Below are 54,344 nucleotides of genomic sequence, written 5' to 3'. Positions count from 1 at the left end.
GCAGGTTGCGGATCGGCCTCAGGGCCGGTTCGGTGATCCGGTAGAGCACCTCGCCGATCTGCGCGACGACGGGGTTGCGCACGTTGACGACGTTGAAGGCGACGAGCCAGCTCAGCACCGCGCTCGCGATGAGCACGTAGATGAAGAGTTGGACGACCGTGTCGAAGAGCCAGATCAGGGCGTTCATGCGCGCGCGCGATGTCCTCGGGGAGCGGATTTCGCGTGCCGCGGCCGCGAAAGCGACCCGGACATGCGAGACGGGAATTGACAGGCTGAGGCACCCGCGCCTACAAGGCCGGCGCCTCGACGGGGCTGTAGCTCAGATGGGAGAGCGCCGCAATCGCACTGCGGAGGTCAGGGGTTCGAATCCCCTCAGCTCCACCAAAGGCCTTCGCGCTTCCTGCGCGGGCCTTCAGGTGGTCGGCATTCACGATTGATCAGCCATTGAACGCGGCCTTCGACTGGTTCTTCCGCGATCGCACCAGTGGGCGCATCGTCATCGGCCAATGGCCGAACCTTCCGCTCTGGCTGTTCGGCCTCGCGCAGGCCGTCGCCTGGATCGCCGGGGAGGCGAACGCCATCGGGCGTTGGGCGGAACTCGCGTCCTGGATCGCCCTGGCGGTGTGGGCGGCTGACGAGGTGCTCCGTGGGGTCAACCCGTGGCGACGCTGCCTGGGGGCCGCTGTGCTGCTCGGGATGGCGGTTCGCCTGATCGTCTGATCTCCGGGCGCCCGCGCGCTTTCCGCGAAACATCTCCGCCAATCTTAATCCCCCGCGCCGCGTGCGCGGAGGCACGTCATGCCGGCAAAACAATCACCATCTCAGGATCACGCAAGGAGAAATAGACCGAATAACTCGGACTGATCTGCGTAAAGGAGTTTAGAAAAAGCCATGAAGACCCGTATCGCCGCCGTCGTCACCGCGCTCGTGCTTGGCGTCGCTCCGATCTCGTCGGCCATGGCCTTCGAGCGGTCCACCTGGACCGGTCTCACCCCTTACGAGGTCGAGACGACAGGCTCGCTCGACTTCTCGGGGAGCCGGTACGACCGCAACCCCGCGACCTGTCCGATGAGTTCGGCCGCTGAAGGCAACGCCAATCAGCAGAACTTCCCGGTGAAGCAGTACGGCCAGACCGCTGGCGGCAACCGCTGCTAAGCTCACAAGGACAGTGCGATGCTGAAAGTGTTCTCCTACGCCATGGCGGCCATCTTCGTCGGTGGCCTTGTGATGACCGTCGTCGGCTCGGCCGGCGTGCTGATGGCCCTGTGACGAGGGATCACGAACGATCGACGGCGGGGCGAGAGCCCCGCCTTTTTTGTCGTGCTCCTCGGCCAAAGAGCATCGATCACATCGATTTCGGCTATCGATCTCATTTGTTTGAATGATGGTGCGGCGCGGTACACATTCACCCTCGACAGGAGGCACCGGCCTCCAAGCACTTGAGGGACAATCACAATGACCGTTCGTTCCGTCACGCTCGCCGCTCTGGCCGCCGTCGCTCTCGCGGGGCCGGCCCTGGCGGATGAGCGCATCAACCTCACCCCCACGCTGTACCGCGATCAGGCTCGCGTCACCGCCTCGGTGCGGCCGGCGTCCGAGCTGACCACGACGCCGCGCCTCGTGCCGGCCGCTCCGGCGAAGTCGCGCGTCGTCGCCGAGGCCGTCGCCCGCTAACGTGTCGGCTTGGCCGCCACCGCGTCGAGCAGGCGATCCCTGTCGACGATAAGAGCCGCCGCGATCTCCGTGAGCGCGGCGTGCTCGATCTCGGCGATGCCGTCATGGTCGGCGACATCCGCCGCGAGCAGGAACACGCTCTCGCGCTGATCGCCCGGCCGGCCGGCCATCGCCGAGATGCGGCGGAGGTTGTCCGCCCGGCCGGCCCGCGTGCGCGCCCGGCCTATGGCCTCGTAGAGCGCTTCCTCCACCATCAGGGCATCGTAGCCCTTCTCGAGGATGGGGCTGGCCAGCACGCCGGTCAGCGCGGTCTCGAATTCCTCGCTCGCCACCTCGCCGTCCGCCACCATCACGTTGGCGGCCGCGGACACGGCGCCCTGAATCAGCGTCTCGTCGCCGGCATAGGCCGTCACCGCGCGGGCGACACGGGTGAGAAAATCAGCCACGAGGCTCATACGCCACAACCTCCGTCAGGTTGGGGGCCAATGACGCAAGCGACGGGCTCGTTCCCCGCCGGAGGGCGGGCTTGGACTCAGAGCACCGCCTCGATCAGACCGAGCCCCCGGGCCTCCTCCGCTTCCAGGTACCAGTTCGCCGGCGCCCGCTGCAGGACGTCCTCCATCGTCACGGACGAGCCGAGGATCAGGTTCGCGAAGCCCTCGTTCTGGATGGCGATCGACGTCTCGATCTCGTGCAGCGTCGCCTTCACCGCCGCCACGCAGGTGGTGAGGGGCCCCTGGACGTGCAGGTGCTTGTCCATCTTGCGCTCGTGGATCATCAACCGCGTCCCCCGCGTCAGGTAGCGGTTGGACTTCGCGAAGAAGCTCATGAAGGTCGTGCCGGCGGAGTAGATCGCCGCCTTGCCGAGGAAGACGTACCGCTTCTCCGGGTTCATCTCGCTATGGTAGCGCACGTCCTCGCCCATCATCCGGGCGACCTCCGGATCGCCGCCGAGGGTCGACAACTCGATCACCACGAGGTCCTGCTCGTGGGCCGGTTCGAACTGCTGCCGGAAATCCTTGTACATCGCGTAGTCGACGGCCCCTGAGAGCAGGACCGTCGGGGCCTTGAAGGCGGAGGCGGGAAGGATCGGGAGAGTCATCGGGTCACCGTCGCGGCTGGCGGGGGACGATCCACGGCATAAGGGCGGATCGCTGCAATAAATTGCCATCGCGCTGCTTTTGTAGCGCAATCCTGCTTGTATGGCCGCGCGCTCTCGGCTACGGCCGGTGTCCCGGACAAGAAAAAGCCGCCCACAAGGAGCGGCTGTAAGTCTAGGGAGGAAACGCCCAAGAAGGGCAGCCGGACGGCGACGCCATCGCTGTCCTGCACTGCGTTTATAAGATTTTGCATTGCACCACACAAGCCCGCCGAGGCGGGTGTCGCGCCGTTTCGCGATCATTGAGCCGGGTAGGTGCATTTTCGCACCGCTGCCCGCGCGTCGGGCCGTCCGCCGCCCGCGAACGAACGGCCTGCGCGGGGTTCTGCCGCAGCGACGATGACCCGTCCGCCCCGTTGCCTGAAGCCCATCAAGGAGACAGGCATGTCCGGCAAGGCAGACGTGACCACCTACACCGTGAAGCAGGCCATGGCCGCCAAGGTCGGCAATCACATCGAGATCGCGGTCGAAGCCGAGGACGGGACCAAGCTGAAGCTGAAGGGCACGCCCGAACAGCTCGACGCGCTCGTCGGGGATCTCGAAGTGATCCTGGACGAGGACGACGCCAGCGCCGAAGCTGCCGAGTAAAGCACAAACGCCCCAGGAGTTGTGACACTCCTGGGGCGCTGCTTGGCCGATGAAATCAGTTCGATCGGGCTGACTTTGGGGCCAAATCCGAACGAAAGATCTTAGTATGAGCCGAACTTGTAGTTCACGCCGGCGCGGACGACGGCGAACTCGGTGTCGCGGCGGGTGTTGGCCGGGCCGGAGACGAGGGTGACGCCGGGGGTGGTGGTGGAGACGAGGGCGCCGCCGATGTTCTGGGCGAACGAGCCGGCGGTGCGGCGGTTCTGCTCGAGGTTCACGTACAGGCCTTCGACCTTCAGCGTCACGGCCGAGGAGCGGAAGAAGTTCAGGAACGAGTCGGTCGGGAGAGCGTACTCGACACCGCCGCCGACGGCATAGCCGGTCTGGAAGTCATCGGAGTTGACGCCGGTGCCGAACTGACGGCCGCCGCCCGAGCCGTAGGCGAAGCCGCCCGTGGCGTACACGAGGGTGCGGTCGAAGGCGTAGCCGAGGCGGCCGCGCACGGTGCCGAAGTAGTCGAGACCCGACAGGCCGTTCGGGTTGAACACCAGGGTGCCCGGGATGATGGCCGAGCCGTTGGCGCCGACGGCGGAGAAGCGGTTCCGCTGGCGGCCGAAGTCGGCGTACTGGGCGTCGGCTTCGATACCGACGACCACGCCCGAACCCGGGGTGAACTGGTAGTTGTAGCCGATCTGGCCGCCGCCGACGAAGCCTTCGTTGTTGTTGGAGTTCGAGAAGGCGAGCACGCCGCTCTGGAGGGTGTTGCCGGTCGCGAAGATGGCGTTACCGGGGGAGACGCCGACGACGGTCGGGGCGCGGCTGGAGGAGGCGTCGAAGCCGTAACCGGCGTTGAAACCGGCGTAGAAGCCCGTCCAGGTGAAGACCGGCACCGGCGTGAACACCGGCGGCGGCGCAGCGCGGCGCGGAAGGTCGGCGGCCGAGGCGGCCACGGTCATGCCGGCGAGAACGGTCGATGCAAGGAGCAGCTTTTTCATCGGGGTACCAAATCCTGGGTTGGCTTAGGCCAGCGGCCTTCTAGGCGCTTGCGGCGAACGGGTCTGTCGCTTTCCTGCAACAAGCAGGGTCAGATTAGCCATGTCGGGTCAACGAAAGGTGAAGGTTATGATGACGTAACAGTGACCGCGGACCGATGTGCTCTGCCGCACAGCGGTACCACTCGAAGTGATGGCGCTTGAACTATCGTTCCGTCCCAATTGAAATTGAGGCGAAACCGCGGCGGGCCTTAGCGAACATTTAATCTGGCCGCCGCGCAGCACCGCGGTCGCCGCGTTTTATTTTAGGACGCTGCAGCAGGCTGCCTCGCGCGCGGTGCTAGCATTTGCTTAACCCCAGAAGCGTCGTCCGCCGCGATGGCGTATTGCCACGCTTCTACAGGGGAAACGGGCGACCCATCCCCCGTCATCCCGCTCTTCCGAAGCCCGCAAGATTGACAAGTCGACGCAAGGCTCTAGGTGAAGCAGTAATCGCTCGGCGGCCGCGGTTGTGCCCGTGCGTCCGCTCAATCCCGGATCGTTGCCGCGACGATGTCCATCGCGCCGGCCGGGTGCGTGAATGTTGCCGACACGAAATGCCGTTCTCCGATCTGGGACTGAGTGAGAAAGTCCTGCAGGCCGTTACATCGGCCGGTTACACCGAGCCGACGCCGATCCAGGCGCAGGCCATTCCCCATGTGCTGGCGCGCCGCGACGTCCTGGGCATCGCCCAGACCGGCACCGGCAAGACGGCGGCGTTCACGCTGCCGATGCTCACCTTGCTGGAGACCGGCCGCGCCCGCGCCCGGATGCCGCGCACGCTCATCCTCGAACCGACCCGCGAACTCGCGGCCCAGGTGGAGGAGAGCTTCGAGCGCTACGGCACCAACCACAAGCTCAACGTCGCGCTGATCATCGGCGGCGTGTCCTTCGCCGATCAGGATGCGAAGCTGACGCGCGGCACCGATGTGCTCATCGCCACGCCCGGCCGCCTGCTCGACCATTTCGAGCGCGGCAAGCTCCTGCTCACCGGCGTCGAACTCCTCGTCATCGACGAGGCCGACCGGATGCTCGACATGGGCTTCATCCCGGATATCGAGCGCATCGTGAAGATGGTGCCGTTCACCCGGCAGACGCTCTTCTTCTCGGCGACCATGCCGCCGGAGATCGAGCGGCTGGCGGACATGTTCCTCCATACGCCGCAGCGGGTCGAGGTGGCGCGCGCCTCCTCCACGGCCACCACCATCACCCAACGCCTCGTCGCCACCTCCGGCGAGGACCACGCCAAGCGCGACCGTCTCCGCCGCCTGATCCGTGCCGAGGACGGGCTGACCAACGGCATCATCTTCTGTAACCGGAAGCGCGATGTCGCGATCCTGCAGAAATCCCTGGTCAGCCACGGCTTCGATGCCGCCGCCCTCCATGGCGACATGGACCAGCGCTCCCGCACCGCCGCCCTCGACGCGTTCCGCAACGGCGAGACGGCCTTGCTCGTGGCCAGCGACGTGGCCGCGCGCGGCCTCGACATCCCGGCCGTGAGCCACGTCTTCAACTTCGACATCCCCCGCCACCCGGAGGATTACGTCCACCGCATCGGCCGCACCGGTCGCGCGGGACGGGCGGGCGCCGCCTTCACCCTGGTGAGCCCCGAGGACGACCGGTCGCTCGGCGCCATCGAGGCGCTGATCGGCCAGCCGATCCCGTGGTTCGACGGCGACCTGACGACCATTACCCCGTCCGATTCAGAGCCGCGTAGCCGCCATCGCGGTCGCTCGAGCGAGGGCCGCCGGAGCCGTGGCGGTGAGCGCGGCGGCCGTGAGGATCGCGAGCGCAAGGAAACTCGCGAGCCGCGTGAGCCGCGGGTCGCGCGTGAGTCCCGGTCGGAGCCCCGCGAGCGCGCCGCTCCCCGTGCCGAGGCGACCCCCACGCCGAAGCCCGAACAGACCCGTCGTGAGGCTCCCCGCCGGGAGAACCGGCGCACCCCCCGCGAGGAGAACGACGGCGACACGCCGGTCGGGCTCGGCTCGCACGTGCCGGCCTTCCTCCGCCGCGCGCCGAGCATGAAGCGCGAGCGCTGAGGTAAGTGGCATCCGCCGTGATTGTTTTGGCGGTTGGCGAAATTGTGCTTTTCAGCGCCCGGATCAGTCCAGGGCGCTAAATCGCTAGGGCTCGATCAAAGCCGGTCCAGCCCCTGCGCCTTTAACTGCGCGTGTACAAAGTTTAGCTACAACCCTGGCTCATGAGGCGATGCCCGAGCGGGCAAGCTCGCCCCGATGTGGGTTGAGGATGAGCCAGGACGCTTTCCCTGATCGTGACCGGTCCTTCGCCTTGGCGAAGCGAACGAACGAGCTCATGCGGGACTACGGGCCCTCGGCCACGCCGAGAGCCTATGCCGTATGGTACGCCTACGTCTCGGGCGAGGTGCCGCTGCTCAACGACGCCGTCAAACGGATGACGGCCGAGAAGGGCCATCTTACCGAGATCGACGTCGATCACTTGCACGAGAGTTACCTCGACGGGCAGCGCCGGGCGATCGATGCGAGCGTCGTCAGCAAGACGGTGCTGGCCGAGTTGGCGGCGGTGAGCGAGGTGCTGGACCTCTCCCTCGGCTCGACGCAGCAATACGGCGAATCCCTCTCGACCCTGACGCACGACCTCGCGCAGGCGCAGCTCAGCCGCGCCCGCCTCACTGAGATGGTGGCCTCGCTGGCGGCGGCGACGCGGGAGGTGGTGGCCGACAACCGCGTCCTCGAAGCGCGCATCCGCGAGAGCCGGGACGAGGTCGAGAGCCTCCGCGAGAAGCTCGAAGCCACCCGCACCGAGAGCCTGACCGATCCGCTGAGCGGCCTCTCCAACCGCAAGCATTTCGAGGAGATGATGCACACGGCCGTGGCCGCGGTGCGGGCTGGCGGGCGCCTGAGCGTGATCGTCGTCGATATCGATTACTTCAAGCGCTTCAACGACCAGTTCGGCCACTTGACCGGCGATCAGGTGCTGCGCCTGGTGGCCGTGGTGATGCGCGAGAGCGTGCAGGCCAATGCCCATCTGGCCCGCTTCGGCGGCGAGGAATTCGGCATCATCCTGCCCGGTGCCAACCGCCTCGATGCCGTGCAGATCGCCGAGACGATCCGGCTGAGCATGATCGGCCGGGAACTCGTGAAGCGCTCGACGGGCGAGTCCCTCGGCAAGGTGACGGTGTCGCTCGGCGTGGCCGAGCATCGCTCCGGCGACACGCCGGCCTCGCTGCTGGAGCGGGCCGACCTGTGCATGTTCGCCGCCAAGCGCGGCGGCCGCAACCGGGTGGTGGACGACGCCTCGATCTCGGCGCCGTCACAGGCCGCCTGAGGGCGGTCCCGCCCCTCAGGCTGAGGCCGGCACCAACTCGGGCGAGACGGGCGTGATGGCCACGGACTCGCCGCAGCCGCAGGCCGAGGTCTGGTTCGGGTTGTTGAACACGAACTGCGACGCGAGCTTCGTGGTGGTGAAGTCCATCTCGGTGCCGAGCAGGAACAGCACGGCCTTCGGGTCGATGAAGACCTGCACGCCCCGGTCCTCGACCACATCCTCGCCGGGCTTGCGCTCCTCGGCATATTCCATCGTGTAGGTCATGCCGGCGCAGCCGCCGTTGCGCACGCCGACGCGCAGGCCCGCCATCGGCTTCTCGGCCTGGGCCATGATCGCCTTGATCTGATCGGCGGCGCGATCGGTCAGCGAGAGGACCTTGAAGTTCGCAATCATCGTCTCTCTCCGGCCCGAACGGGTTCAAGGCCCGTGGGACGTGGGGTGTCGTGTCCGTTCAAGATAAGCATCCCGGCCGTCCGGGTCCACACGATCCGCATGCTCAGGCGGCCGGCGAGACGAGACGCGCGAAGGACGCGATGTCGACATTGCCGCCGCTGATGACGACACCAACCCGCTTGCCCGCCACGTCGAGCTTGCCGTGCAGCACCGCCGCCGCCGCCAGACATCCGGTGGGCTCGGCCACGAGCTTCATCCGGGCGGCGAAGAAGCGCATCGTCTCGACGAGTTCGTCGTCGCTGACGGTGACGATTTCGGTGACGCGCTCGCGGATGATTGGGAAGGTGAGGGCGCCGAGATAGGTCGTCTGCGCTCCGTCCGCGATGGTGCGCGGCACGGGAATCGTCACCACCTTGCCTTCGTGGAATGAGCGGCGCCCGTCGTCACCCGCCTCCGGCTCGACGCCGTAGATCGCGATGCCGGGGGAGAGTTCCGCCGCTGCCAGGGCACAGCCGGCCAATTGCCCTCCTCCGCCGAGGCAGGCGACCAGCATGTCGAGGGGCCCGGTCTCCTCGATGAGTTCGAGGGCCAGGGTCCCCTGCCCCGCGATGACGTCGGGATGGTCGTAGGGCGGGATCAGGGTCAAGCCCCGCGCCTGCGCGATCTCCCGGCCCAGCACCTCGCGGTCCTGGCTGTAGCGGTCGTAGGCGACCACCTCGGCGCCGTAGCCGCGCGTCGCCTCGACCTTCACCTGCGGGGCGTCCTCCGGCATCACGATCACCGCCGGTACGCCGAGTAGGCGGCTCGCGAGGGCGATGGCCTGGGCGTGGTTCCCTGACGAGAAGGCGATGACGCCGCGACGGCGAACCTCCTTCGGCAGGGCGCTGATCGCGTTGTAGGCCCCCCGGAACTTGAAGGCCCCGCCCCGCTGCAGGTTCTCCGCCTTGAAGAACAGGCTTGCCCCGCTCATCGCGTCGGCGGTGCGGGAGGTGAGCACGGGGGTGCGGTGGGCCGTGCCCGCGATGCGGCTGGCGGCGCGCTTCACATCCGCGAAGGTCGGCAGGGCGGGCGTATCCGAGGCCGGGACGGGCATGGTGAGACTCTCGTGGACCGCTTGGCCGCCGTGGGAACCCGAGCGGAGCCATTAGCGTCGCCGGGGATTATCTCCCGTATGGGGGAGCACACAATGGCACGGCTCGAACGAAAGCAGGCATTCGCACGGATGCCGGCATGACGCGGGACGACACCCGTCTGTCCGGTACGCCCGTCACCTTCCGGGGCCGGGGGCTCGGGCTGCGCCTCGGCGCGCGGCTCCTGGTCCTCGTCTGCCCCCTCTGCTCGCAGCGCAACGCGGCGCGCGGTGCCGAGCGGGGGATCTGCGAATGGTGCGCCTACGTCCCGTCCGAGAAGGACGAGGACCCCGCGCGGAAATGAACGGCCGCGCGTCGGAGGCGTTACGACCCCTGAGCCCTCCCTCGAGGGACCAGAACAACATCACGGAGACGCAGCCATGAAGACCACCACCCTCCTCGCCGCCGCCGGCCTGCTCGCCCTCGGCACCAGCGCGTTCGCGGCCGAGAGCGGCCCGAGCACCCAGAGCACCACCGGCAACGCCGTCACCCGGATGCAGGGTTCGCCGAACGCCGCCGGCTTCGGCAAAGGCGAGACCACCGGCAGCACCACGGGTGCGTCGAGCGTCGCGCCGGGCCATGAGATGACGAACGACGGCAAGATGCAGGGCTCGCCGAACGCCTCCGGCTTCAACGGCGGCCAGGGCGCCACCGGCCGCTGATCTTTCGGCTCTGGACGAAGAAACGGCCGCCCCTCGGGGCGGCCGTTTCCGTTTGCGGCGATCAGGTGTGGATCACCTTGCCGTAGGCGTCGAGGACGCTCTCGTGCATCATTTCGCTGAGCGTGGGGTGCGGGAACACCGTGTGCATCAGCTCTTCCTCGGTGCTCTCGAGGTTCATGGCGACCACGTAGCCCTGGATCAGCTCCGTGACCTCGGCCCCGACCATGTGCGCGCCGAGGAGCTGGCCGGTCTTGGCGTCGAAGACGGTCTTGATCATCCCGTCCGGCTCGCCGAGCGCGATAGCCTTGCCGTTGCCCGCGAAGGGGAAGCGACCGACCTTCACCTGGAAGCCCTGCTCCTTCGCCTTGGCCTCGGTGAGTCCGACGCTGGCGATCTGCGGCTGGCAATAGGTGCAGCCGGGGATCTTGCCCTTGTCCATCGGGTGGGTGTGCAGGCCCTTGATGGTCTCGATGCAGATGACGCCCTCGTGCTCGGCCTTGTGGGCGAGCATCGGCGGGCCGGCGACGTCGCCGATGGCGTAGAGGCCCGGCACGTTGGTCCGCCCGAGCCCATCCGTGACGATGCAGCCCCGGTCGGTCTTCACCCCGAGCTTCTCCAGCCCGAGATTCTCGATATTGCCGACGACGCCCACCGCCGAGATCATCTTCTCGGCCTTGATCTGCTGAGGCTTGCCGTCCCCGCCCTCGATGGTGGCGGTGATCGAGTCGGACGCCTTCTCGACCTTCGTCACCTTGGCGCCGGTGAGGATCTTGATGCCCTGCTTCTCGAACCGCTTGCGCGCCATCGCGGCGATCTCGGCATCCTCCACCGGCAGGATCTGCGGCAGGACCTCGACCACCGTCACCTCGGCGCCCATCGTCCTGTAGAACGAGGCGAACTCGATGCCGATGGCGCCGGAGCCCATCACCAGCAGGCTCTTGGGCATCGTCTCGGGGACCATGGCCTCGTAATAGGTCCAGATCTGCTTCTTGTCGGGCTCGATGCCCGGCAGGGCGCGGGGCCGGGCGCCCGTCGCGACGATGATGTGCTTGGCCTGATAGGAGCCCGCGCCCTTGGCGCCCTTCGGCGGCTCGGCGCGCTTGCTCTCCTTCACCGTGACCTGACCGGGCTGGTTGCCCTTGGCGACGGACTCGACCGTGGCCTCGCCCCAGATCACATCGACCTTGTTCTTCTTCAGCAGCATCCCGACGCCGCCGTTGAGGCGGGCCGAGACGCCGCGCGAGCGCTTCACGATGGCGGCGGTGTCGAACCCGACTTTCTCCGCCGTGAGGCCGTATTCGCCCGGATGCTGGAAGTAGTGGAAGATCTCGGCCGAGCGCAGCAGCGCCTTGGTGGGGATGCAGCCCCAGTTCAGGCAGATGCCGCCCAGGTGCTCCCGGTCCACCACGGCGGTCTTGAAGCCGAGCTGCGCGGCGCGGATAGCGGTGACGTAGCCGCCGGGTCCGGCCCCGATGATGAGGACGTCGTAGGTCTCAGACATGAAGGGCTCTCCTCAGACGAGCATTCCCATCGGGTTCTCGATCAGCCCCTTGAAGGCCGAGACCAACTCCGCGCCGAGCGCCCCGTCGAGGACGCGATGGTCGCAGGAGAGGGTGCAGGTCATCACCTGCACGACGGCCGGCGCCCCGTCCTTCACGACGACGCGCTTCTCGCCCGCGCCCACCGCCAGGATGCTCGATTGCGGCGGGTTGATCACCGCCGTGAAGTGCTTGATGCCGAACATGCCGAGGTTCGACACCGAGGTGACGCCGCCCTGATACTCCTCGGGCTTCAGCTTCTTGGCGCGCGCGCGGGCCGCGAAATCCTTCATCTCCTTCGAGATGGTCGAGAGCGTCTTCTCGTCGGCGCGGCGGATTACCGGGGTGAACAGGCCGCCGTCGATGGCCACCGCGACGCCGACCTCGGCGTGCTTGAAGCGCAGGATCCGGTCCTCGGCCCAGACCGCGTTGGCGGCCGGGACGCGGGTGAGGGCGAGGCCCATCGCCTTGATGACGAAGTCGTTCACCGAGAGCTTGAAGGCGGGCTTGCCGTCCTTGTCCTTGCCGGCGGAGCCGTTCAGCGTCTCGCGCAGCGTCATCAGCGCATCGAGTTCGCAATCGACGGTCAGGTAGAAGTGCGGCGCCACCTGCATCGCCTCGGTGAGGCGCTTGGCGATGGTCTTGCGCATGCCGTCAAGGGGCACCTCCTCGTAGGCGTCCTTGGCGTAGAAGCCCTTGACCTGATCGGTCGTAAGCCCGGCGGGCGCGCCGCCTGCGGGAGCCGCCTTCGGGGCGGGGGACGCCGCCTTCGGCGCGTCGGCGGCCTTCGGGGCCTCGGCGGCGGCCTGGGATGCGGGGGCCTTCAGCCCGCCGCCGGCCTTCGCCGCCTGCACGTCGCGGGCGATCACGCGGCCATGGGGACCGGTCCCCTGGATGGCGCCGAGGTCGATGCCGTCCATCTTGGCGAGGCGCCGGGCGAGGGGCGAGGAGAACACGCGTCCCCCCTCCCCGCCTGAAGCCGGCGACGCGGCGGGCTGGCCGGCGGCCGGGTTCACCGCCTTGGCGGCGTCGGGCGCCTCGTTCGAGCGCGCGTAGGACATCTGGGCGTTGTCGGACGTCTTGGCGTCGGCCTTCGGCGCCTCGGCGGGGGACGCCTTCGGGGCCTCGGCCTTGGCGCCGCCGCCGGGGGCCTGGACGCTGCCCGGATCTTCGCCCTCGCCTGCGATGAGGGCGATGAGGTCGTTCACCGGCACGTCGGCCGTGCCCTCGGGCACGATGATCTTTGCGAGGACGCCCTCATCGACGGCCTCGACCTCCATGGTCGCCTTGTCGGTCTCGATCTCGGCCAGCACGTCGCCGGACTTGATCGAGTCGCCTTCCTTCTTCAGCCACTTGGCGAGGTTGCCCTTCTCCATCGTCGGGGACAGGGCGGGCATCAGGACGTTGATCGGCATGGTCAGGTCTCGGGCGTGGCCGGATCGGCGAAGGGGAAGAGATCGTCGAAGGGGAATGACACGGCGTCGAAGGGCGCCAGCGAAACGGGCTCGCCGCCGACCACCGTTCCGAGCAGGAGCCACCGGCCGCCGGTCAGCGCGAACCCTTCGAGGGTGCGCTGGTCGGGGTCGAGCAGCCAGAGATGGCCGATGCCGGCCTCGGCATAGATCCGGCGCTTCGGCCCACGGTCGAGCCGGAACGTCGAGGGCGACAGGATCTCGCAGGCCCAGTCCGGCGGGGTCGTGATGAACGCGCCCTCCGGCTCGGTGGGCATCCGCTCCCGGCGCCACCCGGCTAGGTCCGGGACCACGACATGCGGACCGAGATGCAGTTCCGGCTCGGCCATGAAGACCCAGCCGCCTGGCCCGCCACGGCCACGGCCGAACGGAAAGTCCAGCTCGCCGCCGAGCTTCAGCGACACCGACGCGTGCCTCGGCCTCGGGCGCGGATGCGTCTCCAGCGTTCCATCCACGATCTCGGCGACGAGATGCGGAAGCACCGCTTCGAGGTCGGCGTAGGTGGCGAGGCGCGGAGCCGCCTGGGCCATGCGGGCCCCCGTCAGTTGAACTCGCCCGGAGCGAGGCATTCCGCCTCGATCGCGGCGCGGATCCGCTCGAACGCCTCGTCCACCGACATGTCGGTATCGACCGCGTAGGCGTGCGCCGCCTGCCGGGCGAGATCGACCAGCAGCCGGCCCCAGGTCGCCGGATCGTCGAAGGAGCGGCGCAGGGCGACACTCACCGCGCCGTCCACCACCGCCGCGCGCAGCACCTCGACGCCGCCCTGTTCGAGGGCGTCGGGCGGTGCGGCGAGTTCGGCGAAGTTCGCGCTCATCGGACGGGACCGGGTTGCGTTGTCCCGCCGGCGGGGCGGGAGGACGGGGTGACGGCGAGCCGAGCCCTACGACTTGTAGCAGACGGCCTTGGCCGCCTCGATCACCTCGGCCACGTTCGGCAGGGCGAGCTTCTCGAGGTTGGCGGCGTAGGGCATCGGCACGTCCTTGCCGGTCACCCGCAGGACGGGGGCGTCGAGGTAGTCGAAGGCATCGACCATCAGCCGCGCCGAGATCTCGGCGCCGACGCCGGATTGCGGGAAGCCTTCCTCGACGGTCACGCAGCGGCCGGTCTTCTTCACCGATTCGAGCACCGTGTCCGTGTCCATCGGGCGGATGGTGCGCAGGTCGATGACCTCGGCCTCGATGCCCTGCTCGGCCAGTGCCTGCGCGGCCTTCAGGGCGTAGGTCATGCCGATGGAGAACGAGACGATGGTCACGTCCGACCCCTGGCGGTGCACCCGCGCCTTGCCGATCGGCAACTGGAAGTCATCCAGCTTCGGCACCGGGAAGGACTGCCCGTAAAGGATCTCGTTCTCGAGGAAGATCACCGGGTTCGGGTCGCGGATCGCGGCCTTGAGCAGGCCCTTGGCGTCGGCGGCGGTGTAGGGCGCGATGACCTTCAGGCCCGGCACGTTGGAGTACCACGCGGCGTAATCGTGGCTGTGCTGGGCGGCGACGCGGGCCGCCGCGCCGTTGGGACCGCGGAACACGATGGGGCAACCGAGCTGGCCGCCGGACATGTAGAGGGTCTTGGCCGCCGAGTTGATGATCTGGTCGATCGCCTGCATGGCGAAGTTGAAGGTCATGAACTCCACGATGGGCTTCAGCCCGGCCAGGGCCGCGCCGACGCCGATGCCGGCGAAGCCGTGCTCGGTGATCGGGGTGTCGACCACGCGCTTGGCGCCGAACTCCTGCAGGAGGCCCTGGGTGATCTTGTAGGCGCCCTGATATTCGGCGACCTCCTCGCCCATCACGAAGACATCGCCGTCGCGCCGCATCTCCTCGGCCATGGCGTCCCGCAGGGCCTCGCGGACGGTCATCGTGACCATCTCGGTGCCGGTGGGGAATTCCTCCATCACCGGATCGTTCGCCTTGGCGGTGATCTTGGCCGGAGCGGCGGGAGCGCGGGGGGCGTCGTCCTCGGTCTTGGCGATCGTGGCCGGCTTGTCGCCGCCCTGCTCGACGGAGGTGTCGTGGCCGTTCGCCTTCGGCGCCTCGGCCGGCGGCTTCCCGCCCGACGAGGCGGCCGATTCCACGTCCTCACCCTCGTCCGCGATGATCGCGATGGGGGTGTTCACGGCGACACCCTCGGTGCCCTCGTCCACGAGGATCTTGGCGAGGACGCCCTCGTCCACCGCCTCGACCTCCATGGTCGCCTTGTCGGTCTCGATCTCGGCCAGCACGTCGCCGGACTTGATCGGGTCGCCGACCTTCTTGAGCCATTTCGAGAGCTTGCCCTCCTCCATGGTCGGAGACAGGGCGGGCATGAGGATATCGGTCGCCATGGTGAGTTCTTCGCGTCGCTCTCGTACGGGGGCGGCCTAGGGGTTCGGCGGCGCGGTCAGGCGCCGACTTCGAGCAGGATGTCGGTCCACAGCTCGGAGGGATCCGGCTCGGGATCGTTGGTGGCGAACTCGGCCGCCGCGTTCACCGTCTCGCGGACCTTGGCGTCCGTCGCCTTGATGTTGGCCTCCGGCACGCCGTGCAGTTCGAGCAGGCGCTTGCGCACCATCTCGATCGGGTCGTGCTCGTCCCGCATCTTCGAGACCTCGTCCTTCGTCCGGTACTTGGCCGGGTCGGACATGGAGTGGCCGCGATAGCGGTAGGTCTGCATCTCGAGGATGAAGGGGCCCTTGCCCGAGCGGGCGTGCTCGATGGCGCGGCTGGCGGCCTCGTGCACCGTGCGGACATCCATGCCGTCCACCGACTCGCCGGGGATGCCGAAGGACAGGCCGCGCTTCGAGAAGTCGGTCTGCGCCGAGGCGCGGGCGACGGAGGTGCCCATCGCGTAGCGGTTGTTCTCGATCACGTAGACGACCGGCAGCTTCCAGAGCGCCGCCATATTGAAGCTCTCGTAGACCTGGCCCTGGTTGGCGGCGCCGTCTCCCATGTAGGTGAGGCTCACCTTGCCGTTGCCCCGGTAATGGTCCGCGAAGCCGAGGCCGGTGCCCAGCGAAACCTGCGCGCCGACGATGCCGTGGCCGCCGAAGAACTGCTTCTCGCGGCTGAACATGTGCATCGAGCCGCCCTTGCCGCGGCTGTAACCGCCGCGCCGGCCGGTCAGCTCGGCCATCACGCCCTTCGGCTCCATGCCGGTGGCCAGCATGTGGCCGTGGTCGCGGTAGCCGGTGATGACCTGATCGCCGTCCTCGGACGCCATCTGCATCCCGACCACCACGGCCTCCTGGCCGATGTAGAGGTGGCAGAACCCGCCGATCAGACCCATGCCGTAGAGCTGGCCCGCCTTCTCCTCGAAGCGGCGGATCAGCAGCATCTCGTGGTAGGCGTGGAGGTCTTGCTCGCGGGTGAATTGCGGCATGTTCGGAGCCGGCTTGTGGGCCTCGGCCGCCGAGGCCGACGACGGGCCGGCAGCGGGCTCGGTCGTCTTGCCAGCTTCCATGTCGTCTCTCCCGCACTCTCGCTGTCGTGAGGCGGGTGTAGGCTAGGAACAGACCGAAAGCGAGGCCCGCCCCTCTGACAGGCAAGCGCCGATGTCAGAGCGTGGCGCAGCAAATCCACAGGTCTGTAGCGGATTGCCGGCTACAGCCGCACGTGCGGCAAGAACTCTCAAGGATCGATGATGACCACGTCGTTGGCGTGGACCCGGCCCAGCACGATCCGCGCCCGTTCCTCCAGCAGGTCGCGGTCGATCTGGTCGCTCTTGAGCAGGGCGACGCGATGCTCCCACACGGCGCGCTCGGCCTTCACCGTGGCCAGTTCCTGGTTGAGGCCGAAGGCCCGGATCTTCAGCGCCCGTTTGGCTTCGAGGCCGCGGTTGCCGCTCTCCGCCTGGACGATGAAGTAGCCGCATACCAGGGCCGACAGGGTCCAGAGACCCAGCGGCAGCACGATCATTCTGACGCGGCGGCGGACAACCATGCGGGAACACTGGCGCGGGAAGGTTAACGGCTGGTTGCCGTCCGCCCCAAACGAAGAGGCCCCCGGCGCCGCGTGGACGCCGGGGGCCTCTGTTCGGCCGAGGGAGCGATCAGCCCTGCGCGATCTGCTTGATCGCGCCGCGCCCGGCATAGAGCGCCTGCGGGCCGAGGCCCTCCTCGATGCGGATGAGCTGGTTGTACTTGGCCAGTCTGTCCGAGCGGGCCAGCGAGCCGGTCTTGATCTGCCCGCAATTCGTCGCGACCGCGAGGTCGGCGATGGTCGAATCCTCGGTCTCGCCCGAGCGGTGGGACATCACCGCCGTGTAGCCGGCGCGCTGGGCCATATCGACGGCGGCCAGCGTCTCGGTGAGGGAGCCGATCTGGTTCACCTTGATGAGGATCGAGTTCGCGGTGTGGTTGGCGATGCCGCGCGACAGGCGCTCGACATTGGTCACGAACAGGTCGTCGCCCACCAGCTGGCAGCGGGTGCCGACCTTGTCGGTGAGCAACTTCCAGCCCTCCCAATCGTCCTCGGACATGCCGTCCTCGATGGAGACGATCGGGTACTTGCCGACGAGTTCGGCGAGGTAATCGACCTGGGCGGCGATGTCGCGGGTCTTGCCCTCGCCCTCGTAGAGGTAGGCGCCGTTCTTGAAGAACTCGGTGGCGGCGCAATCGAGCGCCAGGGCGATCTCGGAGCCCGGCTTGAAGCCGGCGGCCTGAATCGCCTCCATCACGAAGTCCAGCGCAGCCTCGGCGGAGGGGAGGTTCGGGGCGAAGCCGCCCTCGTCGCCGACATTGGTGTTGTGCCCGGCCTTCTTGAGGGCGCCCTTCAGGGTGTGGAACACCTCGGAGCCCATCCGCACCGCCTCGGCGATCGAGTCGGCGCCGACCGGCATGATCATGAATTCCTGGAAGTCGATCGGGTTGTCCGCATGGGCGCCGCCGTTGATGATGTTCATCATCGGCACCGGCAGGACGCGGCCCTGGACGCCGCCGACATAGCGGTAGAGCGGCAGGCCGGAGGCTTCCGCCGCCGCCTTGGCGACCGCGAGCGACACGCCGAGGATGGCGTTAGCACCGAGCCGGCTCTTGTTGGCGGTGCCGTCGAGTTCGATCATCGCCTCATCGACGGCGACCTGATCCTCCGCATCCATGCCGCCGATGGCGTCGAGGATTTCGGTCTGCGCGGCCTCGACCGCCTTCAGGACGCCCTTGCCGAGGAAGCGGGACTTGTCGCCGTCGCGCAGCTCGACCGCCTCGTGGGCGCCGGTCGAGGCGCCGGAGGGAACCGCCGCGCGGCCGAAGGAGCCGTCCTCCAGCAGCACATCGACCTCGACGGTCGGATTGCCGCGGCTGTCGAGGATTTCACGGGCGCTGATATTGGTGATCGCGGTCATGGTTGTCTCCCCGAGGGCCGCGGGCCGTTCGTCGCGTCGGCCCAACGGCCACGCGTCGCGGGCGGCTTATCCGCCATGCTCGGCCCCCCGGCAACCCGGCGCGGCCCCGCTTCCCGGCGAAATCTTTGCGAATGCCGCTCAAGGCTTTCCAAAGCCGGTCGCCACGGTATAGGGGGCCATGACCAGCACATCCGACCTTCAGCTGGGGCAGGCGACCCCCCTTCCCCAGACTCCCGAGGAAGCCCGGCTCGACCGGGTGCCGAATCCCCATGCGGACACGGATTACGTCGCCCGCTTCACCGCGCCGGAATTCACCTCGATCTGCCCGGTGACCGGCCAGCCCGACTTCGCGATCCTTGTGATCGACTACGTGCCGGGCGAATGGCTCGTCGAATCGAAGTCGCTGAAGCTCTATCTGGGCTCATTCCGCAACCACGGCGCCTTCCATGAGGATTGCACCGTCACCATCGGGAAGCGCCTCGTGGAGCTGCTCGCGCCGCGCTACCTGCGGATCGGCGGCTATTGGTACCCGCGCGGCGGCATCCCCATCGACGTGTTCTGGCAGACCGGCACGCCGCCTGCCACGATCTGGCTCCCGGAGACAGGCGTCGCGCCCTATCGCGGGCGCTGACGTCACGAATGAAAAAGGGCGGCCGGCTCGCGCCGACCGCCCCCTTTTACTTTAACTGCTAAGACTTAGTAGCCGTAGCCGTAGGCCGGCGCACCGTAGCCATAGCCGTAAGCCGGGGCGCCATAGCCGTAGCCATAGGCCGGACGGCCGTAGCCGTAGCCGTAGGCGTCACGGGCCGCACCGGCGGCGATCGCACCGGCCGCGAGGCCAGCGATGCCGAGGCCGACAGCCGCGCCGGTCCCGATACCGCGACGGCCACCGTAGTAGCCATGATGCCCGTAACCGCCGTGGAAGCCGTAGGGGCGCGCCTCGGCGCCGGTGGTGGCGGCGATGCTGCCGACAGTCAGAGCGGCGGCGGCGGTGATGAGAGCAAACTTGCGCATGATATCCTTTCTCGATCACTGATCGATCATGTCCCAATAACGTGGGGCCACCGCCTGGGTTCCAAAGGATTCACATCGCGTTTTTCGATGATCCGGGTTCGTGAACGCCTGTTCATCAGGCGATGGCCTCAGAATTCGGGCTCGGTTGCCTGCTCTGTGGCCGTAGGAAGCTATGCCGTTCGCATCGGGAACTTGCCGACGGGTGGGCTGCGCCGACTATTGCTGACACGCAATTTAATCGACGGATCCCTCCACACGGCCATTTGATCGAGGCCCGTGGCGCCCCGATCCCGACCATGCGATCCGTCCTGACCTGTCTGCTCGTGTTCTTCGCCGGATTGTCCGCCTCGGCTCAGGCCCTGAGCTGTCCATCCCCCACCGCGCATGTGCTCACCGATGCGGTCTATGTCCGGCCGCTCTACGGCGGGCCGTATCGCCATTGTGGCGGGGAGTGCCTGAAGAGCGGAACGCTGTCGTGGTTCTGCTCCGAACGGCAGCAATGCGTTCTGAACTGCGCCGTCGCCCCGCCGACGCGAAAGTGCGCGACGCCGTGAGCCGGGATGCGCCAGGGCGGGAACCGGCGCATAGAGAAGAGACGCCAAAACGCGGCGTGTCGGAGCCCTGGTTCGATGGACGCCCTTACGCTCATCCGTGAAGTCTTCGCGCCGCTCGCGGGGAAAGCGATCCTCGACATCGGCTGCGGTACGGGCACCCTCGCCCGCGCCCTGACCGAGGACGGCGCGGCCGTGACCGGCATCGATCCCGGTGCGGAGGCCCTCGCCAAGGCGCGCACTCTCGTCCCCTCTGCGCGGTTCGAGGCGGCCTCCGCCGAGGTTCTGCCGTTCGGAGACGGGCAGTTCGACGGAGCGGTGATGCTGAATTCACTGCATCACGTCCCCGATCCGGCCAAGGCGCTCGCCGAGGCGGCGCGGGTGCTGCGGCCGGGGGGACGTCTGGTGGTGATCGAACCGCTCGCCTCGGGCACGTTCTTCGACGCGCTGAAGCCCATCGAGGACGAGACCGCGATCCGTGCGGCGGCGCAGGCGGCCATCGCGCACGCCGTCGCGAAGGACGCCTTCGCTTGCGAGCGCGACCTCACCGTCGAGCGGTGGGAATCCTTCGCGGACAGCGAGGCGTTCTTCACCCGCGTGACCGCCGTGGACCCCGACCGGGCCAGGGCGATCCGCGAGCGGCGTGATGTGGTCGAGGCGGCCTTCTCAGGCGCCGCCGTCAGGGGCGAGGACGGGCGCTTCGCCCTCGTCCAGCCCCTGCGGATCCACGTGCTTCTGCCGAGGAGCTAGGTCAGAGACCCTTCGCGAGACGGTCGAAGGCGATGAGCTGTTCGAGCAGGGCCGGCATGTCCTTCAGGGCGACCATGTTGGGCCCGTCCGAGGGCGCGCGGTCGGGGTCGGGGTGGGTCTCGATGAAGACGCCCGCTACGCCGACCGCCACCGCCGCGCGGGCGAGCACGGCCACGAATTCCCGCTGCCCGCCGGAGCTGCCGCCTTGGCCGCCCGGCTGCTGCACGGAATGGGTGGCGTCGAACACCACCGGCGCGCCGCCCGTGACCTCCGCCATGATCGGCAGGCTGCGCATGTCCGAGACGAGGGTGTTGTAGCCGAAGGAGGCGCCCCGCTCCGTCACGATGACGTTCGGGTTGCCGGCCTGGGTGATCTTGGCGGCGACGTGCTTCATGTCCCAGGGGGCGAGGAACTGGCCCTTCTTCACGTTCACCACCCGCCCCGTGGCGGCGGCCGTGAGGAGAAGGTCGGTCTGGCGGCAGAGGAAGGCCGGGATCTGCAGGATGTCGACCGCCTCGGCCACAGGGGCGCATTGGGTGGCATCGTGCACATCGGTGAGGACCGGCAGTCCCAGGGTCTCGCGGATCTCAGCGAAGACCGGCAGGGCGCCGTCCAGCCCCATCCCGCGCGCGGCGCCGCCGGAGGTGCGGTTCGCCTTGTCGAAGGAAGCCTTGAATACGAGGCCGATCCCGAGCCGCGCCGCCAGCTCCTTGAGGGCGGCGGCAATCTCCAGGCCGTGCTGGCGGCTTTCGAGCTGGCAGGGCCCCGCGATCAGCGACAGGGGCAGGTGGTTGGCGAAGGCGGCGTCGCGGGCGCGGACGACGGGGCCGGTCAGAACGTTCGACATGACGCGGGTCTAGCCGGCATGGCGCCGACGGGAAAGAGCGGCGGGGGCGATCCGGCAGACGGTGAGGTCCCCGGCGGGCGCATCCTGGCGGGGGCCGGTCTCGCACAGCATCAGCGCCCGGCCGGTGGCGCCCCGGCGGGGGGCGTCGGCGAGCAGGCTGTCCTGATGGAGGTTGAGCGCCAGCACCTCGGCGCGCTCGGCGTCGGCGCCGGTCAGCGCCCGCGCGGCGAGGCCGACGAGGGCGAAATACGCCTTGTCCGGCTCGCGATCGAGGGAGGCGAGGGTGATCCGCGCCGGGCTCCGGCAATCGAGGCTCATGCGCTCGGCATCCTGCGCCCGGAACACCGCGTATTCGCCGGTACGGCCGGCGAGCGAGGCGCCGGTCACGCGGATGACCTTCGCCGTGAGGACATCGCAGGCATCGGCCGCCGCGGCCGGCGTGGCGGCGAGGAGGCCGGCGATCATGAGAAAACGGAGCATCGGGTTTGTCCGGAGGGGGCTTTCCTCCCGCTCTTATAGGGCGATGTGATGGGCCAGTCCCATCCGGAGTGCTCATGCCCCGTCTCGCCCTCGCCCCGGCCCTCCTCGCGTTGAGCCTCGCCGCCCTGCCCTGCCGGGCGGAGACGGCCTACGGGCCGGAGCTTGAAGGGTTCGACTATCCCTTCCCGGTCGAGCGCTTCACCTTCACCTCACAGCGCCAACCCCTGCAGATGGCCTATCTCGACGTGAAGCCGGACAAGCCGAACGGGCGCACGGTGGTGCTGCTCCATGGCAAGAACTTCTGCGCCGCGACCTGGGAGGGGCAGATCCAGGCGCTCACCGCGGCCGGCTACCGGGTGGTCGCGCCGGACCAGATCGGCTTCTGCAAGTCGAGCAAGCCGGGCGCCTACCAATTCACCTTCCGGCAGCTCGCCGAGAACACCCACGCCCTGCTCGACAAGCTCGGCATCCAGACGCCCATCGTCGTCGGGCATTCCACGGGCGGGATGCTCGCCGCCCACTACGCCCTGCTCTACCCGAAGGAGGTCGCGCGGCTGGTGATGGTCAATCCGGTCGGCCTGGAGGACTGGAGCGCCAAGGGCCTGCCCCCCATCTCCATCGCCCGCTGGTACGAGCGCGAACTAAAGACGAGCGCCGACTCGATCCGCAAGTATGAGACCGCGACGTACTACTCAGGCCATTGGGAGGAGCGCTACGAGCCCTGGGTGCAGATGCTGGCCGGGCTCTATGCGGGCCCCGGCAAGGAGGCCGTCGCCTGGGATTCAGCCCTGCTCTACGACATGATCGTCACGCAGCCGGTGGTCTATCGCTTCCCGCAGATCGCGGTGCCGACGCTGCTGATGATCGGCCAGAAGGACACCACCGCCATCGGCAAGGACCTCGCCCCGCCGGAGGTGCGGCCGACGCTCGGGCATTACCCCGAACTCGGCCGCGCGGCCGCCAAGGCTATCCCCGGCGCCCGCCTTATTGAGTTTCCCGAGTCCGGCCACGCGCCTCAGATGACCGAGCCGGAGGCCTTCAACCGGGCGCTGATCCAGGGGATCGGCGACTAGAAGTACGATTGTAGCGTGCCCCGGCGGCGCACGTCGAGCGTGGCGCAGTGGAACGAGCCGCCGAACGGGCCGTAGCTCAGGAACGGCGCGGGGATCGGGTCGAAGCCCCAATCCTTCAGCGCCTTGATGAGCGTCGGCTGGCTCTGGTCCACGACGATCTTCTTCTCGGTGATCGCCAGCACGTTGATCGAGGTCCAGGGCGAGCACATCGAGATCTTGCTCATGAAGCCCTCGACCGGGTCGGGGCGCGGGGCGACGAGGACGTCCCACTTCTTGAGCACGGCCGGCAGCCGCTCGATGTCCACGTAATCCGGGTTCACCAGCACCTTGCCCGGCGCCAGCGGCATGAACGACGAGTCGATGTGCATCGGCTGCGGGCAGCGGCTCTCGATCTCGTGGATGCGGAAGCCCGAGCCGAGGTGGCGGCGCAGCCACTCGATGCCCATCAAGTTCGTGACGTTGGAGCGGGTCACGAACAGGTCGCGGCCACAGCGCACGAAGTCGGCGGCGTCGAAGACCGGCTCGAACTCGTTCACTGTGAACTGCATGGGCTCGCCGGCCTTCAGGTTCGGCACCCGGTAGTCGTAGTTGTAGAGGTCGTCCGTCAGCTGCGGGCGCGGGGCCGAGGTCCAGCGGGCGCCGTTGCGGAAGTATTCCTTGAACAGCGAGCGGTAGGCGTCGCCCTCGAAGTAACGGGAGCGCCAGCACATCGGGCTCTCGATGATCTCGTCGCCGATGACGAGGTACGGATCGCGCGGGCAGGCCACGCAGAACCCGCGCGAGGACCAGCGCGGCGCCTTGAACTTGCGGGAGAAATCCACCGTGTCGGGACGGCGCACCTTCACGCCTTCGCCCGCGAGGATGGTGATGAAGTTGTCGAGCTCGGCCTGGGCGAGCTTCTTCATGAACTTCGGATACTTCCAGCCCGAAGCCAGCCGGTAGAAGGGCTGGGCCGCCCGCGGCAGGTTGAAGATGACCGTGAGATGGTGGGTGGGGATCGTCGCCCCGTCGAGGGAGCCGACGATGACCTCCTCCAGCGGATCCCACTCGTTCCACGCCATCACGGGCGAGTGCGGCGCGGGCGTGGAAGGCTCCCGCGAGTGGGTCGTGTAACCCTCGACGCGCGCAGATTCATCCACGGCCTCGGCGGCCGTGATGGGTGATTCGCGGTCCATGACGTGTGCCCCTTCTGCGACGTTTCGCGGTCTCATGTCCGGGACGTCAGGCCCGTTCGCCGCTTTGCCCCTCGGTGTAGCAAACGGGTGATAGACAGGGCTCATCCATGCTGCAACGTGGCGGAATAGCTTGTTGGGGCCGCTCGGACCTATTTCCGCCGCGACCGTGACCGATTTCCCGCATCAAGCCACTTGCGAGCTTGAAAGACGAAGATGAAGCGTCTCACGACACTGGCCTCGATTGCCGGTCTCTGCACGGTCGTGGGCCTGTTCGCGTCCTCGGGACTTGAGGACGTGTCGGCCGCCGTTGCGAGCGCCGGATGGGGCGCCCTCCTCGTCGTGCTCGCGAGGATCGTCGCCGTCGCCTGGGCGGGACTCGGCTGGTACGTCGTCTTCCCGAAGGCGCCGACGCCCCTCCTGCGCGACTGCATCTCCCTGCGCTTCGTGCGCGAGGGCATCAACACGCTGTTGCCGGTGGCGACGGTGGGCGGCGACTTCGTCGGCGCGCGCCTGCTCGCCAAGCGCGGCGTCAGCGGTGCCCTGGCCGGCGCGAGCATGTTCGTCGACCTGATGACCCAGGCGGTGACGCAGCTTATCTTCACCGTGCTCGGCCTCGGATTGCTGATCTGGCTCGTCGGGGACGGCCCCGTCGCCCGCACCGTGTCGGGCGGTGTCGCCCTGGCCGTGCCGGCGCTGGCCGCCTTCTACCTGATCCAGCGTCGGGCCGGTCACCGGGTGATCCAGGCCCTCCTCAACCGCTTCGCCTCCGGGCGCGAGTGGCGGGCGCTCGGCGCCGTGGACCAGCTCTATGACGGCCTGCGCCGGCTTTACGGCGCGCCGGGCCGGGTCTTCGCGGCCATCGTCGTGCATTTCGGCGGCTGGATCATCGGCACCCTCGAAGTCTATCTGTGCCTGCACTTCATGGGCTACCCCGTGGACTTCATGCAGGCGCTCGTCATCGAAAGCCTTGCGCAGGCGGTGCGCGGCGCGGCCTTCGCCGTGCCCGGCGCCCTCGGCGCGCAGGAGGGCGGCCTGATCGCCCTGTGCGGCCTGTTCGACATCCCCGCCGAGGCGGCGCTCGCCCTCTCCCTGGTGAAGCGCTTCGCCGACCTCGGCGTGGGCCTGCCGAGCCTGCTCCTCTGGCACCGCACCGAGGCCGCGATCCGCGCCAAGGGCGAGGATGAGACGGAGGAGGCCGAAGCCGAAGCCGACCCGGATGGGGCGATCCGCTTCTCCCGCCGGCCCAAGCCGACGACCCATGCGGCGACCCTCGGTCCGTTCTACAGCTATGCCCCGCCGCGCATGGGCGCCCGGCTGGACGAGAAGGACCTGAAGAAGTGCGCTTGATCCGCCGCTTCGCCGCCGCCGCGATCCTGGCCCTGCCCCTCGCCGCCCCCGCCCAGGCGGGTGACGAGGCGGCGATCCAGACCGTGCGGGACCTCTACGCCGCCTTCTCCGGCGCGGTGAAGGACGGTGCGGGCCCCCTGCCCGCCCGCGTCGAGGCCGTGACCCCGGCGATCGACAAGGCGTTCGATTTCCCCGCCATGGCCCGCCTCGCGGTCGGCTCCAAGTGGTCGGGCTTTACCCCCGAGCAGCAGCAGGCGCTGACCAAGGCGCTCAAGCGCAGCCTCACCGTGACCTACGCGAACCGCCTCAGTCAGGCGGCGGGCGGCCAATTCGAGGTCATGCCGAAGATCGAGATGCGCGGCGCGCAGCGCGTCGTTCCGACCAAGGTCACGACGGTCGGCGGCGACGATTCCGAGGTCGACTTCGTCGTCAATGCGGACGATAGGGTGCAGGACGTGCTCCTGAACGGCGACGTGAGCGAGTTGGCGGCGCAGCGCACCCTGCTGTCGAAGCCGCTGGCGAGCGGCGGCGCGGACGGGGCCGTCAAGTTCCTCAACGAGCGGGCCAACGGCATGCTCGCCGCGAAGCCCGCTTCCAAGCCCGCCCCCGCCAAGGCCGCTCAGTAGTCGCCGCCCGCAACGCCGCAGCCGGCGGCCGGACATTCACGGACCCAACGGATGGATCTGACTTCCCTGGCGTCGCAGGCGCTGCTCTGGCTGTCGCCGCTCTGCCTGCTCCTCGCCGGGGCGGGGTGCCTCTACGGCCTCGCGGCATCGTTCTTCGTCGGCCGCTACGGCGCTCGCCGCATCCCCGCCCTCCCCGGTGACGCCCGGCCGGCGGTGACGGTGCTGAAGCCCCTCTGCGGGCTGGAGCCGAACCTCTACGAGAACCTCGAAACGGTGCTGCGCCAGGATTATGCCGGCGCGGTGCAGGTCGTCTTCGGCGTGCAGAACGCGGGCGACCCCGCCATCGGCGTCGTCCGGGCGTTGCGCGAGGCTTACCCCGACAAGCGGATCGACCTCGTGATCGATGCGCGGCAGCACGGGTCCAACCGCAAGGTCTCGAACCTCATCAACATGGCCGAAGAGATCGCCCACCCGGTGATCGTGCTGGCCGATAGCGACATGGTGGTCGCGCCGGATTACCTCGAGCGCATCGTCGCCGAACTGTCCCAGCCGGGGGTGACGGGCGTCACCTGCCTCTATCACGGCGTGCCGGCCTTCCCCGGCTCGATGGGGCAGCTCTCGGCGCTGGCCATCGACGTGCAGTTCCTGCCGAACGTCGTGATGGGGGTGAGCCTCGGCCTCGCCAAGCCGTGCTTCGGCTCCACCGTCGCGTTCACCCGCGAGAGTCTGGACGCGGTCGGCGGCTTCCGCCGCTTCCGCAACGACCTCGCGGACGATTACGCCATCGGCGCCGCCCTGCGCGGCCTCGGCGGCCGGGTGACGATCCCGACCTTCACCATCGGCCATACCTGCGTCGACACCGAGCTTCACGGCATGTGGAAGCACGAGCTGCGCTGGAACCGCACGATCCGCACCGTGGATCCGGCGGGCTATGCCGGCTCGGTCGTGACGCACGCCTTCCCGCTGGCGTTGATCGGCTCCGTCCTGCCGGGCGCGGGCACCCTGTCGCTGGCCGTCGCCGCGAGCGCGCTCGCCAGCCGCATCCTGCTCTGCCGGCAGGTCGAGCGGGCCTTCCGCCTGCCGCCGCACGCCTACTGGCTGTTGCCGATTCGCGACATCCTCTCCTTCATGAACTTCTCCTGTGCCTTCCTCTCGGGGTCGGTGACATGGAAAGGTCACGATTATCACGTGGTTGCGGACGGTACGCTGATCCCCGACGCAGACCTCGGCCGCGATGCCGGGGCTCCGACCGCCTGATCCGCCCGAACCCGACCCCATGCCCAGCATTGAGGCCTTGAACCCCATGCGCACGCTTTTCCTCCAGGCCCCCACCTTCGACGGGTTCGATGGCGGCGCGGGCTCCCGCTACCAAGCCAAGCGCGAGATCAAATCGTTCTGGTACCCGACCTGGCTCGCCCAGCCGGCCGCCCTCGTGCCGAACTCGAAGCTGATCGACGCCCCGCCGCACAACATCAAGCTGTCCGAGATCGTGGCCCAGGCCAACGATTTCGACCTCGTGGTGCTCCACACCTCGGTCCCGTCCTTCAAGTCCGACGTGAAGACGATCGAGGCACTGAAGGCCGCCAACCCGAAGCTGATCGCCGGCCTGATCGGCGCCAAGGTGGCCGTGGATGCCGCCGGCGCCATGGCCCAGGCCCCGGTGGTCGATTTCTGCGCCCGCAACGAGTTCGACTTCACGGTCAAGGAGGTCGCCGACGGCGTGCCGATGGCGCAGATCAAGGGTCTGTCCTATCGCGATGCCAATGGCACCGTGGTCCATAACGAGGACCGCGAGATCATGACCGATATGGACCAGCTGCCCTTCGTCACCAGCGTCTACAAGCGCGACCTGGAGATGGAGAAGTACTTCATCGGGTACCTGAAGCACCCCTACATCTCGTTCTACTCGGGCCGGGGCTGCAAGAGCCGCTGCACGTTCTGCCTGTGGCCGCAGACGGTCGGCGGGCACACCTACCGCACCCGCTCGGTCGCGCACGTGATCGAGGAGATCAAGTACTGCCTGAAGGAGTTCCCCCAGACCAAGGAGTTCTTCTTCGACGACGACACCTTCACCGACAACCTGCCGCGCGCCGAGGAGATCGCCCGCGAACTCGGCAAGCTCGGCGTCACGTGGTCGTGCAACGCCAAGGCGAACGTGCCGCGTGAGACCCTGAAGGTCCTCAAGGAGAACGGCCTGCGCCTCCTCCTCGTCGGCTACGAGTCCGGCAACCAGCAGATCCTTCACAACATCAAGAAGGGCATGCGCGTCGAGGTGGCCGAGAAGTTCACCCAGGATTGCCACGACCTCGGCATCGCCATCCACGGCACCTTCATCCTCGGCCTGCCGGGCGAGACGAAGGAGACGATCCAGGAGACGATCGCCTTCGCCAAGCGGATCAACCCGCACACGATCCAGGTCTCCCTGGCGGCGCCCTACCCGGGCACCTTCCTGTACAAGCAGGCGGTGGAGAACGGCTGGCTCGACATCGAGAACGCCGAGCTCGTTGATGAGAACGGCGTGCAGGTCGCCCCGCTGCACTACCCGCACTTGTCGCACACCGAGATCTTCACCTCGGTGGAGGAGTTCTACAAGAAGTTCTACTTCCGGGCTCCGAAGATCGCCTCCATCGTCAGCGAGATGGTGCGGTCTCCCGACATGATGAAGCGCCGCCTCCGCGAGGGCGTGGAGTTCTACCGCTTCCTCAAGGAGCGTCAGGGCACCGCCAAGGCCGCGTAAGTATCGGGGGTCCGGGGCCTCAGGCCCCGGCGGGGCGTGCGGGGCGGTGCCCCGCCTATCCCAGGGCTCCGCCCTGGACCCGCGAGAGGGCTCGCCCTCTCGACACCCGTTACGAGGTCATTGTGAAGCGTCTCGTCGTTACGGCTGATGATTTTGGGCTGAGCCTCGCGGTCAACGAGGCCGTCGAACAGGCGCACCGCGAGGGGATCCTCACGGCCGCCAGCCTCATGGTCTCCGCCCCCGCCGCCGCCGATGCGGTGGCGCGGGCCAAGCGTCTGCCCTCGCTGAAGGTCGGGCTGCATCTCGTGCTGGTCGAGGCGTGGCCGACGCTGCCGCCCGCCGCGCTTCCCGATCTTGCCGGGCCGGATGGCCTGCTACGGGCCGACATGGCCAAGCTCGGGCTCGATTTCGCCCGCCGTCCCGCCGCGCGACGCCAGCTCGCCGCCGAGATCGAAGCGCAGTTCGAGGCCTACCGGGCGACCGGGTTGCCCCTCGATCATGTCAACGCCCATAAGCATTTCCACGTCCACCCGCTGATCGCGGGCGCCGTGCTACGCATTGGCCGCCGCTATGGCATGCGCGCCATCCGGGTGCCCCGCGAGCCGCGCGAGATCCTGCGCCGCGCCGAGCCGGGCGCCAAACCCCACGCCGCCCTCGACAGCGCCCCCTGGGCCGCCCTGCTCGCCGTACGTGCCCGTCAGGCCGGCTTGCTGATCCCCGACCGAACCCTCGGCCTCGCGTGGTCTGGCGCCATGACGCCGCCGCGCGTGGCCGGGCTTCTCGCGCATCTGCCGGATGGTCTGACGGAGCTCTACACGCACCCGGCCACCGGAGGTGGGTTCCCTTGCGAGGCGCCGGGCTACCTCTACGCGCAGGAGCGCGATGCGCTGATCGCGCCTGCCACGCTCGCCGCGGCGCAGGCGTCCGGCGCCGTCCGGGGCGGGTTCTCGGACTTCATTCGATGATCGGCGTGAGGCGCGCCGCGAACGGATGATCCGCGAGAGCGTGATCGAGCGTCACGAGCCGCCGATCCTCTACGATGCATTGCGCCAGCAAAAGCCGGTCGAACGGGTCTCGCGTGGCGGGGAGCGGCGAGATCTCCGCGAGTGCATGCGATGCCGTGATCGGTAGCATCGTGAAACCCATCGCCGTGACCGCCTGAGGAAGAAGACCGAGATGCATGCCCGGCTCCAGTTTCCCGAGGCGGGTCTTGATCGCGATCTCCCAGAGACTGGCTGCGCTCACGCAGGCATCAATATCCGGCCGAGCCATCGCTGCAGCGACCGAAGGGGCCGTCGCTTCCAGCGTCTCCTTCAAAAGTCCTAGCAGGATATGGGTGTCGAGGAGCAGCCTCACGACCCAGGCGAGGGCCGCAGCAGAAAATCTTCGGGAAGCGGATCGTCGAAATCGTCCGCGATGAATGCGAAAGGCTTGTCGACTCCCAGCGAGCGAAGGAAGGCGGCGCCCGCCGCCAGATCGATTCGGCGCGCCGCCTGTGGGTGTGGGACGAGGTCGGCCACGGGCGCGCCATCGCGGGTGAGGACGATATGCTCGCCCCTCTCCGCGCGGGCGATGAGGTCCGCGAGGTCGAGATCCGCTTTATCGAGCGCCACCGATTCCATGATCCGGAAGGTAGGCGTCGCCAAAGTTGGCGTCCAGCCCGCCGGCTACTTCGCCGGCATCGGCTCCGCGCGGCGCTTGCCGAGGATCGGGCTTTTGCCGGCCGCGTCGCCTTCGGGGCGCTTGCGATCGGGCTGGGCCGGGGGCTCGCCCAGCGTCGCCGGGACCACGAAGAACGCGGCCAGCAGCGTGAAGAACAGCGACAGGGCCAGCAACTCACCCATGCTCGCCGTGCCCGGATGGCTCGACAGCACCAGCGAGCCGAAGGCGCTGCCCGTGGTCATCGCGGAGAAGAAGATCGCCCGCGTCAGGCTGGAAGCCAGCATGTCGGTCACGCCCGCCCGCCACGCGATCACGTAGTAGATGTGGAAGGCCACACCCACCGCGAGCATCAATGGCAGGGCGATGATGTTGGCGAAATTCAGCGGCATGCCGATGATCCGCATCGCCATCAGCGTCCACAGGGTCGCGATCACCAGCGGGCCCAGGGTCATCGCCACGTCCCACGGCTTGCGCAGGGCGACCGAGAGGATGACGAAGATCAGCACCAGCGCGGTGACGGCGGCCTGCACGAAGGCGCCGAGGATCGTGTAGCTCGACCGGGTGGTCGAGACCGGCGCGCCCGTCGCGTGCGGGGCGACCTTGAGCACTTCGTCAGCGAAGTTGCGCAAGACCTTGTCGTTGTTCGAATCTCCCTTCGGGTGAACCTCCACGCGAGCGCGGCCGTCGGCGGCAACCCAGTCGGCCTTCAACTGCGGCGGCATGTTCTCCAGGGTGATCTTTTCCGGGTGGAGCAGGTCGCGCAGGCGCGACAGCAGCGGCCCGAGATCCTTCGTCAGCGCCACGGAGGCCGCTTCGCGCTTCTGGACAGGGCCGTCCGCGAGGGTGTCGAAGGTGCCCGCGAGGTGCTTGGCCGTACCGGCGCCGGGCGTGCCAGCCTTCGCCTCGTCCGCGACGCCCTTCAGGGCGGTCGCCGCGTCCTTCAGCGCCTTCACGTTGTCGGCGTCGGTGGGCGGCGGCGGCTTGCGGGCCGGGTTGAGAACGGGATCGAGAAGCTGTGCCGTGTCAGCGACTTGCGCGAGTTTCTTATCCTGGTCCGGCGGGACGAAGGTGTTGATGCTCGTCACGAAGTCGGCGGCCGGCAGGGACTCGAGCTTCTTCGAAACCTCGGGAATCGCCGCGACGTTCGGGGCCAGCACGTCGATGACGTTGGGGCTCGTCTCGGGATTCTTGATGAGGTCGAGATAGGTGGCGATCGACTCGACCTTCGGGCTGCGCAGGTGCATCGGGTTCGAATCGAACGGCAGCGACCACAGCAGCGGCATGCCGGCAAGCGTCACCAACCCGACGGCGATCAGGATCGGCTTGCGGTTGCGGATGATCCACGGATCGACGCCGACCAGCCACTTGGTCTCGACGGCGACCTTCTCGCCCTTCGGCCGGAACACGGCGATGAGGGCCGGCAGCAGGGTCAGGGAGAAGAGGTAGGCCACGATCATGCCGACGCCGGCGATCAGGCCGAGTTCGGACACGCCCCGGAAGGCGGTCGGCAGGAAGGCAAAGAAGCCGGCGAGCAGTGACACCGCCGCCAGCGTCAGCGACCAGCCGACGCCCCGTGCGGCGGCGCGGATCGCGGCCTGCAGGGTCGGCTGTTCGTAGCGGTCGGCGCGGTAGCGCACCGAGAACTGGATGCCGAAATCGATGCCGAGCCCCACGAACAGGGCGGCGAAGGCCACGGAAATCGGGTTCAACTCCCCGACGAGCACCAGCCCCAGGGCCGCCGTCACGATCAGGCCGGCGAAGGTCGTTATGATGACGGCGATGACCAGCGGCCCCGAGCGCAGGGCGAGCCACAGGAACAGCACGATGGCGCCGACGATGATGCTGTTATTCAGCAGCGCATCTTCGGAGAGTGTTGCGAATTCCTCGTCTGCCACGGCGACGGGGCCGGTGAGGCGCATCCGCAGGCCGTTGGCGGCGTCGATCTTGAGGTCGCGGGCGACCTCGCGGATCATCTTCGTCGCCTCGTAGCCAGGCTCCAGAGCGTTGAAGTCCAGCACCGGCTGGATCATCACGAATTTCAGCTTGTCGGTGACGCGGGTCTCGCCGTTGGCGAGCAGCGTCTGCCAGGACAGGCGTGCCGGCTCGCCCTTCAGGACCTTCTGGAGCGTGGCGTCGATCTGCGCCATCGGCTTGTCGAGGTCTTGCAGCGTCGCGTCGCCCGACTTCACCCCTCGGGCGCCGAGGGTGAGCACGCGCATGATGCCGCGCAGCGATGGGTCGGCGGCGAGCGGGCCGAGCAGGCCCTGCTGCTGGGTCAACTGGTCGAGGGTCTTGTCGAGTTCGGCCTGCGGCATGAGCAGGAGGCCGTTCTTGTCGAAGAACGGGCCGCCATCGGGCCGGTAGACGGTCTCGATGAGGTTCTTGCGCTCGGAGAGGGCGCGGGTGAGCGAGGCGGCGGCCTCTTCGGTCTCCTCCGGCGTCTGCCCGTCGATGACGGCGACGATCAGGTTCGAGCGCTGCGGGAAGGCCTTCTCGAAGGCAATCTCGTCCTGCCGCCAGGGCTCCTTCGGGTCGATGAGCCGTTCCACATCGGTGTTGATCCGGAACAGGTGGGCGGCGACACCGAGGCTCGCGACTGTCATCACCGCAATGAGGGCGATGACGGTCCAGCGGAAGCGGACGGAAGACGCGACGAGACCTTCGATCACGAGTATCCTGCCAGTTCGTCCGGACCGAAGGGGGAGATCCCGCCCGTTCCGGAAACGCTTGCCGGGCCGAACGGCTCTGAGAACCGCCGGACCCGTGGTCGTCGAGGGACTACGCGCGGGGCAAGCCTGCAACCGGTGCGGAGTTCCCCCCGCGCCCGGCGCCGTCTTGCGGCGCAGTCGCTTGGCTCAGTAAAGAGGCGGGCTCAGGATTGCAACGCGAGGCGGGCCCGCGTCACCTTCCGGCCACAGGCGTGCGTTGCCGCACCGTAACCGCGACGAGGTTTGCGCAAGCGGACGGAATGGCCGTAATGCGGTCGCATTGTGCGCGTGGAAGTCGTGCACCGTCCGGGGATGAGGCCGCCGGGTTGGCAGCGACTGGCATCAGCCATGCGTCTGCCTGTGGCGCCGATGCGTCAGCCTCGGACTAATGAGTTCCTGCAAGTCCTCTACACCGTAGTTTGAGAGTCGTTCCAAGCTACGTTGCTGGAAATCGAGAACTTTCCACGCTATGCACCCCGCCTGTCCGGGGCCGACGCAACTAAGGAGCCGCAACTTGGGTATCCCCCTCCGGTACGTCGCGAAGATCGGCGGCTACATCCTCAAGCAGCATTTGACGGGTCGCAAACGCTACCCGCTCGTGATGATGATGGAGCCCCTCTTCCGCTGCAATCTGGCCTGCGCGGGCTGCGGCAAGATCGACTATCCCGAGGAGATCCTCAACAAGCGCCTGCCGGTGGACGAGGCGCTTGAATCGGTGCGCGAGTGCGGCGCCCCGGTGGTGGTGATCGCGGGTGGCGAGCCGCTTCTCCACAAGGATCTGCCGCAGATCGTCGAAGGCATCATCGCGCAGAAGAAGTTCGCGATCGTGTGCACGAACGCGCTGCTCCTCGAGAAGAAGATCAAGGAGTACAAGCCGAGCCCGTACTTCACTTGGTCGATCCATCTCGATGGCGACAAGGAGATGCACGATCAGTCGGTGTGCCAGCGCGGCGTCTACGACAAGGCCGTGGCGGCGATCGCGAAAGCCAAGGAGATGGGCTTCCGCGTCACCATCAACTGCACCTTCTTCAACAACTCGAAGCCGGAGAAGATCGCCGACTTCTTCGACAGCGTGACCCGGATGGGCATCGACGGCATCACCGTCTCCCCCGGCTACGCCTACGAGCGCGCCCCCGATCAGCAGCACTTCCTGAACCGCAAGGCGACGAAGGACCTGTTCCGCGGCGTGTTCCGGCACGGCAAGGAGAAGGGCCGCGAGAAGTGGACCTTCCAGCAGTCGGGCCTGTTCCTCGACTTCCTGGCCGGCAACCAGACCTACCATTGCACCCCGTGGGGCAACCCGACCCGCACCGTGTTCGGCTGGCAGAAGCCCTGCTACCTGCTCGGCGAGGGCTACGCGGCAACCTTCAAGGAGCTGATGGACAGCACCGATTGGGATTCCTACGGCACCGGCAACTACGAGAAGTGCGCCGACTGCATGGTCCACTCGGGCTACGAGGCCTCTTCGGTGGTCGATTCCGTCCGCAAGCCGTGGAAGCCGGTGGTGCAGATGCTGCGCGGCATCAAGACCGAGGGCGACATGGCCCCCGACGTCAGCCTCGCCAACCAGCGCCCGGCCGAGTTCGTGTTCTCGCGCAACGTCGCGCAGAAGCTGTCCGAGATCAAAGCCTCGGGCGTGGACACCAAGCAGGAAGCCCGCAAGCGCACCGCCGCCTGAGGCGCCTTGCCGAGCGAAAGAGAAGGGCCGTCGCGGTGCACCCGCGACGGCCCTTTTTTCATGCCGCTTCCGGCGGTTCGTCGTCGCCCGGCGCGGCGGGCGAGTTGAGCAGATCCTCCAACTCGTCGATGAGCCGGTCGATCTGATCCTCGGTGGCGAGCACCTTCAGCACTTCGCCGGTCTCGGCCTCGACGGCCAGCTCGATATGCGGCCCGACGCGTACCGCCAGCATCCGCGCGAGTATCTTGATGGCGCTCATCGAGTCAGGTCCTCCGCGATAAGGCCGACCGCCACGGCCGGGCCACAGGTCGAAATCCAGGTGGACGCCGCCTCCCCCGCCCGCGCGGCGAGGAGGTCGGCGAGGCCCGTGCGCGAACGCCCGAGCCGAACCGCGAGCCGGTCGCCGACGAAGGCTCCGGCGCCGCAGGTCACGAGGGGGGCGCCCGCCGGCAGGTCGGGCCGCGAGAGCAGGGTCGCCGCCGCATCGTGCAGCAGGCGCAGCTGCGACTCAGCGAAATGGCCCGCGAGGGCGGCCCAGGCCGGGGCATCGCCCTCCCCCCGGTCGCGGCCGACGATGCGGGCGAGGCGCGTCTCGCTCTCCGCCACCGACTTGCCCTTGCGGTCGCCCGTGCCCTGCTGGTCGGCTTCCGGCGGCAGGTCGCCGAGGATGCGGTAGACATCCGCCGCGTGGGCGAAGGTCTCGGTCATCAGCCGGGTGCGGCGCCCCAGGAACGGGGCATGGTCCGTCAGGCCGATGAGGGGCGTGCGCACCACGCCGGTATAGACGAGTTCGCCGGTCTCCAGCCGTTCGGCGTCGCTGTAGCCGGTGGCGGCCGGGCGCCCGCCGATCACCGGGATGAGGTCGGCGGTGGTCGAGCCGATATCCACGACGAAGGCATCGGGGGCGAGCCGTCCGACAAGGGCGGCGGTGGCGTACCAATTGGCCGAGGCGATCTCGAAGGACGCGGCGGCCGCCTCCTCCGGCGCGACGAAGCCGGCGCGGCCGGCGAAGATCCGCACCGGACCTGCGAGCCGTTCGGCGGCCCAGCCGGCGAGCGCCGCGACGCCCTCCGTCCGGTCGGCGAAGCAATCGGTGAGCTCGCCCGTCATGGTGACGGCGTGGTGCGCCTGTTGCCGTGTCCAGTCGGGCAGCGTCGCCAGGGTCGCATCGAGCGCCGTGAGGCCCTGCCACAGGGGACACGGCGCCTGCACGGCGGCCTGCACGCGCCCGTCGCGAATCAGCGAGGCCTTGACGTGGACCCCGCCGAGGTCCCACCCGACGATGGTGCTGGCAATCGACATGCGCGGATGACGAGCTTCGAGAGAGTGGGGGACGCGGCCGGGGCTCCCGGCTTCGCGGTGATTCCGGTGCTGGACCTGCGCGGGGGCCGCGTGGTCCGGGCGCGCCGGGGCGAGCGCGCCACCTATGCCCCGATCGAGACGCCCTTGGCAAAGGGATCCGACCCCGCCGCCGTGGCGTCCGGCCTGCTGCGGGCATGGCCGGCGCGGTGCCTCTACGTGGCCGATCTCGATGCCATCATCGACGGGGCCGCGCCGGACCTCGCAGCGCTGCGCGCCATCATCGCCGCCTGCCCCGGCACCAGCCTGTGGGTCGATGCCGGATTCGCGCGGGCCGATGGGGTGGAGGCGTTCCTGGCCGAGGGACTGGGACGCCCGGTGATCGGCACCGAGAGCCAGGGGGACGCCGCCCTCGTGACGGCCCTCGGCGACCGGGCGGTGCTGTCCCTCGACACGCGCGGCGGCGAGCGGATGGGGCCCGACAGCCTGCACGAGGACGCCACCCTCTGGCCCGCCGACGTCATCGCCATGACGCTGGCGAGCGTCGGCGCCGGGTCCGGTCCCGACCTCCCCGCCCTGCAAGCAATCCGCGCGCGGGCGCCGAGCCGCCGCGTCTATGCGGCGGGCGGGGTGCGGGGGCCGGAGGACCTGCGGGCGCTGGCGGCGGCGGGCATCGCGGGCGCCCTCATCGCCTCGGCCCTCCACGACGGCACCCTGCGGCGGGAGCACGCCTGAACTTCCGGCCCGGCCAAGAGGCTGCTACACCGGAGCGATTCCAGAAACCCGACCGGCACCAAAAAGACGATGGACAAGTTCACGACTCTGGAGGGCGTCGCGGCGCCCATGCGGACGATCAACGTCGATACCGACCGGATCATCCCGGCCAAGTATCTCAAGACGATCAAGCGCACCGGCCTCGGCAAGAGCCTGTTCGCGGAGATGCGCTACCGCGAGGACGGCTCCGAGAACCCGGACTTCATCCTGAACCAGCCCGCCTACCGCCAGTCCAAGATCCTCGTGGTCGGCGACAACTTCGGCTGTGGCTCGTCCCGCGAGCACGCGCCCTGGGCGCTGGCCGATTTCGGCATCCGCTGCGTGATCTCCACGAGCTTCGCCGACATCTTCTTCAACAACTGCGCGAAGAACGGCATCCTGGCGATCCGCGTCGCGCCGGAGGATCTGGAGAAGCTGTTCGAGGATGCCGAGCGCGGCGCCAACGCCACGCTGACGGTCGACCTCGAAACCCAGACGATCCGTGGCCCCGATGGCGGCACCCTGCATTTCGACATCGAGCCCGGCCGGAAGCACAACCTGCTGAACGGGCTGGACGAGATCGGGACGACGCTGGAGCGAGGCTCAACCATCGACGCCTACGAGCAGAAGCTCGCCGCGCGTGAATGGGCCTGAGGCCTCGGGCGACAGGGGGTGACGGGCGTTCCGTCACCCTTCGTTAACCCTCATGCCGCCTGAATCCGCGCCCAGATTCCGCCTGCCGACATGAGGGTTCCCGCCATGCCGAAGCCGACCAACGGACAGGGGCTCGCCGTGGCGCTGAGCCTTCTCGCCGGCCTCTCGGCGGCGCCGGCCCGCGCCGATTTCGACGGGTGTCTCGCGGGCCTGCGCGCCCAGGCCTCCGCCGCCGGCTTCTCGGGCCGGGCGTTCGAGGCCGCCACCGCCGGCATCACCTACGACGACAAGGTGATCGAGCTCTCGCAGGCCCAGCCCGAGTTCAAGACGCCGATCTGGGATTACATGGCCGCCCTCGTGGACGACGAGCGGGTCGAGGATGGGCGCGCCGCCATGCGCCAGCACGCCGACGCCCTCGCCCGCGCCGAGGCCCGCTACGGCGTGGACCGCTACACCATCGCCGCCGTGTGGGGCGTGGAATCGAACTTCGGCAAGAACCTCGGCAAGATGCCGCTGGTGCAGTCGCTCGCCACCCTCGCCTGCTCCGGCAACCGCCGCCGGGACTTCTTCCGGGGCGAGCTGATGGCCACCCTGAAAATCATCGACCGGGGTGACATCGCGCCGGAGCGGCTGACCGGCTCCTGGGCCGGGGCCTTCGGCCAGACCCAGTTCATGCCGACCACCTACCAGCGCCTCGCCGTCGACGGCGACGGGGACGGGCGCCGCGACGTGGTCGATTCGGTGGCGGATGCCGTCGCCTCGACGGCGAACTTCCTGCACGTCGCCAAGTGGCAGAACGGGCAGCCCTGGGGCTATGAGGTGCGCCTGCCCGCGGGCTTCAACGTGCCCGCCGCCGGCCGGAAGAACAAGAAGCCGGTCTCGCACTGGGCGTCGCTCGGCGTCACCCGCGTCGACGGGCGCCCCCTCTCGGGCGAGGGCGCGGCGGGCATCATCGCCCCGGCCGGTGCCGGCGGCCCGGCCTTCCTCGTGACCCGGAACTTCGACGCGATCTATTCCTACAACGCCGCCGAATCCTACGGCCTCGCCATCGCCGTCCTGTCCGACCGCCTGCGTGGGCGGCCGGGGGTGCAGGTAGCGTGGCCGACCGACGATCCGCCGCTGTCGCGGGCCGAGCGCCGCGACCTGCAGGTGCGCCTCACCAGCATGGGCTACGATGTCGGCGAGCCGGACGGGAAGGTCGGCCAGAAGACCCGCGACGCGATCAAGGACATCGAGCGCAAGCTCGGCATGCCGGCGACCGGCCGTCCCGGCGGCAAGGTGCTCGAAGCCCTGCGCCGCTGAGACGGCGCCGGCCCCACGAAAAAGCCCGCCTCGGCCAAGCCGGGCGGGCTATTTTGTGTCGGCCTTGGCGCCGAAGACTTACTCGGCGGCGGCGGGAGCCGAGGCCGGAGCGCCCTTGGCGGGCTTCGCGGCGCGGTCGCTGCGCTCGACGATACGGGCCGACTTCCCGCGACGGTCACGCAGGTAGTACAGCTTGGCGCGACGCACCTTACCGCGACGGACCACCTTGATCGAATCGATCATCGGGGAGTGGACCGGGAAGACGCGCTCGACGCCCTCGCCGTAGGAGATCTTGCGGACGGTGAAGCTCTCGTTGAGGCCGCCGCCGGAACGGGCGATGCAGACGCCCTCGTAGGCCTGGACGCGGGTCCGCTCGCCTTCCTTCACGCGAACGTTGACGATGACCGTGTCGCCCGGCTCGAAATCGGGAATGGTCTTGGCGAGGCGCGCGACTTCCTCGCGCTCCAGCTGCTCGATGATGTTCATGATAATGCTCCAGCCGTTGCGCCCAACCGCCCCGAGGGTGGCGAGCACCAGGATTTCGGCGATCCTGTTGTGAGTTGGCCGGGCTCCTACACCAGCGCGCGTCGCTTGTCGACCGTCTGGTGTTCGGCTTCACGGCCGCCAGAGCGGCTTCAGGATCTCGTCGCGGATGACGAACGGATCGAGACCCACTTCCCGGATCTGATCCGGGTCAAGGCAGGCGAGGGCGCGCCGGTTCTGGAGGCGGCGCAGCCACAGGCTCGGCCATGCGATGCCGTCCTTCGGCGGCGTCAGCGAGACCGGGCGGGCGGAGATCACGAAGTGCGCGGACATGATGACTGATCCGATGGTGAGGAAGCAGTCCGGCCGGGATTGCATGCTCCGATGTGCCCCGCTAATTGCATCGGATCAATCGGAACATTGTGCTCGGAGCAATTATGCCGTCGACGGACTTCCGGGGTGTTGCCGATGAGGTCGCCGCCGACATGGCGGCGGGTAGGCTCCGGCCGGGCGACCGGTTGCCTCCTCAGCGGGAGTTCGCCTACGCGCGGGGCATCGCGGTCTCGACCGCGAGCCGCGTCTATGCCGAACTGGCGCGCCGGGGGCTGGTGATCGGAGAGGTCGGGCGCGGGACTTATGTCCGCTCGGACCTCGGCACGTCGCGGGCGGTCCCCCCCGAGCCGCCGCCCAGCGCGGTCGACCTGCAGCGAACCATGACGTACCTGCCCGAGCAGGAAGCGGTTCTCGCCGAGACGCTGGCCAAGCTCGGACGCAGCGGCGCAATCGAGGCGGCGCTCCAGCAGCATGGCCCCACCGGCACGCCACATGCGCAGGCGGTGGCGGCGTCGTTCCTCGCGGCGGAGGGCTACGCGCCGGCGCCGGCCGACATCCGCTTCGCGGGCAATGGCCGGCAAGGTATCGCCGCCGCCCTGGCGGCCCTCGCCTCGCCGGGCGAGCGGGTCGGGTGCGAGCCGCTTACCTACCCGGTAGTGAAGGGAATCGCATCGCGCCTCGGGATCGCCCTCATCCCCCTCGCCATGGATGACGAAGGCCTGTGCCCGGACGCCGTCTTACAGACGCACCGTGTCACGCCGTTGAGCGGCCTCTACCTTCAGCCGAGCTTGCAGAACCCCCTCGGCACGACGATGGGCGCGCAGCGCCGGGCGGCTCTCGCTGCCGTCCTGCGGAGAACCGGCATCGTCGCCATCGAGGACGCCGTTTATGGCTTCCTCGCCGATACGAAGCCGCTGGCGGCGCTCGCGCCGGAGAACGTGATCCTGATCGACAGCCTCTCGAAGCGGGTGGCGCCGGGGCTGACGATCGGAATGCTCGTGGCCCCTCCGGGATTGGGCGAGCGGCTCGGTGTGTCCCTGCGCCAGGGGGGCTGGTCGGCGACCGGCTTCTCCCTCGCGGCAGGCGTCCACTGGATGAGCGGCGGCGACGCCGAACGTCTCGCCGCCATCAAGCGCAAGGACGCCGCGGAGCGGCAGGCCATCGCGCGACGGGTGCTGGCCGATCTTGAGATCGTCGGGGATCCCCGCGCCTATCACCTGTGGTTTCGGCTGCCCGACCAGTGGCGCGCGGAGGCCTACACGAACGCCGCGTTCCGGCGCGGCATGGCGATCATCCCTGCCTCGGCCTTCGCGGTGACGCCGGGCCATGCGCAGAACGCGGTTCGGATCGCCCTCGCCTCGCCGAGCCGCGACGACCTCGCCAGGGCTCTCGGGCAGCTTCGCACCCTCGCCTTGGCGGGTGACGAGCAGATCATCGAGTAGGGCGATCGGATCCGCGCCCGTCAGACCTCGTTGGCGGCGGCTTCGATGCGGTCCATGTCCTCGTCGGAGAGGCCGAAATGGTGGCCGATCTCGTGGACCAGCACATGGGTGATGAGGTCGCCCAGCGACTCGTCGTGCTCGGCCCAGTAATCGAGGATCGGCCGGCGGTAGAGCCACACGGCGTTCGGCATCCGCCCCGTCTCGACTTCGCCGGACTGCGCGAGCCCGACGCCCCGGAACAGGCCGAGGATGTCGAACTCGCTCTCGCAGTTCATCTCGTCGAGCGTCTGCTCGTCGGGGAAATCCTCGACATGGATCGTCACGCCCGCGCAGCGGGTGCGGAAGGCCAGCGGCAGGGCGGCGAAGGCGTCGTGCGCCAGGGCCTCGATCTCGGCGAGGTCCGGCGCCCGCAGTCCCGCGAGGCCGCTCATGCCGTGCCGACCACCGGCTGCACGCAGGTGGTGAGGAAGCCCGCGAGGTCGTCGGTGATGTGGTCGATATGCGGCTCCTGCACCGCCTCCTGCTCGAACGCCTCGCGATAGGGGTCGACGATCCGGGGCACCACGAGCACCGTCGCCATGCCGAGGTCGTGTGGCACGGCGAGGTTGCGGGCGATGTCCTCGAACAAGGCCGAGCGCGTCGGCTCGACGCCATGCGCCTTCAGGAAGCGCTCGTAGGTGACGCGCTCGGGCTTCGGTACGAAGTCGGCCGCCGCGATGTCGAACACGTCCTCGAAATGGTCGAGGATGCCGAGCTTGGCCGCGACGTTCTCCGCGTGGCGGCGGGAGCCGTTGGTGAGAATCAGCTTGCGGCCGGGCAGCTTCTCGATCGCCGCGCCGAGGGGGGCGTCGAGCTTGATCGTGGAGTGGTCGATGTCGTGGGCGAAGTCGAGGAAGTCGTGCGGGTCCACGCCCTCCTCGACCATCAGCGCCTTCAGGGTCGTCCCGTAGCGGTGGTAGAAGTACTTCTGCAGGGCCCGCGCCGAGATGGCGTCGAGCCCGTAGAGGCGCATCACGTAGAGGGTGATGCGCTCGTCCACCTGCGGCCAGACCCGCGCGTCGCTCGGATAGAGCGTGTTGTCGAGATCGAACACCCAGGTGTCGACATCGCCGAAGCCCCGGGCGCCCGGGGCGGTGAAGTGGTCTTGCGTCGGCTGATACAAGGAATCCGTCGCAGGAAAGAGGGGCGGCCTGAGGCCGGGCGACGACAATGCGCGGAGACGGCCGAGGTTGCTAGCCCCGCCGAATCAGCGTTCCGGCGCCGTAATTCGTGAAAAGCTCCAGCAGAACCGCGTGGTTCACCTTCCCGTCGAGGATGACCACAGCCTCCACGCCCCGGTCGAGGGCGTACATGCAGGTTTCGATCTTCGGGATCATGCCGCCGGTGATGGTGCCGTCCGCGATGAGGCGGCGGCAATCCTCGACGGTGAGTTCGGGAATGAGCTTCTTGTCCTTGTCGAGCACGCCCGGCACGTCGGTCAGGAGCAGCAGGCGCTTGGCCCGCAGCGCACCGGCGATGGCACCCGCGAAGGTGTCGGCGTTGACGTTGTAGGTCTGCCCGTCGGCGCCGTAGGCCACGGGGGCCAGGACCGGGATCAGCTCCGCCTTCAGCACCGCGTCGAGGACGCCGCGCTCGACATGCTCGGGCTCGCCGACGAGGCCGAGGTCGAGCACCTGCTCCTCGTTGCTCTCGGGATCGCGGAACGTCTTCATGGCGCGCTTGGCGCGGACCATGTTGCCGTCCTTGCCGCACAGGCCGATGGCCCGGCCGCCCTGCCCCGAGATCCAGCCGACGATCTGCTTATTGATGGAGCCGGCGAGCACCATCTCCACCACCTCGACGGTGGCGGCATCGGTGACGCGCAGGCCGCCCCGGAATTCGGACTGGATGCCCAGCCGGTCGAGCATCCGGCCGATCTGCGGCCCGCCGCCATGGACCACGAGGGGCTTCAGGCCGGACTGTTCGAGGAGGACCACGTCCTGCGCGAAGGTCTGCGCCGCCTCCGCATCGCCCATCGCGTGGCCGCCGTACTTGATGAGCACGATCTCCTGATCGTAGCGCTGCATGTGCGGCAGCGCCTGGGCGAGGATCTCGGCGCGCACGTGCACGTTCGGCAGTTCGGTCATCGCGGTCCTTTGCCAGCTTTCCCACCCGGGTTCGGCGGGGGCTCGGGTCTCAGGGCGGTGTGCTTCTACAGGACTTGTCCGGGCCGTTGAAGCCGCGATCGGCGCGTGGCGAGCATTCCGGCGCTGTCAAAAAACCGTCGTGATTTCGCGGTGTTGCTGCGTGGCTACAGATCGGGCCGCGCGAAGGCGGCCCGGTTGCGCCGACGCCGTCTGCGGCACATGCTGCGATGCGGCACGCCGCCCGGTCGGCTGCCGGGAGATTGGCATGCGTATCGCGATGATCGGGGCGGGGTATGTCGGACTGGTATCCGGCGCCTGTCTCGCGGATTTCGGCCACGACGTCGTCTGCATCGACCGCGATCCGGCCAAGATCGCCGCCCTCGAACAGGGCCGGATGCCGATCTACGAGCCGGGGCTCGAATCCCTCGTTGCCGACAACGTGCGTCAGGGCCGGCTCTCGTTCCGCACGGAACTGCGCGAGGCGGTGGCCGGCGCCGACGCCGTGTTCATCGCGGTGGGCACGCCCTCCCGCCGGGGCGACGGCTTCGCGGACCTGTCCTTCGTCCACGACGCGGCACGCGAGATCGCCGGGGCCCTGTCGGGCTACACGGTGGTCGTGACCAAATCGACTGTGCCGGTGGGCACGGGCGACGAGGTGGAGCGTATCATTCGCGAGACGGTCCCGCAGGCCGAGTTCGCCGTGGTGTCGAACCCGGAATTCCTGCGCGAGGGCGCCGCCATCGGCGACTTCAAGCGCCCCGACCGGATCGTCGTCGGCACAGAGGATCCCCGCGCCGAGGCGGTGATGCGGGAGGTCTACCGCCCGCTCTACCTGAACGCCTCGCCGATCCTCGTGACGGGACGCCGCACGGCCGAACTCACCAAGTACGCGGCCAACGCGTTCCTGGCGGCCAAGATCACCTTCATCAACGAGATGGCCGACCTGTGCGAGGCGGTCGGCGCCGACGTGCAGCAGGTGGCGCGCGGCATCGGCCTCGATGGCCGCATCGGCACGAAGTTCCTCCATGCCGGGCCGGGCTATGGCGGCTCGTGCTTCCCCAAGGACACGCTGGCCTTGGCCAAGACGGCGCAGGACCACGGGATGCCCCTGCGCATCGTGGAGACGGTGGTCGCCGTCAACGACCAGCGCAAGCGCGCGATGGCGCGCAAGGTGATCCGCGCCTGCGGCGGTTCGGTGCGCGGCAAGACCATCGCCCTCCTCGGCCTCACCTTCAAGCCGGATACGGACGACATGCGCGAGGCGCCCTCGCTCGCCATCGCCGCCGGGCTCCAGGACGGCGGGGCCAAGGTGCGGGCCTACGATCCCGAGGGGATCGAGCAGGCGCGCCCGCTCCTGCCGGCCGTCTCCTTCGCGGAAGATGCCTATTCCTGTGCAGAAGGGGCCGACGCGGTGGTGATCGTCACCGAGTGGAACGCCTTCCGCGCCCTCGATCTCAAGCGTCTTCATATGGCGATGCGCACGCCGGTTCTGGTCGATCTGCGCAACATCTACGACCCCGCTATCGCAGCGCAGCATGGATTTGCCTATCAGGGCGTCGGCCGTAGCGCCGGGACGGCCTCGACATCCGAAGCTTGAGTGAATCGCACCGTCGAACGACGGGGCGATACTGGCGATGACCGTGGGCCGGCGCGGCCGTGATTTGCCGCGCGTCAACGGATAGACTGTCGCAGCACAATGCTTCCAAGCAGAGCAGTAGCGGGTTCGGATGATGAATCAATCATCACGGTAGCGCTGCCCTGGATTCGAAATTGGCTTTTATGCGGCAGCGATTGTGGATAGCGCTGATGAATACATGTCACATCGCGGCGCAATTTCTCTCTAGGTGGAAGTCCTATCCCGGCGCGAGGTTGGACACCGCATTGACGCCATACTAAGGGACCAGATGGTCCTCACTCGTCGAGAGCCGAGCCACCTTACCTTCACGAGCGCCCGCGAACCGAACGTGACACAACGCACAGATATCGCGATCGTCGGACGCGCCTGCCGACTCCCCGGGGCGCCGAGCGTCGAGGGCCTGTGGCAGCTGCTTTCGGAGGGCCGCTGCGCGGTCACCACCCTGCCCCCGGACCGCTTCTCCCTCGAACGGTTTCTGCATCCTCGCGCCCATGAGCGCGGCAAGAGCTACACCTTCGCGGCGGGCGCGCTCGAGGACGTCTGGTCGTTCGATCCCACCGTGTTCGGCATCTCCCCCCGCGAGGCCGAGCAGATGGACCCGCAGCAGCGGATGCTGCTGGAGCTGACCTGGGAAGCCCTGGAAGATGCCGGGCTGCGGCCCTCGGCCGTCGCGGGCAGCCAGATCGGCGTGTTCGTCGGTGCCTCGTCGCTGGATCACGGCAATCTGCGCATCATGGATGCGCCCTCGGGCGACGCCTACACCGCCACCGGCAACACGCTCTCGATTCTCTCGAACCGTATCTCCTACATCTACGACCTGAAGGGTCCGAGCTTCACCGTCGACACGGCCTGCTCGTCCTCCCTCGTCGCCTTCGACAACGCCGTCCAGGCGATTCGCTCCGGCCGGATCGACACCGCCATCGTGGCGGGCGTGAACGTGCTGGCGAGCCCGTTCAACTTCATCTGCTTCTCCGCCGCGCAGATGCTCTCGCGCACCGGCCTGTGCCAGGCGTTCTCCAAGAACGCGGACGGCTACGTGCGCTCCGAGGGCGGCGTGGTGCTGGTCCTTCGCTCGGCCGAGGCGGCGCGCCGCGCCGGCTCCACCGTGCGCGCGGTCGTGGCTGCCTCCGGCGTGAACTCCGACGGTCGCACCACCGGCATCTCCCTGCCCTCCGGCTACGCCCAGGCGGCGCTGCTGGAGCAGGTCTATCGCGAGGCCGAAATCGCCGTCGATGACCTCGCCTTCATGGAGGCGCACGGCACCGGCACGCCGGTCGGCGACCCCATCGAGGCGTCGGCCATCGGCACCAAGCTCGGCAAGGGGCGCGGCATCCCGCTGCCCATTGGCTCGATCAAGACCAATATCGGCCACACCGAGCCGGTCTCGGGTCTCGCCGGCCTGATGAAGGCGACGCTCGCCCTCGAACACAATCTCGTGCCGCCCTCGCTGCACGCCGCCGAACTGAACCCCGAAATTCCCTTCGGCGACCTGAACCTGCACGTCGTGCGGCAGGCGCTGCCGATCACCCGTGGCAGCCGCCAGCGCTTCGCGGGCGTGAACTCCTTCGGATTCGGCGGCACCAACGCCCACGTCGTCATCACCGACGCCGACCCGGTCCCAGCCGTGTCGGCCGAGGCGTCCCGCGCGCCGCAGGTGCTGATGATCTCGGCGCAGAGCCGCGCCGCCCTCAACGAGTTGGCCCTCGATTACGCCGAGCGCTTCGAGGCCGAGCCGGAGGCCGTGACCGAAGTCGCCGCCGCCATCGCGCATCGCCGCGAGCGGATGCCCGCGCGCCTCGCCGTCTCGCTGGATGGCCCGGCCGACGTGGCCTCGGCCCTGCGCGCCGTGGGCGAGGGCGAGGATTCCGAGGTGGCCCACACGGGCACCGCCGTGGACCGCGCCGCCGAGGTGGCCTTCGTCTATTCCGGCAACGGCAGCCAGTGGGCCGGCATGGGCCGCGAGGCCTACGAACTGAACGCGGTCTTCCGCGAGGCCTTCGACAAGATCGACACGCTGTTCCAGGCCTACGCCGACTGGTCGCTCAAGGACGCCCTCTACGCCGACGACCTCGACGAGCGGCTCGTCTTGACCAGCGTCTCGCAGCCGCTGATCTTCGCCATCGAGAGCGCCTCGACCACCTCCCTGCGCGCCAAGGGCCTCGTGCCGGCCTACGTGCTCGGCCACAGCGTGGGCGAGATCGCGGCGGCGGAAGCGGCCGGGATCCTCACCCTCGAGGATGCGGTCAAGGTCATCTACTACCGCAGCCACCATCAGGAGACGACGCACGGCCAGGGCACCATGGCGGTGCTTTTGATGCCGGTGGAAGAAGTCCCGGCCTTCCTCAAGGACTTCCCGAGCCTCGACCTCGCGGCGACCAACAGCCCGAAGGCCGTGACGGTGGCCGGGCCGGTGGCGGACATCGACGCCGCGCTCAAGGCGCTGTCGCGCAAGCGCCGCCGGGGCCGGAAGCTCGACCTCGCCTACGCCTTCCACGGCAGGCTGATGGACCCGACCGAGAAGCCGCTGCTGCGCGACCTCGCCGGCCTGCGCCCGCAGGCGGGCACCACGGCGATGATGTCCACCGTGACCGGCGCGAGGCTCGACGGCTCGACCGTCGGCCCGACCTACTGGTGGCGCAACATCCGCGAGCCGGTGCGCTTCAGCGACGCCGTGCAGGAGGCGACCCGCCAGGGCGCCCGCGTGTTCGTGGAAGTCGGCCCCCGCGCGACCCTCATGTCGCATGTCGGCGACGCGGTGGAGCCGCTCGGCATCGAGATCGCCACCGTCGGCGTCATGCACCGCAAGGCGTCCGGCAGCGACCCCATCGCCAAGGCAGTGAACGCGGCCCTCGTGCTCGGCGCCGCCGTCGATGACGACAAGCTGTTCGGCTCCGCGCCGCGCGGCGACGTGCGCCTGCCGACCTACCCCTGGCAGCGCCGCCCCTTCCGCCTGAACGACACGACCGAGAGCGTCGGTGCCCTGAGCCCCCGCCCCTACCACCCGCTGATCGGCTCGCGCGCCGAGGCGGATGGCCTAGAATGGCACGGCTACGTCGATCCCGAGACGCTGCCCGAGTTGGAAGATCACCGCGTCGAGGGGCAGGTCATCATGCCCGGCGCGGGCTTCGTGGAAATGGCCCTCGCGGCCGCCCAGACCGCGCTGCGCGACGATTCCGTGGTGCTCTCCGAGTTCGAGATCGTCGCGCCGATGATCTTCGCGGAGGACGCCCTGCGCGAGGTGACGGTGCGTCTCGCCGGCTCCGGCAACGGCATCCAGGTGCTGAGCCGCCCGCGCCTGACCCAGACGCCCTGGCAGCTCCACGCCCAGGCGAAGATCGTCGAGGGTGAGTTCTCGCCGCCGCGCAAGCCGGACCTCGACGGGTTCGACTTCGACACGGCGGGCGATCACGTCCTCTCCGGCGAGGCCCTGTACGGCCGCGCCGAGGCGGCGGGTCTCGGCTTTGGCCCGAGCTTCCGGCAGGTCGCCATGGCGGCGCGCCTCGACGAGGCGACGATCGTCGCCGACCTGAAGCCCGCCGAGGCTGATTCGCGCTTCGCCCTCGTGCCCTCGCGGCTCGACGCCTGCTTCCACGGTCTGATCCTGCTCTTCGCCGACCTCCTCGGAGACGGCGCGGGCAAGGCCTACATCCCCGTGCGCTTCGGCGAGATCCGCCTCGTGCGGCCGGGCGCCGTCATCGCGCGGTCGGTGATCCGCACCCGCCGCGCCAACGAGCGCTCGATCCTCGCCGACTTCACCCTGCTCGACGCGGAGGGCGAGGTCATCGCCACGATCCGCGAGGGCCGGTTCCAGGCCCTGCGCACCAAGGGCGGCGACGAGCTCGCGGCCTACGCGATCACCCAGCGGGCGGAACTCGCCACCGAGCCGACGGCGATCCCGATGGAGCGTCGCCCGAGCGTCGCGGCGCGCCTGCGCCCGCTGACGCAGCCGGTGAAGGGTTCGGCCGACGCCAGCCTGTCGCCGGGGCACCTGCTCCTCGAAGGCTGGGCGACCTCGCTCGCCTTCCGCCTCGCCAAGGGTTTGGCGGAGCAATCCGGTCAGGTGGCCCTGAGCGATCCCCGCCTGCCGGCGGCGCTGCGGCCCTGGCTCGTCAACGCCCTCTACGCCCTCGAAAGCAGCGGCCTCGCCGAGCACGAGACCGACGCGTGGCGTCTCAATGACGGCTCGGCCCTGCCCGCGCCCGACGAGATCATGCGCTGGATCGCGGCGGATCATCCCGACCTCTCGGCCGAACTGGTCCTGATCGCGGATGTCGGCGCCACGGTGGACCGCATTCTGGCGAATGACGTCACCGACCTGCCGAACCTGCCGCAGAGCGCGGTGGATGCCTTCATCCTGCGCTCGGCCACGTCCCGCCATTCGGCCAACGCCCTGGCGAGCCTGTTCGACGGCGCCCTCGGGCATCTTCCAAAGGAGCGGGCGCTGCGGGTGCTGCAGGTGGGCTACGGCCCGCTCTCGGCCCAGGCCGCCGCCTTCGCCACCTCGGCCGAAGCGCGCTTCACCATTTTCGAGACCGACCGGCGGCTCGCCGAGCGGGCGCGTCTCTCCTTCGGCCGCGCCGCGACTTTGATCGAGTCGGCCGACGAACTCACGGCCGGCGGGTTCGACCTGATCATCGGCGCCGGCAGCCTCCACCGGGGCGAGCGCGGCCTCATCGGCAACCTCTCGACGGCCCTGGCGACGGGCGGCCTGATGGTCGCCGTGGAGCCCGGCATCTCCCTGTTCCGCGACCTCGTCTTCGGGCTCACCCCCGATTGGTTCGAGGACGGGATGGGCGGCCTGCCCGTGGGCCGGCTCGACGATGTCGGCGGCTGGCAGCGCATCCTGAGCGCGGCGGGCCTCGTTTCGGTCTCCGTCGATCGTGCGATCTCCGGCAACGGCGACGACCTGCTTCTCGTGGCCGAGGCACCGGCCCGGCCGGTCCCGGCCGCCGCGCAGAGCTTCGCCTTCATCATCGGCTCGGACGACGATTTCGCCGCCGAGACCGCCTCCTCCCTCGCGACGCTGCTCGTCGCGGGCGGCGTCCATGTCTCGATCATCCTCGATTCCGAGACCTCGCTGATGGAGCTGGAGAAGGAGACGCCGGACACGGTGGTCTTCCTGGCCGGCGCCTTCATGCGCGGCGGCGAGGCGGCCGAGCGCCTGCGCGACCGTTGCCTGAGCCTGAAGCGCTGCGTCGAGCATCTCGGCGCCCGCCAGACCTGCCTTTGGGTCGTGTCGCCCGGCGCCACCCGTGATCGCGGCGGCCAGGCCACGAACGTCGAATCCGGCGTCTGGGCGTTCACCCGCACCCTGGCGAACGAGGTGCCGAACCTCGACATCCGCCGCATCGATCTCTCGCCCGAGATGTCCTCGAAGCGCGCCTCCGAGCGCCTGCGCGACCTCATCCTCTCCGGCACGCCGGAGACGGAGATCGTGCTGGACGACGAGAGCACGCAGGTCGTGCGCTTCCATGCCGGTCGGCCGCGCCACCGCGACCCGGCCGACACCGTCCCCGCCCCGGCCGCGCGGCTGGAGCGCAGCAACACGGGCGGCCTCAACGAGATGGTCTGGGGTCCGGCCGAGCGCGTCGCGCCCGGTCGCGGCGAACTCGAGATCGCCGTCGAGGCGACCGGCCTCAACTTCCGCGACGTTCTCTGGGCGCTTTCGATGCTCCCGGAAGAAATCCTGGAGGACGGCTTCGCCGGCCCGCGCCTGGGTCTCGAATGCGCCGGCCGCGTCACGGCGGTCGGGCCGGGGGTGAAGGGCTTCAAGGTGGGCGACGCCGTCGTCGCCTTCGCCCAATCCGGCTTCTCCACGCATATCGTGGTGCCCGACCTCGTCGTCGCGCCGATGCCGCAGGGCGTCGATCCGATGGCGGCGGCGACGGTGCCGGTGGCCTTCCTCACCGCCTACTACGCCCTCGTCTCCTGCGCCCGGATGCGGCGCGGGGAGTGGGTGCTGGTCCATGGCGGCGCGGGCGGCGTCGGCCTCGCCGCGCTTCAGATCGCCAAGCTCAAGGGCGCTCGCGTCATCGCGACGGCGGGCTCGCGCGAGAAGCGCGCCCTGGTGAAGGCGCTCGGCGCCGAGCACGTCCTCGATTCCCGCTCGCTCGCCTTCGTGGACGACGTACGGGCGATCACGGGCGAGGGCGTAGACATCGTGCTGAACAGCCTGTTCGGCGAGGCGATGGAGCGCTCCCTCAACGCGCTCCGGCCCTTCGGGCGCTTCGTGGAGTTGGGCAAGCGCGACTACGTCGCCAACACCCATATCGGCCTGCGGCCGTTCCGCCGGAACCTCAGCTATTTCGGCGTCGACCTCGATCAGGTGATCCAGCACCAGGGCGACGACGGCGCGCGGATGTTCCGCGAGGTGATGGCGCTGTTCAACGACGGCGGCCTGAAGCCCCTGCCCTATCAGCCCTTCACGGCGGCCGAGACCTCGGACGCGTTCCGGCTGATGCAGCAATCCGGGCATATCGGGAAGATCGTGATCAGCCCGCCCAAGGCCGGCACGGTCCTCAAGGATGTGGCCAAGCCCTTCACCGTCTCGGGCGAGGGCGTGCACCTCGTCACCGGCGGTCTCGGCGGCTTCGGCCTGGAGGCGGCGCGCTGGCTCGCGGATCGCGGCGCCCGGCACATCGTCCTCTCCGGCCGCAAGGGCGCGACGACCGACGAAGCCAAGGCCCTGCTCGCCGAGCTGACCGGACGCGGCGTGAAGGTCGAGGTCAAGGCGGTCGACATCACCAGCCGCTCGGCGGTGGACCGGATGCTCGCCGAGATCGAGCGCGGCGGCGCCAAGCTCGCGGGCGTGATCCACGCGGCGGCGGTCCTGCAGGACGGTCTGATCGCCAACATCGACGTCTCGGCGCTCGACGCGGTGATCGGCCCGAAGGTGATCGGCGCCCAGCACCTCGACGCGGCCACCCGCGACCGGCCGCTCGACTACTTCGTGCTGTTCTCTTCGGCCACGACCTTCATCGGCAATCCGGGCCAGGGCTCCTATGTCGCCGCCAACGGCTTCATGGAAGGCCTCGCCCGCCAGCGCCGCCGCCGGGGCCTTCCGGCTCTGGCCGTCGCCTGGGGTGCCATCGGCGACGTGGGCATGCTCGCGCGCAACAAGGCCGTGATGGAGACCCTGGCCGGTCGCGTCGGCGTGACGCCGATGGAAGCCCGCCGCTGCCTCGACCTGATGGCCGACGCCCTGTCGAACCAGGGCACCGCCCCGGACGAGGCGGTGATCGCCATCGCGGCGATGCATTGGGGCAAGGCGCGCGAGCGGCTCGCCACCATGCGCTCGCCGAGCTACGCCGAACTCGGGTCCGACCAGCAGGCGGAGGCCGGCGCGGTCCAGACGATCAACATCGCCTCGCTGCTCAAGGGCTCCGACATCGACACGGTGCGCAAGACCGTGTCGGACGCGATCGTGGACGACATCGCCCGCATCCTGCGCCTGCCGAAGGACGACATCAGCCGCGTGCGCCAGCTCTCGGAGATCGGCCTCGACTCGCTGATGGGCGTGGAACTCGGTGCGAGCCTTCAGGAGCGGTTCGGCCTCGAGTCACCGCCTGCGGGGCTTTCGGCGGGCATGACCGTCAACGAGCTGTCGGATTCCTTAATTCAGGCGGTTTCCGCGCCCATGGACGACACGGCGGGCGTCGCGATGAGCCTCATGGCCAAGCATATCGGCGGTGAGGTGAGTGCGAGCGTCATGGCCCCTCTGCGCGACCTGATCGAGGCGCGCGAGAACGAGAGCAAAGAGACCCAGCGATGACGCAATCTGCGCGGCCCGACGGTGGGCGTGCGGCCCTGGCCGGCTTCGTGACGAACCGCCTCGGGCGTGCGACCCCCCGGCCCGCCCAGGCCAAGGCGCCTGAGGCATCGCGCGTGAGCGCGGCCCAGAACTTCGAGAACCTGCCGGGCTACCGGGAGCTTAAGCTCCAGCGCTCGGCGGCCGAACTGATCGGCCTCGGCAACCCGTTCTTCCGCGTCCACGACGCCAAGGCCGGCGCCACGACGCGGATCGACCAGAAGACCTTCACGAACTTCTCGTCCTACGATTATCTCGGGCTGAACGGGCACCCGAAGGTCAGCGGCGCCGCCCGCGAGGCCATCGAGGCCTACGGCACCTCGGCCTCCGCGAGCCGCGTGGTGGCGGGGGAGCGTCCGGGCCATATCAGCCTGGAACAGGCGCTCGCTGCCCATTACCGCACCGAGGGCTGCGTGGTGATGGTGAGCGGGCACGCCACCAACGTCACGACCATCGGCGCCCTGCTGGAAGCCGGCGACGTGGTGTTCCACGATGCCCTCTCGCACAACAGTATCGTCACGGGCGTGCAGCTCTCGGGGGCGCAGCGCCGCTCCTTCGCCCACAACGACCTCGACGCGCTGGAGAACGTGCTCCAGGCGACGCGCCACGAGCACCGCCGGGCGCTGATCGTGATCGAGGGCCTTTACAGCATGGACGGCGACGCGCCGGACCTCGCCGGCTTCGTCGCCCTGAAGAAGCGCTACGATGCGTGGCTGATGGTGGACGAGGCCCACGGCCTCGGCGTCACCGGCCGCACGGGCGCGGGCCTGTTTGAGCATTGCGGTGTCGACCCGAAGGAGGTCGACATCTGGATGGGCACCCTGTCGAAGACCCTCTCGGGCTGCGGCGGCTACATCTGCGGCCCCATCGCGCTCATCGAGTACCTGAAGCATTCGGCCGGTGGCTTCGTCTACAGCGTGGGCATGTCGCCGCCGATCGCGGCGGCCGCCGAGGCCGCGCTCGAGGTGATGCAGGCCGAGCCGGAGCGCGTCGAGCGTCTTCGCCGCAACGGAAACCTGTTCCTCGCCACCGCGCGCAAGCTCGGCCTCGATACGGGGACCAGCCTCGGCCTCGCGGTGATCCCGGTTATCGTGGGCGATTCCCTCAAGGCGGTGACGCTGTCCGACCGGCTGTTCAAGCGCGGCATCAACGTGCAGCCGATCATCCACCCGGCGGTGCCGGAGCGCGGCTCTCGCCTGCGCTTCTTCCTGACTTCCGAGCACACGCCGGAGCAGATCACGGACACGGTCAACGCCGTCGCCGAGGAGATGGCCGCCATCGACAAGGGCGGCTCGCTGATCGAGCAGCTTCTCGCCAAGCGCTGAGGCGCTTTCGACCTGACGAAAAAGGGGCGCGGACCGTGAGGTCCGCGCCCCTTTTTCGTGGCCGGTTGGGCTACTTCGCGTAGGTGTACACGGCGGCCGCCGAGGCGACGGGGCCGGTGACGCTGGAGAAGACGCCCAGCACCTTCTGGATCTCGGTGAACGGCGCGTTCGAGACGTAGATCAGGTCGCGGTTGCGCATCCGGAACGCCTGCGCCGTGAACAGGCTGTTGGGGTCGCGCATGTCGATCCGGTACACCACCGGCACCA

At 68.8% G+C, this 54,344-nt stretch carries 53 protein-coding genes, 1 tRNA gene and 1 pseudogene (1 of these 55 running past the window's edge); 26 read left to right on the top strand and 29 right to left on the bottom strand.

Annotation, left to right across the window (positions count from 1 at the left end; genetic code table 11):
* A protein-coding gene (locus tag MKK52_RS17745) for a YggT family protein (protein ID WP_238248522.1) crosses the window boundary here: on the bottom strand, positions 1 to 187 show its 5' portion. Its footprint begins 116 nt before the window's first position; the window shows 187 of its 303 coding nt (coding positions 1–187); its start codon is at positions 185 to 187; its stop codon lies beyond the left edge, outside the window.
* A 121-nt stretch (positions 188 to 308) separates the two neighbouring features.
* Here MKK52_RS17745 and MKK52_RS17740 point away from each other — a divergent pair.
* The 4 genes from MKK52_RS17740 (at position 309) to MKK52_RS17725 (ending at position 1,674) form a co-directional block, all read left to right on the top strand.
* Positions 309 to 384: transfer RNA gene (locus MKK52_RS17740), tRNA-Ala, on the top strand.
* 60 nt (positions 385 to 444) lie between these two features.
* Positions 445 to 720 carry a hypothetical protein gene (locus MKK52_RS17735; RefSeq protein WP_243956030.1) on the top strand — a complete coding sequence of 92 codons (276 nt, stop codon included), beginning with the start codon at positions 445 to 447 and terminating at the stop codon, positions 718 to 720.
* 171 nt (positions 721 to 891) lie between these two features.
* Positions 892 to 1,155 carry a hypothetical protein gene (locus tag MKK52_RS17730; RefSeq protein ID WP_243956029.1) on the top strand — a complete coding sequence of 88 codons (264 nt, stop codon included), beginning with the start codon at positions 892 to 894 and terminating at the stop codon, positions 1,153 to 1,155.
* Between the two features lie 300 nt (positions 1,156 to 1,455).
* Complete coding sequence (locus MKK52_RS17725; protein ID WP_243956027.1) at positions 1,456 to 1,674, top strand: hypothetical protein; 219 nt, start codon at positions 1,456 to 1,458, stop codon at positions 1,672 to 1,674.
* Here the strand turns inward: MKK52_RS17725 and MKK52_RS17720 are convergent.
* Together MKK52_RS17720 and MKK52_RS17715 are read right to left on the bottom strand one after the other, a co-directional pair.
* Positions 1,671 to 2,129, bottom strand: a complete 459-nt coding sequence (locus MKK52_RS17720; protein WP_243956025.1) for a tellurite resistance TerB family protein — start codon at positions 2,127 to 2,129, stop codon at positions 1,671 to 1,673. The two genes, MKK52_RS17725 and MKK52_RS17720, sit on opposite strands and share 4 nt — an antisense overlap.
* A 77-nt stretch (positions 2,130 to 2,206) precedes the next feature.
* Positions 2,207 to 2,776, bottom strand: coding sequence for a peptidase S14 (locus MKK52_RS17715; RefSeq protein ID WP_243956023.1), 570 nt, complete (start codon positions 2,774 to 2,776; stop codon positions 2,207 to 2,209).
* A 441-nt stretch (positions 2,777 to 3,217) separates the two neighbouring features.
* Here MKK52_RS17715 and MKK52_RS17710 point away from each other — a divergent pair, with 441 nt between their 5' ends.
* Complete coding sequence (locus MKK52_RS17710; RefSeq protein WP_243956021.1) at positions 3,218 to 3,421, top strand: hypothetical protein; 204 nt, start codon at positions 3,218 to 3,220, stop codon at positions 3,419 to 3,421.
* Between the two features lie 101 nt (positions 3,422 to 3,522).
* Here the strand turns inward: MKK52_RS17710 and MKK52_RS17705 are convergent, their stop codons facing one another.
* Positions 3,523 to 4,416 (bottom strand): outer membrane protein, encoded by an 894-nt coding sequence (locus MKK52_RS17705; RefSeq protein WP_243956019.1) that lies wholly within the window; start codon positions 4,414 to 4,416, stop codon positions 3,523 to 3,525.
* Between the two features lie 593 nt (positions 4,417 to 5,009).
* Here MKK52_RS17705 and MKK52_RS17700 point away from each other — a divergent pair.
* Positions 5,010 to 6,491, top strand: coding sequence for a DEAD/DEAH box helicase (locus MKK52_RS17700; RefSeq protein ID WP_243956017.1), 1,482 nt, complete (start codon positions 5,010 to 5,012; stop codon positions 6,489 to 6,491).
* 208 nt (positions 6,492 to 6,699) lie between these two features.
* Entirely contained in the window at positions 6,700 to 7,758 is a 1,059-nt protein-coding gene (locus MKK52_RS17695; RefSeq protein ID WP_243956015.1) for a GGDEF domain-containing protein, read from the top strand.
* Between the two features lie 15 nt (positions 7,759 to 7,773).
* Here MKK52_RS17695 and MKK52_RS17690 read toward each other — a convergent pair whose 3' ends face one another.
* Both MKK52_RS17690 and MKK52_RS17685 read right to left on the bottom strand, forming a co-directional pair.
* On the bottom strand, positions 7,774 to 8,151 hold the full coding sequence (locus MKK52_RS17690; RefSeq protein WP_243956014.1) for a HesB/IscA family protein: 378 nt from the start codon (positions 8,149 to 8,151) through the stop codon (positions 7,774 to 7,776).
* A 103-nt stretch (positions 8,152 to 8,254) separates the two neighbouring features.
* Positions 8,255 to 9,244 (bottom strand): threo-3-hydroxy-L-aspartate ammonia-lyase, encoded by a 990-nt coding sequence (locus MKK52_RS17685; protein ID WP_243956013.1) that lies wholly within the window; start codon positions 9,242 to 9,244, stop codon positions 8,255 to 8,257.
* Positions 9,245 to 9,381: 137 nt separating this feature from the next.
* Here MKK52_RS17685 and MKK52_RS17680 point away from each other — a divergent pair, with 137 nt between their 5' ends.
* On the top strand, positions 9,382 to 9,585 hold the full coding sequence (locus MKK52_RS17680; RefSeq protein WP_243956012.1) for a hypothetical protein: 204 nt from the start codon (positions 9,382 to 9,384) through the stop codon (positions 9,583 to 9,585).
* A 76-nt stretch (positions 9,586 to 9,661) separates the two neighbouring features.
* On the top strand, positions 9,662 to 9,943 hold the full coding sequence (locus MKK52_RS17675) for a hypothetical protein (protein ID WP_243956011.1): 282 nt from the start codon (positions 9,662 to 9,664) through the stop codon (positions 9,941 to 9,943).
* A gap of 61 nt (positions 9,944 to 10,004) precedes the next feature.
* Here MKK52_RS17675 and lpdA read toward each other — a convergent pair whose 3' ends face one another.
* The 8 genes from lpdA to eno form a co-directional block, all read right to left on the bottom strand.
* Positions 10,005 to 11,444 (bottom strand): dihydrolipoyl dehydrogenase, encoded by a 1,440-nt coding sequence (gene lpdA, locus MKK52_RS17670; RefSeq protein ID WP_243956009.1) that lies wholly within the window; start codon positions 11,442 to 11,444, stop codon positions 10,005 to 10,007.
* A 12-nt stretch (positions 11,445 to 11,456) separates the two neighbouring features.
* Complete coding sequence (locus MKK52_RS17665) at positions 11,457 to 12,896, bottom strand: pyruvate dehydrogenase complex dihydrolipoamide acetyltransferase (protein ID WP_243956007.1); 1,440 nt, start codon at positions 12,894 to 12,896, stop codon at positions 11,457 to 11,459.
* Between the two features lie 2 nt (positions 12,897 to 12,898).
* Positions 12,899 to 13,483 carry a Uma2 family endonuclease gene (locus tag MKK52_RS17660; protein ID WP_243956005.1) on the bottom strand — a complete coding sequence of 195 codons (585 nt, stop codon included), beginning with the start codon at positions 13,481 to 13,483 and terminating at the stop codon, positions 12,899 to 12,901.
* Positions 13,484 to 13,494: 11 nt separating this feature from the next.
* Positions 13,495 to 13,770 carry a DUF5076 domain-containing protein gene (locus tag MKK52_RS17655; RefSeq protein ID WP_243956003.1) on the bottom strand — a complete coding sequence of 92 codons (276 nt, stop codon included), beginning with the start codon at positions 13,768 to 13,770 and terminating at the stop codon, positions 13,495 to 13,497.
* Positions 13,771 to 13,836: 66 nt separating this feature from the next.
* Entirely contained in the window at positions 13,837 to 15,276 is a 1,440-nt protein-coding gene (locus tag MKK52_RS17650; protein ID WP_243956000.1) for a pyruvate dehydrogenase complex E1 component subunit beta, read from the bottom strand.
* A 56-nt stretch (positions 15,277 to 15,332) separates the two neighbouring features.
* Positions 15,333 to 16,391 carry a pyruvate dehydrogenase (acetyl-transferring) E1 component subunit alpha gene (gene pdhA, locus MKK52_RS17645; protein WP_409564692.1) on the bottom strand — a complete coding sequence of 353 codons (1,059 nt, stop codon included), beginning with the start codon at positions 16,389 to 16,391 and terminating at the stop codon, positions 15,333 to 15,335.
* A gap of 167 nt (positions 16,392 to 16,558) precedes the next feature.
* The gene (locus tag MKK52_RS17640; RefSeq protein WP_243955999.1) at positions 16,559 to 16,870 is read right to left on the bottom strand and encodes an FtsB family cell division protein; all 312 of its coding nucleotides are present in this window, start codon (positions 16,868 to 16,870) and stop codon (positions 16,559 to 16,561) included.
* 109 nt (positions 16,871 to 16,979) lie between these two features.
* Complete coding sequence (eno, locus tag MKK52_RS17635; RefSeq protein ID WP_243955997.1) at positions 16,980 to 18,269, bottom strand: phosphopyruvate hydratase; 1,290 nt, start codon at positions 18,267 to 18,269, stop codon at positions 16,980 to 16,982.
* A gap of 178 nt (positions 18,270 to 18,447) precedes the next feature.
* On the opposite strand from eno, the gene queF reads away from it, so the two are divergent.
* Complete coding sequence (gene queF, locus MKK52_RS17630; protein WP_243955995.1) at positions 18,448 to 18,900, top strand: preQ(1) synthase; 453 nt, start codon at positions 18,448 to 18,450, stop codon at positions 18,898 to 18,900.
* Between the two features lie 65 nt (positions 18,901 to 18,965).
* On the opposite strand, the gene MKK52_RS17625 is transcribed toward queF, so the two are convergent.
* On the bottom strand, positions 18,966 to 19,283 hold the full coding sequence (locus MKK52_RS17625) for a hypothetical protein (RefSeq protein ID WP_243955993.1): 318 nt from the start codon (positions 19,281 to 19,283) through the stop codon (positions 18,966 to 18,968).
* 296 nt (positions 19,284 to 19,579) lie between these two features.
* On the opposite strand from MKK52_RS17625, the gene MKK52_RS17620 reads away from it, so the two are divergent.
* Both MKK52_RS17620 and MKK52_RS17615 read left to right on the top strand, forming a co-directional pair.
* Entirely contained in the window at positions 19,580 to 19,837 is a 258-nt protein-coding gene (locus MKK52_RS17620) for a hypothetical protein (RefSeq protein WP_243955991.1), read from the top strand.
* Between the two features lie 75 nt (positions 19,838 to 19,912).
* On the top strand, positions 19,913 to 20,584 hold the full coding sequence (locus MKK52_RS17615) for a class I SAM-dependent methyltransferase (RefSeq protein ID WP_243955989.1): 672 nt from the start codon (positions 19,913 to 19,915) through the stop codon (positions 20,582 to 20,584).
* A 1-nt stretch (position 20,585) separates the two neighbouring features.
* Here the strand turns inward: MKK52_RS17615 and kdsA are convergent, their stop codons facing one another.
* Positions 20,586 to 21,431, bottom strand: coding sequence for a 3-deoxy-8-phosphooctulonate synthase (gene kdsA, locus MKK52_RS17610; RefSeq protein WP_243955986.1), 846 nt, complete (start codon positions 21,429 to 21,431; stop codon positions 20,586 to 20,588).
* A gap of 9 nt (positions 21,432 to 21,440) precedes the next feature.
* Positions 21,441 to 21,911 carry a hypothetical protein gene (locus MKK52_RS17605; RefSeq protein WP_243955984.1) on the bottom strand — a complete coding sequence of 157 codons (471 nt, stop codon included), beginning with the start codon at positions 21,909 to 21,911 and terminating at the stop codon, positions 21,441 to 21,443.
* Positions 21,912 to 21,985: 74 nt separating this feature from the next.
* Between MKK52_RS17605 and MKK52_RS17600 the strand changes: the two genes are divergently transcribed.
* Positions 21,986 to 22,984, top strand: coding sequence for an alpha/beta fold hydrolase (locus tag MKK52_RS17600; RefSeq protein ID WP_243955982.1), 999 nt, complete (start codon positions 21,986 to 21,988; stop codon positions 22,982 to 22,984).
* Here the strand turns inward: MKK52_RS17600 and MKK52_RS17595 are convergent.
* Positions 22,981 to 24,159, bottom strand: coding sequence for an amidinotransferase (locus MKK52_RS17595; RefSeq protein ID WP_243955981.1), 1,179 nt, complete (start codon positions 24,157 to 24,159; stop codon positions 22,981 to 22,983). The two genes, MKK52_RS17600 and MKK52_RS17595, sit on opposite strands and share 4 nt — an antisense overlap.
* A gap of 213 nt (positions 24,160 to 24,372) precedes the next feature.
* Here MKK52_RS17595 and MKK52_RS17590 point away from each other — a divergent pair, with 213 nt between their 5' ends.
* The 5 genes from MKK52_RS17590 to hpnK all read left to right on the top strand — a co-directional run bounded on the left by MKK52_RS17590 (position 24,373) and on the right by hpnK (position 29,834).
* On the top strand, positions 24,373 to 25,506 hold the full coding sequence (locus MKK52_RS17590; RefSeq protein ID WP_243955980.1) for a flippase-like domain-containing protein: 1,134 nt from the start codon (positions 24,373 to 24,375) through the stop codon (positions 25,504 to 25,506).
* Positions 25,497 to 26,132: a phospholipid-binding protein MlaC gene (locus tag MKK52_RS17585; protein ID WP_243955979.1), complete on the top strand. Its 636-nt coding sequence runs from the start codon at positions 25,497 to 25,499 to the stop codon at positions 26,130 to 26,132. Before MKK52_RS17590 ends, MKK52_RS17585 begins: the two co-directional genes overlap by 10 nt.
* Before the next feature lie 51 nt (positions 26,133 to 26,183).
* On the top strand, positions 26,184 to 27,389 hold the full coding sequence (hpnI, locus tag MKK52_RS17580) for a bacteriohopanetetrol glucosamine biosynthesis glycosyltransferase HpnI (protein WP_243955978.1): 1,206 nt from the start codon (positions 26,184 to 26,186) through the stop codon (positions 27,387 to 27,389).
* A 46-nt stretch (positions 27,390 to 27,435) separates the two neighbouring features.
* On the top strand, positions 27,436 to 28,869 hold the full coding sequence (hpnJ, locus tag MKK52_RS17575) for a hopanoid biosynthesis associated radical SAM protein HpnJ (protein WP_243955977.1): 1,434 nt from the start codon (positions 27,436 to 27,438) through the stop codon (positions 28,867 to 28,869).
* Positions 28,870 to 28,991: 122 nt separating this feature from the next.
* Positions 28,992 to 29,834 carry a hopanoid biosynthesis-associated protein HpnK gene (gene hpnK, locus MKK52_RS17570; RefSeq protein ID WP_243955976.1) on the top strand — a complete coding sequence of 281 codons (843 nt, stop codon included), beginning with the start codon at positions 28,992 to 28,994 and terminating at the stop codon, positions 29,832 to 29,834.
* Here the strand turns inward: hpnK and MKK52_RS17565 are convergent.
* From MKK52_RS17565 to MKK52_RS17555, 3 genes are read right to left on the bottom strand one after another with little or no spacing between them, the layout of a single operon-like run.
* Complete coding sequence (locus MKK52_RS17565; protein WP_243955975.1) at positions 29,824 to 30,225, bottom strand: type II toxin-antitoxin system VapC family toxin; 402 nt, start codon at positions 30,223 to 30,225, stop codon at positions 29,824 to 29,826. The genes hpnK and MKK52_RS17565 overlap by 11 nt on opposite strands.
* Positions 30,222 to 30,491, bottom strand: coding sequence for a type II toxin-antitoxin system Phd/YefM family antitoxin (locus MKK52_RS17560; protein WP_243956138.1), 270 nt, complete (start codon positions 30,489 to 30,491; stop codon positions 30,222 to 30,224). Before MKK52_RS17560 ends, MKK52_RS17565 begins: the two co-directional genes overlap by 4 nt.
* 45 nt (positions 30,492 to 30,536) lie before the next feature.
* Positions 30,537 to 33,200, bottom strand: coding sequence for an MMPL family transporter (locus MKK52_RS17555; protein ID WP_243955973.1), 2,664 nt, complete (start codon positions 33,198 to 33,200; stop codon positions 30,537 to 30,539).
* 553 nt (positions 33,201 to 33,753) lie between these two features.
* Here MKK52_RS17555 and hpnH point away from each other — a divergent pair.
* Positions 33,754 to 34,917 (top strand): adenosyl-hopene transferase HpnH, encoded by a 1,164-nt coding sequence (hpnH, locus tag MKK52_RS17550; protein WP_243955971.1) that lies wholly within the window; start codon positions 33,754 to 33,756, stop codon positions 34,915 to 34,917.
* A gap of 58 nt (positions 34,918 to 34,975) precedes the next feature.
* On the opposite strand, the gene MKK52_RS17545 is transcribed toward hpnH, so the two are convergent.
* Both MKK52_RS17545 and MKK52_RS17540 read right to left on the bottom strand, forming a co-directional pair.
* Complete coding sequence (locus MKK52_RS17545) at positions 34,976 to 35,176, bottom strand: hypothetical protein (RefSeq protein WP_243955969.1); 201 nt, start codon at positions 35,174 to 35,176, stop codon at positions 34,976 to 34,978.
* Positions 35,173 to 36,219, bottom strand: coding sequence for a hydantoinase/oxoprolinase family protein (locus tag MKK52_RS17540; RefSeq protein WP_243955967.1), 1,047 nt, complete (start codon positions 36,217 to 36,219; stop codon positions 35,173 to 35,175). The genes MKK52_RS17545 and MKK52_RS17540 overlap by 4 nt, the downstream gene beginning before the upstream one ends.
* 6 nt (positions 36,220 to 36,225) lie before the next feature.
* On the opposite strand from MKK52_RS17540, the gene MKK52_RS17535 reads away from it, so the two are divergent.
* The 3 genes from MKK52_RS17535 (at position 36,226) to MKK52_RS17525 (ending at position 38,925) form a co-directional block, all read left to right on the top strand.
* Positions 36,226 to 36,951, top strand: a complete 726-nt coding sequence (locus MKK52_RS17535; protein ID WP_243955965.1) for a HisA/HisF-related TIM barrel protein — start codon at positions 36,226 to 36,228, stop codon at positions 36,949 to 36,951.
* 69 nt (positions 36,952 to 37,020) lie between these two features.
* Positions 37,021 to 37,623 carry a 3-isopropylmalate dehydratase small subunit gene (gene leuD, locus MKK52_RS17530; RefSeq protein WP_243955962.1) on the top strand — a complete coding sequence of 201 codons (603 nt, stop codon included), beginning with the start codon at positions 37,021 to 37,023 and terminating at the stop codon, positions 37,621 to 37,623.
* A 105-nt stretch (positions 37,624 to 37,728) separates the two neighbouring features.
* Complete coding sequence (locus MKK52_RS17525) at positions 37,729 to 38,925, top strand: lytic murein transglycosylase (RefSeq protein WP_243955960.1); 1,197 nt, start codon at positions 37,729 to 37,731, stop codon at positions 38,923 to 38,925.
* A gap of 78 nt (positions 38,926 to 39,003) precedes the next feature.
* Here the strand turns inward: MKK52_RS17525 and rplS are convergent, their stop codons facing one another.
* Positions 39,004 to 39,411, bottom strand: a complete 408-nt coding sequence (rplS, locus tag MKK52_RS17520) for a 50S ribosomal protein L19 (RefSeq protein WP_243955958.1) — start codon at positions 39,409 to 39,411, stop codon at positions 39,004 to 39,006.
* A 129-nt stretch (positions 39,412 to 39,540) separates the two neighbouring features.
* Positions 39,541 to 39,741, bottom strand: coding sequence for a translation initiation factor IF-2 (locus tag MKK52_RS17515; protein ID WP_243955956.1), 201 nt, complete (start codon positions 39,739 to 39,741; stop codon positions 39,541 to 39,543).
* Between the two features lie 104 nt (positions 39,742 to 39,845).
* On the opposite strand from MKK52_RS17515, the gene MKK52_RS17510 reads away from it, so the two are divergent.
* On the top strand, positions 39,846 to 41,183 hold the full coding sequence (locus MKK52_RS17510) for a PLP-dependent aminotransferase family protein (RefSeq protein WP_243955954.1): 1,338 nt from the start codon (positions 39,846 to 39,848) through the stop codon (positions 41,181 to 41,183).
* Between the two features lie 20 nt (positions 41,184 to 41,203).
* Here the strand turns inward: MKK52_RS17510 and MKK52_RS17505 are convergent, their stop codons facing one another.
* From MKK52_RS17505 to argB, 3 genes are all read right to left on the bottom strand, one after another.
* Complete coding sequence (locus MKK52_RS17505; RefSeq protein ID WP_243955952.1) at positions 41,204 to 41,614, bottom strand: metallopeptidase family protein; 411 nt, start codon at positions 41,612 to 41,614, stop codon at positions 41,204 to 41,206.
* The gene (locus MKK52_RS17500) at positions 41,611 to 42,345 is read right to left on the bottom strand and encodes a pyrimidine 5'-nucleotidase (RefSeq protein ID WP_243955951.1); all 735 of its coding nucleotides are present in this window, start codon (positions 42,343 to 42,345) and stop codon (positions 41,611 to 41,613) included. Before MKK52_RS17500 ends, MKK52_RS17505 begins: the two co-directional genes overlap by 4 nt.
* A gap of 70 nt (positions 42,346 to 42,415) precedes the next feature.
* Complete coding sequence (argB, locus tag MKK52_RS17495) at positions 42,416 to 43,309, bottom strand: acetylglutamate kinase (RefSeq protein ID WP_243955950.1); 894 nt, start codon at positions 43,307 to 43,309, stop codon at positions 42,416 to 42,418.
* 265 nt (positions 43,310 to 43,574) lie between these two features.
* Here argB and MKK52_RS17490 point away from each other — a divergent pair, with 265 nt between their 5' ends.
* The 3 genes from MKK52_RS17490 to MKK52_RS17480 all read left to right on the top strand — a co-directional run bounded on the left by MKK52_RS17490 (position 43,575) and on the right by MKK52_RS17480 (position 54,077).
* A complete protein-coding gene (locus MKK52_RS17490; protein ID WP_243955949.1) occupies positions 43,575 to 44,906 on the top strand; it encodes a UDP-glucose dehydrogenase family protein in 1,332 nt (443 codons plus the stop codon).
* Between the two features lie 367 nt (positions 44,907 to 45,273).
* On the top strand, positions 45,274 to 52,716 hold the full coding sequence (locus MKK52_RS17485; RefSeq protein WP_243955948.1) for a type I polyketide synthase: 7,443 nt from the start codon (positions 45,274 to 45,276) through the stop codon (positions 52,714 to 52,716).
* The gene (locus MKK52_RS17480) at positions 52,713 to 54,077 is read left to right on the top strand and encodes an aminotransferase class I/II-fold pyridoxal phosphate-dependent enzyme (RefSeq protein WP_243955946.1); all 1,365 of its coding nucleotides are present in this window, start codon (positions 52,713 to 52,715) and stop codon (positions 54,075 to 54,077) included. Before MKK52_RS17485 ends, MKK52_RS17480 begins: the two co-directional genes overlap by 4 nt.
* A 70-nt stretch (positions 54,078 to 54,147) precedes the next feature.
* Here MKK52_RS17480 and MKK52_RS17475 read toward each other — a convergent pair.
* Positions 54,148 to 54,344: pseudogene (locus MKK52_RS17475) on the bottom strand (sugar transporter); the annotation flags it as partial.

It is taken from the genome of Methylobacterium sp. J-067, from assembly GCF_022829465.1.
GTDB classification, from domain to species: Bacteria; Pseudomonadota; Alphaproteobacteria; order Rhizobiales; family Beijerinckiaceae; genus Methylobacterium; species Methylobacterium litchii.
Note: the sequence above shows the minus strand (reverse complement) of the source record. Positions and strands in the feature narration are given on the sequence as shown.

What these genes read in the sequence shown, in the direction of transcription:
- MKK52_RS17720 (WP_243956025.1), bottom strand. Translation starts at nt 2,129, where the DNA reads ATGAGCCTCGTGGCTGATTTTCTCACCCGTGTCGCCCGCGCGGTGACG.
- MKK52_RS17660 (WP_243956005.1), bottom strand. Translation starts at nt 13,483, where the DNA reads ATGGCCCAGGCGGCTCCGCGCCTCGCCACCTACGCCGACCTCGAAGCG.
- MKK52_RS17615 (WP_243955989.1), top strand. Translation starts at nt 19,913, where the DNA reads ATGGACGCCCTTACGCTCATCCGTGAAGTCTTCGCGCCGCTCGCGGGG.
- rplS (WP_243955958.1), bottom strand. Translation starts at nt 39,411, where the DNA reads ATGAACATCATCGAGCAGCTGGAGCGCGAGGAAGTCGCGCGCCTCGCC.
- MKK52_RS17700 (WP_243956017.1), top strand. Translation starts at nt 5,010, where the DNA reads ATGCCGTTCTCCGATCTGGGACTGAGTGAGAAAGTCCTGCAGGCCGTT.
- kdsA (WP_243955986.1), bottom strand. Translation starts at nt 21,431, where the DNA reads ATGTCGAACGTTCTGACCGGCCCCGTCGTCCGCGCCCGCGACGCCGCC.
- pdhA (WP_409564692.1), bottom strand. Translation starts at nt 16,391, where the DNA reads ATGGAAGCTGGCAAGACGACCGAGCCCGCTGCCGGCCCGTCGTCGGCC.
- MKK52_RS17695 (WP_243956015.1), top strand. Translation starts at nt 6,700, where the DNA reads ATGAGCCAGGACGCTTTCCCTGATCGTGACCGGTCCTTCGCCTTGGCG.
- MKK52_RS17490 (WP_243955949.1), top strand. Translation starts at nt 43,575, where the DNA reads ATGCGTATCGCGATGATCGGGGCGGGGTATGTCGGACTGGTATCCGGC.
- MKK52_RS17680 (WP_243956012.1), top strand. Translation starts at nt 9,382, where the DNA reads ATGACGCGGGACGACACCCGTCTGTCCGGTACGCCCGTCACCTTCCGG.
- MKK52_RS17540 (WP_243955967.1), bottom strand. Translation starts at nt 36,219, where the DNA reads ATGTCGATTGCCAGCACCATCGTCGGGTGGGACCTCGGCGGGGTCCAC.
- MKK52_RS17525 (WP_243955960.1), top strand. Translation starts at nt 37,729, where the DNA reads ATGCCGAAGCCGACCAACGGACAGGGGCTCGCCGTGGCGCTGAGCCTT.
- MKK52_RS17560 (WP_243956138.1), bottom strand. Translation starts at nt 30,491, where the DNA reads ATGGAATCGGTGGCGCTCGATAAAGCGGATCTCGACCTCGCGGACCTC.
- MKK52_RS17650 (WP_243956000.1), bottom strand. Translation starts at nt 15,276, where the DNA reads ATGGCGACCGATATCCTCATGCCCGCCCTGTCTCCGACCATGGAGGAG.
- MKK52_RS17590 (WP_243955980.1), top strand. Translation starts at nt 24,373, where the DNA reads ATGAAGCGTCTCACGACACTGGCCTCGATTGCCGGTCTCTGCACGGTC.
- MKK52_RS17655 (WP_243956003.1), bottom strand. Translation starts at nt 13,770, where the DNA reads ATGAGCGCGAACTTCGCCGAACTCGCCGCACCGCCCGACGCCCTCGAA.
- MKK52_RS17505 (WP_243955952.1), bottom strand. Translation starts at nt 41,614, where the DNA reads ATGAGCGGCCTCGCGGGACTGCGGGCGCCGGACCTCGCCGAGATCGAG.
- MKK52_RS17675 (WP_243956011.1), top strand. Translation starts at nt 9,662, where the DNA reads ATGAAGACCACCACCCTCCTCGCCGCCGCCGGCCTGCTCGCCCTCGGC.
- MKK52_RS17545 (WP_243955969.1), bottom strand. Translation starts at nt 35,176, where the DNA reads ATGAGCGCCATCAAGATACTCGCGCGGATGCTGGCGGTACGCGTCGGG.
- queF (WP_243955995.1), top strand. Translation starts at nt 18,448, where the DNA reads ATGACCAGCACATCCGACCTTCAGCTGGGGCAGGCGACCCCCCTTCCC.
- MKK52_RS17625 (WP_243955993.1), bottom strand. Translation starts at nt 19,283, where the DNA reads ATGCGCAAGTTTGCTCTCATCACCGCCGCCGCCGCTCTGACTGTCGGC.
- MKK52_RS17620 (WP_243955991.1), top strand. Translation starts at nt 19,580, where the DNA reads ATGCGATCCGTCCTGACCTGTCTGCTCGTGTTCTTCGCCGGATTGTCC.
- MKK52_RS17730 (WP_243956029.1), top strand. Translation starts at nt 892, where the DNA reads ATGAAGACCCGTATCGCCGCCGTCGTCACCGCGCTCGTGCTTGGCGTC.
- MKK52_RS17685 (WP_243956013.1), bottom strand. Translation starts at nt 9,244, where the DNA reads ATGCCCGTCCCGGCCTCGGATACGCCCGCCCTGCCGACCTTCGCGGAT.
- MKK52_RS17515 (WP_243955956.1), bottom strand. Translation starts at nt 39,741, where the DNA reads ATGTCCGCGCACTTCGTGATCTCCGCCCGCCCGGTCTCGCTGACGCCG.
- MKK52_RS17710 (WP_243956021.1), top strand. Translation starts at nt 3,218, where the DNA reads ATGTCCGGCAAGGCAGACGTGACCACCTACACCGTGAAGCAGGCCATG.
- hpnJ (WP_243955977.1), top strand. Translation starts at nt 27,436, where the DNA reads ATGCGCACGCTTTTCCTCCAGGCCCCCACCTTCGACGGGTTCGATGGC.
- MKK52_RS17690 (WP_243956014.1), bottom strand. Translation starts at nt 8,151, where the DNA reads ATGATTGCGAACTTCAAGGTCCTCTCGCTGACCGATCGCGCCGCCGAT.
- MKK52_RS17725 (WP_243956027.1), top strand. Translation starts at nt 1,456, where the DNA reads ATGACCGTTCGTTCCGTCACGCTCGCCGCTCTGGCCGCCGTCGCTCTC.
- MKK52_RS17640 (WP_243955999.1), bottom strand. Translation starts at nt 16,870, where the DNA reads ATGGTTGTCCGCCGCCGCGTCAGAATGATCGTGCTGCCGCTGGGTCTC.
- MKK52_RS17715 (WP_243956023.1), bottom strand. Translation starts at nt 2,776, where the DNA reads ATGACTCTCCCGATCCTTCCCGCCTCCGCCTTCAAGGCCCCGACGGTC.
- leuD (WP_243955962.1), top strand. Translation starts at nt 37,021, where the DNA reads ATGGACAAGTTCACGACTCTGGAGGGCGTCGCGGCGCCCATGCGGACG.
- MKK52_RS17535 (WP_243955965.1), top strand. Translation starts at nt 36,226, where the DNA reads ATGACGAGCTTCGAGAGAGTGGGGGACGCGGCCGGGGCTCCCGGCTTC.
- MKK52_RS17510 (WP_243955954.1), top strand. Translation starts at nt 39,846, where the DNA reads ATGCCGTCGACGGACTTCCGGGGTGTTGCCGATGAGGTCGCCGCCGAC.
- eno (WP_243955997.1), bottom strand. Translation starts at nt 18,269, where the DNA reads ATGACCGCGATCACCAATATCAGCGCCCGTGAAATCCTCGACAGCCGC.
- MKK52_RS17665 (WP_243956007.1), bottom strand. Translation starts at nt 12,896, where the DNA reads ATGCCGATCAACGTCCTGATGCCCGCCCTGTCCCCGACGATGGAGAAG.
- MKK52_RS17480 (WP_243955946.1), top strand. Translation starts at nt 52,713, where the DNA reads ATGACGCAATCTGCGCGGCCCGACGGTGGGCGTGCGGCCCTGGCCGGC.
- MKK52_RS17605 (WP_243955984.1), bottom strand. Translation starts at nt 21,911, where the DNA reads ATGCTCCGTTTTCTCATGATCGCCGGCCTCCTCGCCGCCACGCCGGCC.
- MKK52_RS17705 (WP_243956019.1), bottom strand. Translation starts at nt 4,416, where the DNA reads ATGAAAAAGCTGCTCCTTGCATCGACCGTTCTCGCCGGCATGACCGTG.
- lpdA (WP_243956009.1), bottom strand. Translation starts at nt 11,444, where the DNA reads ATGTCTGAGACCTACGACGTCCTCATCATCGGGGCCGGACCCGGCGGC.
- MKK52_RS17595 (WP_243955981.1), bottom strand. Translation starts at nt 24,159, where the DNA reads ATGGACCGCGAATCACCCATCACGGCCGCCGAGGCCGTGGATGAATCT.
- MKK52_RS17600 (WP_243955982.1), top strand. Translation starts at nt 21,986, where the DNA reads ATGCCCCGTCTCGCCCTCGCCCCGGCCCTCCTCGCGTTGAGCCTCGCC.
- hpnI (WP_243955978.1), top strand. Translation starts at nt 26,184, where the DNA reads ATGGATCTGACTTCCCTGGCGTCGCAGGCGCTGCTCTGGCTGTCGCCG.
- argB (WP_243955950.1), bottom strand. Translation starts at nt 43,309, where the DNA reads ATGACCGAACTGCCGAACGTGCACGTGCGCGCCGAGATCCTCGCCCAG.